Genomic DNA, 57,671 nt, shown 5'->3' with positions numbered 1-57,671 from the left:
GCGGCCAGCCCAGCCCGATCCCCATGCCAGCCGCGGCCAACGCCAGCACAATGCCAACATCGGCAACCAGGCTCGCCGCCAGCAGCCGGCCCGGCAACAACAGCGCCAGCGCCATCAGGCCCAGTGCCATCAGCATCGGCCCGATACGCACCATGCGATCGGCCGCCGCGCCGCTGCGTCCCGAACTCGTGAGCGAACCGATGCTCCAGCCCCCCGCCATGGCGGCCGTCATGTAACCGGCCGCCAGCGGCTGGTAGCCATGCAGCACCTGCAAGAAATACGGCACGAAGATTTCGGTGCAACTACCGATCACCAGCAGCGACACGCAGGCAAACACCTTGCCCATGTCGGAGGACAGCGCATAGCCGCTGCGCGGCAACAAACTGATGCGATGGCGCAGGTCGATGCGCACCACCAGCAAACCCAGCAAGGCGCCGCCGGCCACGCAGGCCGCCGCTTTCCAGCCGGCATCGGCCTGCGCAGCCAGCGCCACCAGCAGCACCGAAACCGCCAGCAGCAGGATGCGGCCCAGGGGCATGGCGTTATCCTGCGTGTTGTCCGTCTTGACGGAACGCGGCCCCAGTTGCGCCGTCACCAGAATCGCCTGCAACAGCAGCAACGGCATCAGCGCCCAGAACGCCAGGCGCCAATGGCCGCTGGCGGCAAACAGCCCGCCCACTGCCGGCCCCAGCAAGGTGGAAATGCCCCACATGCCCGACACCAGCGCGATCGCGCGCGACCACAGGCGCTGCTCGAACACCAGGGGAATCAGCGCATACCCCAGCGCCGCCAGCAAACCGCCGCCGATGCCTTGCACCGCGCGCCCGGCCAGCATCCACATCATGCTGCCGGCGGCCGCGCACACCAGCGCGCCGGCGCCGAACACCGCCAGCCCCAGCAGGTAGGTGCGGCGCGCGCCCAGAGTCGAGAGCAGTTTGCCGGTCAGGGTAGAACCGATGATGGAAGCCGCCACGAACAGGGTCACGTTCCAGGCGTAGTAATCGAGGCCGCCGATGTCGCGCACCACCGACGGCAGGATGGTGGTGACGATATGCACATTGATCGCATGCAGCGCCACGCCGCCGGTCAGCGCCACCGCGCGCGGCGCGTTGCGGGCATTGAGCAGTTCGCCCCAGGACGCGGTGCACCCGGCGGGTTCGGGGGACTGCAATGCCGCTTCAGTGGAAGAACTAGAACTGTTGGTCGTCATATCGTGTCTTTCATCTCTGGCTGCGGCCGGTGGCCGGGGCGCCTGCATGGCCGGTTCGACAATTCCGCGAAGCCGGCATAATATGCAAGCATTTATTTGGATATTCAGACCGAATCTTAGAACGCCTCCATGAATTTAACAAGTAAACACTTGGAAAATAAATTAGCTACCGATACAGACCCGACCGGGGCATCCACGCCCGAGCGCATCCTGTTGCACATCAAGACGCACGGCCCCACTTCCACCGCCGAGCTGGGGCGCGAGCTTGGCATGACGGCCGAGGCTGCACGCCAGCAAGTCCAGAAGCTGGTGGCCGAAGGCCTGATCGCCGGCCACCAGGAAAATACTGCGCCGCGCGCCGGCCGCCCGCGCCAGAACTGGGACCTGACCGCCGCCGGCTACGCGCGCTTCCCCGATTCGCACGCACAGCTCACGGTGCAACTGATCGGCTCGATCCGCCAACTGTTCGGCGAGCAGGGACTGGACAAGCTGATCGACCAGCGCGAACAGGAAATGCGCGCCGACTACCAGCGCCACTGCGCCGGCATCGCGACGCTGCCGAAGCGGCTGGAAAAGCTGGCCGAGATTCGCAGCGCCGAAGGCTACATGGCGCGCGTCGAGAAGCAAGGGAAGGATTGGCTGCTGGTGGAAGACCACTGCCCCATCTGCGCCGCCGCGCGAAACTGCCAGGGCTTTTGCCGTTCGGAACTGCAACTGTTCCGTGAAGTGGTGGGAGACGAGGCCAGCGTCACGCGCGAAGAGCACCTGCCGGCGGGCGGACGGCGCTGCGTCTACCGCATCGCGCGCGCCTGAATTTTTCTGATCGTTGACATCGCGCGTTTCACGTAATAATATTAGTTACATGAAACGCAGCGACCGCCTCTCCATTGCCCTGCACATCCTGTTGCACATGGGCCAGCGTCCCGACACTCCGATGACCTCGGAAGAGATCGCCGGTTGGGTCGACACCAATCCCGTTGTCATCCGCCGCACCTTCGCCGGGCTGCGCGAGGCCGGCATTGTGACGTCGACCAAAGGGCATGGCGGCGGCTGGTCGCTGGCACGGCCGATGGCGCAGATCAGCCTGCAGCAGGTCCAGCAGGCACTTGGTGAACGCCTGGTCACGCTGGGCGCACGCGAAGAATCGCCTGGCTGCCTGGTCGAGATCGCCGTCAATCGCGCGCTCGACGATGCCCTGGAAGAAGCCAACCGCCTGCTCGATCAACGCCTGGCCGGCATCACGCTGGCCGACCTGGCGCGCGACATCGGGCCGCACTTCAAGCTGGGCCAGCCGCCGCCGCATTAACGCTCACCAGGAATCGCCCTTTCCTGCCGACAACTTGACGCGCCTTGCATCGCAAGGCGTGCGGGGCAGCTCATGCCATGAAAGGAAAGTCCATGCAATACGATGTCATCATCGTCGGCGCCAGTTTCGCCGGCGCCTCAGCCGCCATGCAATTGGTGCGTGCACGCCGCAACGTTCTCATGGTCGACGCCGGCCAGCCGCGCAACCGCTTCGCCGAAGCCTCGCATGGTTTCCTTGGCCAGGACGGCGTGGCACCGCATAAGATCATGGCGATCGCCATAGAGCAGTTGCTCGCCTATCCGACTTTCGAACTGGCAGCAGCGCAGGCAGAGCACGCTACTGCCGACGACCAGGGCGTGGCCGTCACACTGGACGACGGCAGGCGTTTGAGCGCGCGCCGCCTGATCCTCGCCACCGGCGTGCGCGACGAGCTGCCCGCCATCCCCGGTCTGCAGGAACGCTGGGGGCAGACCGCCATCCATTGTCCGTACTGCCACGGCTACGAAGTGCGCGACCGTAAACTGGGCGTGATCGCCACCACGCCGCTGTCGGCCCATCAGGGACTGATGCTGCCGGACTGGGGGCCGACCACCTATTTCACGCAAGGCCAGTTCGAACCGGAAGAACAGGAGTTGAAGCAGATGGCCAAGCGCGGCGTGACGATCGAACGCACACCGGTCATCGAGGTTCTCGGCACTGCTCCCGACATCGCAGCCCTGCGCCTGGACGATGGCCGCACGGTGGAGATCGGCGCGGTATTCGTCGGCCCGCGCGTGCACATGGCCAGCCCGCTGGCGATGCAACTGGGCTGCGCCTTCGAACAAGGGCCGATGGGGCCGTACATCCGCACCGACGAATTGCGCCAAACCTCGGTGCAGCACGTCTTCGCCGCCGGCGATGCCGCCGCAGCCTTCCACAACGCCACCTTGGCATCGGCCTCGGGCGTCATGGCGGGAGTCAGCGCGCATCGCTCGCTGGTGATGGAATGAAATGAAAAAAGAGCACCGCACGGGTGCTCTTCGATACATCGGCTTCTGCCGATTGCCGTCGCCCCGCTTTCCGCCCGGACGACGGCGCACCTGGTACCGCCTCACATACCCATATACCTGCCAGGCCGGTGGTTCAGCGCAATCACCAGGTTGGCCGCTACCGCTCCCGCGATCGACGCCAGCAGCACCGTCGGCGTGACCACGAACAGCGACGCCAGCACGATCGCCACATCCACGCCCATCTGCAGCTTGCCGGCGCGCAGGCCGTAGCGATCCTGCAGGAACAGCGTCACCACATTGATGCCGCCCAGGCTGGCGCCATGGCGAAACAGCATCACGAAACCCGTGCCCATCAGCAAACCGCCGAGGATGGCGCAATAGAACAGGTTGAGCTTCTCATAGGCGATGAACTGCGGATGCAACAGCGAAAAACCCGACACCAGCGCCACCGCGCAAAAAGTCTTGCCCATGAAGCGCAGGCCCATGCGGCGAAAGGCAAAGTAATAGAACGGGATGTTGATGGTGAAGAACACCACGCCGAACGGCAGCCCGGTCAGGTACTGGATCAGGAAGGCCAGGCCGGCGGTACTGCCGGTCAGCAGGCCCACATGGGTGTACATGTTCACTCCGAGCGAAACGAACAGGGTGCCGATCACCAGCGCCAGCGCATCCTCATACCCCTTGTGGCGCACATCGGCCGGCGCCTTGGCTGGCGCTTCAGCCACGCGACGCCTCCGGCATCGCTTCAGATTGCGCCACTGCCTGGCGGTCGCCGGCATAGGGGAAAAGATGGAAAAACATGACAGCCTCTCGAAAACCAAACAGGAAACCTCAAAATCGGCGCATCTGCGCCGGCAACCCGTTATGTTAACGCGGCGCACTCAGGCATGCACGGGAGAATCCGGGGTGGATGGCCGTTCCACGCTGCGGTCATCTATCGGGAAATGCAGCGCCGCCGCCAGCACGCCCGCGGCGAAGGTGGCGCCCCACAGCAGCGAATACGACCCGGTCAGGTCCAGCACCAGCCCACCCAGCCATACGCCCAGAAAAGACCCGATCTGATGGCTCAGGAAGCACACGCCGAACAACGTTCCCATATGGCGCGTACCGAAGATGCGCGCCACCAGCCCGGTCGTCAGCGGCACCGTGCCCAGCCAGGCCAGCCCCATGACAGCGGCGAACGCGGCCACCGAGAACGGCGTCTTGGGCAGCACGAAAAACAGGCCGATGGCGGCGCTGCGCAACAGATACAGCCAGCCCAGCACATGATGCTGACGAAAACGCCCGCCCAGCCAGCCGCAGGTCCAGCTGCCGGCCATGTTGAACAAGCCGATCAGCGCCAGCGCCGTTGCCGCCAGCCCCATCGGCATGTGACACAGTTCCAGGTAACCCGGCAAATGCGTGGCGATGAAAGCCAGTTGGAAGCCGCAAGCGAAAAAACCGATGGTCAGCAGCCGGTAGCCACGATGCCGGCAGGCCTGCCACAGCACTTCCTTCAACGAGAAATTCAAGCCGGAATCGGCGGCCGCGCGCGGGGGCCGTCCCAACGCCAAACCGAGCGGCGCCGCCGCCAACAGCATCAGCGCCAATACCAGCAAGGCCACGGTGATGCCCGACATCGAACGCAACGCCTGCACCAGCGGCACCATCAGCACCTGCCCCAACGACCCGCCGGCACTGGCCAGGCCCATCACCATGCTGCGCTTCTCGGGCGCCACGCTGCGGCCGACGGCGGTGAGCACGACGCCGAAACTGGTGCAACTGATGCCGATCCCGATCAACACTCCCATGCCCAGTACCAGCACGACGCCATTCGGCGCCAGCGCCGTCATCGCCAGGCCGGCGGCATAAGCGGCGGCGCCGAACGCCACTACCGGCGCCGGGCCGTAACGGTCGGTCGCCGCACCGGCCAGCGGCTGGGCGAATCCCCATACCAGGTTGTGCAAGGCGATGGCAAAAGCAATCAGCGTGACCGGCAAGCCATAGTCATAAGACAGCGGGCTGATGAACAGGCCGAAGGTCTGGCGCGCTCCCAACGCCATGCTCATCACCGCGGCGCCGGCAGCGACGATGAGCAGGATCCGGTTGCGCGAAGCTGCAATGCGAGGAATGGATGGCATGGGTCTAGCGCGGTATGCGGCTGTCGTGGAACGCACATTGGAACGCCATGGCGGCGCCGGCTCAACCGAGATTTTCGCGCGCTGCCATGCGCGCCAAGCATGTGAAAAAGCCCTCCCGGCTCCCTGCGGTTACTGCTGGCCCAGCGCCCGATATAGCTCGTTGGCGCGCGTCAGGTGGGCGCGCATCGCCTCGGCGGCGGCATCGCCATCATGGGCGGCAATGGCATCGACGATGCGCTGGTGTTCGGCCAGCGTCAGCTCCTCGGCGCCTGGCGCGCGCACCAGTGTGGTGTAGAACTCGCTGGCCCAGCGGAACATCGACTCGACGATGGAAGGGAAGATGGGATTGCCGCTGATGTCGGCGATCTCGCGGTGGAAGGCCATGTCGCGCTCGATGAACTCTTCCAGGTTGACCATCGAGGCGCGGTGCTCCTCGATCGCCTGGCGCAGGCGCGCCACCTGTTCCGGCGTGGCGCGCTCGGCGGCCATGCGGGCGGTGCTGGTTTCCAGGAACACGCGCGCTTCCTTCATGTGCCGCAACATGTCGGGCTTGGTGCGCAGCAGGTGCTGGGCGCCGGCAGCGATCTGGGCGATCAGGCGCTCGGCGGTCGGGTCGACCACCCGCGCACGTTCGCCGTGGGTGATCTCGACGAAGCCGGAGCGCTCCATCGCCTGCAGCGCCTCGCGCACGGCGGGGCGGCCCACGCCGTACTGTTCCATCAGTTCGCGTTCGGACGGCAATTGCGAATCCGGCGGAAACTCTCCCGCATGGATACGCCCCATCAGGCGTTCCAGCACTTCCTGGTATAACTTGCGTCGCTGTATCGGTTCCGGCATGAGAGAAGCTGTCTCTAACTAGGTTTTTAGGTATCGTTGGACGCGCACTCTACCACAATCCCAGGCCCAGCCTGACTTTGCGCCGGTTTGGCTGCGCCCCGGCATCAAGCCGCGGCACGCCCCTCCAGCACATCGCCAAAGAAGCTTTTGGCGCCGATCTGCCCGCCCTTCAATACCAGTTCCAGCCCATCGCGGCGCGCATTGTCCGACCATGCGCGGCACAGCGGCGCGCCCGGCGCCAGGCCGGCGCGCACCGACAGCGCGGCGATGTCGAGCGCTCCGGCCACCTCGCCGGAGCTGTCGCCGCCGGCGATGGCGATGCGCTGCACGTCATTGGCATCCAGGATGCGCCGCATCGTCTCAGCCAGCGCCACGCCGACGGCGCGGGCGGCGTCGGCGCGGGCCATGCCGGCAGCGCGGGCAATGGCGTCGAAACCGGTGACCGACGGATCGTCCGGCCCTTCGGCTGAAAACACCAGTGGGCTGCGGCCGGAAGCAATTGCCGCACCGGCGCGCGCGACCAGGCGCGCCAACTCCGTCTCGCGCGTGCCTTCGGCCAGCACCGCCGGCAGGTCCATGCGCTCGACGGCGAAACCATGCGCGCGCGCCCAGGCGATCTGGCCGGCCGTCACCGGTGAACAGCTGCCGCTGACGGCGGCGATCGCCGGAGCCGGCCCGGCTTGTGGCAACGAAGGCTGGTCCGCAGTCCAGCCGCGCGCGCGCCAGTAGGCCGCCAGCGCATATTGCAAGCCCGAAGAGGAAGCGCTGAACACGCCCGCGCCCTTGCCTTCCCACACCAGCCGGCCGGCTTCGCGCAGGGTTTCCTCATCCAGCACGTCCACCAGCACCACCGGCTTGTCCTTGCCGCGCAAGGAAGGCAGGCGTGCGTGCGCAACCGAGGCGCCGTCGCGCAACTGCACCATGTCCACCAGTTCGATGCGGCGCCCGGTCTGTTTTCCCAGATGACGGCGCAGGTCGGCTTCATCCATCGGCGTAACGGGGTGGCGCGACATGGTCGGATGGCGATCCAGCCGATGGCCCACGCCATCGACCGCGGCGAACAGGTTGCCGAACATCTGGTAGCGCTTCAGGCGCGGCGCGCCCACCACCATCGGCGACCAGTCGCCCGGCATGGCGCGCACGCCGAGGTCGATGGCGCGGCCGATGGAGCCGGTCGCGGGGGCAGAGTCGAACGTAGAGCACACCTTGTATTGCAGCAGCGGCGGCCGCAGCGCCGCCAGTACCTCGAATGCCGGCGGCAGGTGTTCTTCCATCCATTGCGGCGAGCGCCCGCGCGAGGAACCGGCGATGCCGATGCAGCGCGCGTCGGGAAAGCGCGCCAGCATGGCCCGGTCCGGCGTGTGCAAAAACAGCACGGTGGACAGGCCGGCGGCCGCCATCACTTCCATGGCGTCGGTGGAGCCGGTGAAATCGTCGCCGTAGTAAGCCAGCAGCAAACCCGGCGGCAATGCGTTGCCTTGCGTTGTCATTTCCAGAATCCCAGCGCGGCCTGCAAGGCCGGGTTGCCCTTGGCGTGCTGCGCCAGCGGCACGCCTTCCATCGCCGCCACCCAGGCCTCGCGCAGCGCTTCGACGCCGGCCGACACGCCTTGCGGGTGGCCGAAGATGCCGCCGCCGGCGGTGTGGATCAGGTCGGCGCAGCCGATCGCGGCATAGGTGTCGGCCGCTTGCAGTCCGGTCTGGCCGGAGCTGAATACCGGCATGGTGGAAACCATGCCGGCGCCGTCGATCACCGGCGCCAGCACCGAACGCGCGGCGGCGATGACGCTGTCGTCCGGTTCGCTGAACTTGTTGCGCAGGCCATTGACGTGCATGTGGTCGGCGCCGGCCAGCCGCCATAGCTGCTGCCAGGGCGCGTAGTCCCAGCCCAGTTGCGGGCAACGCGTGAGGTAGCCCCAACCGGCGCGGTGCGCATGGATCGGCAGTTGCGCATGGCGGCGCAGTTCCTGCAGACCGACCAGGCCGATGGCGTTCAGGCTGGCCATCACGCAAGTGCCGCCGGCGGCCAGCACCAGGTCGTGGCGGCGACGCATCTGGTCGAGGTCGCCGGTAAGGTTGAAGGCCACCATGACCTTCTTGCCGGTGCGTTCAGCGTGTTCGTTGATGACGCGCATGACGGCGTGCACGCGTTCGTCGAACGGGCAGCGGCCGCCATCGGCTTGCAGCTCGTCGTCCTTGATGAAATCGATGCCGCCGGCCACCAGCTCGCGCACCTGCTGCACCGTCTCATCCACCGACAGGCCGATGCTGGGCTTGATGATGGTGCCGATCAGCGGGCCATGCGCGATGCCGGACAGCCTGCGCGTGCCCTCGATGCCGAAGGCCGGCCCTGGATACGCGTCGGCGAAGGCCTTGGGCAGTGTCAACCCGGTCAGGCGCAGGCCCGACACCTGGCGCAGCTCGAACAGGTTGCCGGCGATGGTGGCCATCAGGTTGGGCAAGGAGGCGCCGGTGTTCTCCAGCGGCCACGACAGTTCCAGTTCGCATTGCGTGTAGCGCTCCGAACGCATGCCGCCCGGCAGGCTGGGTTCCTTGCTGTGGCCGAGGATGTTCAGGCGTTCGACACGGGCGCCGGAGCGCTCTTTCAGTTCCGGCGTTTCGGCGGCCAGGGCGACGAAGGTGCCGCTCGATTGCTCGCCGGCGATGACCTCGGCGGCGCGCGCGGGGTCGTCGCCGGTTTCCAGCCAGTAGCTGGCGTAGATGCGTTCCATTGGCTGTCTCTCTTATTGGTTCTTCATTCGCTGCAACGGGCCGCCGTCATGTGGTGCGGTCGGCCCGGGCACGCTCAGGTGATGCGGCGGATGCTCTCCGCGATTTCCTCATGCTCGAATACCTTGAGCCAGTCGTCGCGCAGCAGGCGCGGCAAACCGTTCTGGATGGCCTTGTTGCAGGCATCCGAGAAGGCGCCGGGGATTTCCTTGAAGATCACCGCGCCCAGGATGTTCATGTGGCCCAGCAGGAAGTCGCGCGCGGCTTCTTCCGGCACGCCGCGGCGCACGGTCTCGTCCATGGCCTGCTTCATCGCGTAGAGCAGCGTGGCGCACACGGTTTCCGACAGGCCCGGCTCCAGGATCGCCATCTGTTCCACGGTCAGGCGATAGCTGCGCAGGATCGGCTGGTAGATCACCTTGGCCACGTCCTCGCCGAGGTCGAAGGCCGACTCCGGGCCTTGCATCAGCGCGCTGGTGATCGACTGCCTGGCCGCGCCGCCGCCGAAGAAATCGCGCCGGCCTTCGGGCGTGCTCTCGTCGTTGAAGATCGGCGGGTGGCAAGGGTGCGCGACGAAATAGACCAGGTCCGGACGGTCCGGCAGGTGGCCGGCGAAGGGCGCGGCCGCATCCAGCGTCATCACCATCACGCCGGCGCGCAGCTTGGGCGAGATCTCGGCGGCGACCTTGCCGATCAGGGTATCGGGCACCGCCAGGATGACCACGTCGACATTGTCCAGCGCGGCATCGATGCCCACGCAGTCGATCCCGGCCTCCTCCTTGAGGCGCTTCTGTCCGACCTCGCTCACTTCCACGTGGGCGACCTGGTAGTCCGACTTCTTGAGGTTCTTGGCCAGGCGCACGCCCATCTTGCCGCCGGCGCCGAACAAGGCGATTTTTTCTTTCATGATGACTCTCCGTTCAAAACTGCATCTCTGCACAAATGATTCGACAACAATCGTTTTATTCCGCAATGGCCCGGCCTTGCAGCTCGGGGATGTCTTCCCGAGCGCCGGCGCCGATGGCGAAGATCACCACCGCCGACAGCAGCATCAGCGCCCCCACCACGAACATCGGCGCCTGGTAGGAACCGGTCGCATCCTTGATGGCGCCGGTGATGAAGGGCGCCATGAAGCCGGCGGCGTTGCCCACCGTGTTGATCAGCGCAATGCCGGCGGCGGCCGCCGCGCCCGACAGGAAGCGCGCCGGGGTCGACCAGAAGGTCGGCAGCGCCGAGAAGATGGCGCAAGCTGTCACGGTGATGGCCAGCACGGTGGCGGCCGGGGTCTGCATGTACAGCGCGGCCGGGATGCTGACTGCGCCCAGCAGCGCCGGCAGGCCGACGTGCCAGCTGCGCACGCCGCGGCAGGTGGCGTCACGGCTCCACAGGAACAGCGCGATGGCGGCCGGCAGATACGGGATCGCCGTGATCAGCCCCTTCTGGAACACATTGAATTTGGCGCCGAACTGGGCCTCGAAGCCGCCGATGATGGTGGGCAGGAAGAAGGCCAATGCATACAGGCCGTAGATCAGCCCGAAGTAGACCAGCGACAGCATCCACACGCGGCCGTTCTTGAGCGCGCCGGCGGCGTGCGGAACGTGGGTGGCCCGCTTGCCGCTTTGCTCGGCCTGCAGTTCGGCGGTGAGCCACTTGCGCTCGGCTTCGTTGAGCCACTTGGCGTCGGCCGGCGTGTCGGCCAGGTAGAACCAGGCGATCACGCCCACCACGATGGCCGGCAAGGCAACGCCGGCGAACATCACGCGCCAGCCTTCCAGGCCGAACAGGCCGTGCGCCTCGATCAGCAGCGCCGCCACCGGCGCGCCGATGACGATGGTCAGCGGCTGCGCCAGGTAGAACAGCGCCAGGATGTGGCTGCGGTGCCGGGCCGGCACCCACAGGCTCAGGTACAGGATGGCGCCGGGGAAGAAACCGGCCTCGGCCACGCCCAGCAGGAAACGCAGCACGTACAGCCCTTCCACGCTGCTGACCCAGGTAAACAGCAGGGCCACGATGCCCCAGGTGACCATGATGCGCGCCAGCCAGCGACGCGCGCCGTACTTGTGCAGGGCCAGGTTGCTGGGGATTTCCAGCAGCACGTAACCGATGAAGAACACGCCGGCGGCGAAGCCGAACTGGGCCGCGGTCAGCGCCAGGTCGCGGGTCATGCCGTTGGGACCGGCGAACGAGATCGCGGTGCGGTCGAGGAAATTGATGAAGAACATCAGGCCGACGAAAGGCACGAGCCTCATCGCGACCTTGCGGATGGCCGATTTCTCGACCGCGCTGGCGTTGGTTTGCATATTGTCTCCTGGCTGGTTGCGAGGCTATTGCCCTTCAACAACAACCTCTCTTGTTGTGTGTGCGCCAGGATCTGCGGGGGGCTGCGAACGCCTGCGCTCGCCTGGCTGCCGTCTTTTTGCTGGTTCTGCGTTTTGCTGATCGCTGCTGGTTGCTACTGCTTGCTGTTGGTTGATGCCTGGTATTGCCGCGCTGCGCGCTGTTATGGCCAGTTAGCGCGCCTTTCCCTTACAAAAGGCGTGTTTTCGCAACTGGTATCATCACTATACCAGTTTACTTTTTCAGCGATCGATTAATTTTTTGCAAGCCAAAGATGAACGCGGGCGACGATGCCGGATGACAACCGGCTTCGGGCCCGCGTTCAGGCGAAGGAAGAAATGTGGAAGGGATGCGGAAGGGGTGAGGCAGAAGATCAGGCTGCGGCCGGTTTGCGTCCGCTCCCTCCTCGTTCCAGCAGCAACTGCACGAAAGAACGCGCCGCCGGCGACAGCTCGCCGCCCTTGCGGGTGACGATGCCGATGGTCTGCGACATCGACTTCAGCCCCACCGGCAGGATGCGCAGCACACCGCTGTCGACGAACATGCCGGCCACGCTGGTGGGCAGGATGGCGACCGTGTCGCTGGCCTGGCGCAGCACCGCCACCGTCACGAAGGTGGAGGCCGTAGCGATGGCGCCGGCCGGCAAATCCAGCCCGGCCAGATCGAACTCGCGCTCCAGCACCGCCCGCAGCGGCATGTGGCTAGGATAAGTGACCCAGCGGTAGCCCCGCAGGTCGGCCAGGCTGACCGACTTGCTGCGCAGGCGCGGATGCTCGCTCGACACCACCACCGACAATGGCTCGTCCGACAGCGGCTGGTAGTGGTACTTGCCGGGGTTGTCCGACACGCTGGAGCGCCCCAGCAGCAGGTCGATGTGGCCATCGTCGAGCAAGCCCAGCATATGCACGCTGGTGTCTTCGATGATGTCGATGGACAGCTCCGGATGGCTCTTGTGCAAGGCGTTGACGGCCGGCACCACCAGCTCCGGCACCGCCCCCATCACGGCCCCGATGGCCAGCCGGCCGCCGCGCCCGGAGCGGATCTGCGCCATCTCCTCGCACAACGCGCCCAGGTCGGTCGCCATCAGCCGCGCGTAGCGGATCACGCAATGGCCGAACTGGTTGGGGATCAGCCCGCTTCGCGTGCGCTCGAACAATTGCGCCTCCAGCACCGCCTCCAGCTCGGCCAGCGACTTGCTGGCGGCCGACTGCGTCATGGCCAGCGCATTGGACGCCTTGTGCAGGGATTTATGGTCGTCCAGCGCGATCAGCAACTGGAGCTGCTTCATGCGCAGGCGCGACAGGAGGCTGTTGAGGTTCTGCTGGCTGGGAGCGCGTTTCATGGCATCGACAGTGAATAGATGGGGCAAAAGATGAGGCCAAATCAGGTGAGTCGCAAAAGCGATCACATGATGGAAAGTCTTCACTATACAGCCCCAGCCGCCGGACGTATATTCATCGCCATCCGGAGCACAGGCGTCCGGCCAGCCCCATCCCAAACACAAGCGGAGACACTGATGAGCACCCCTATCTATCGCGGCGTATTCCCCGTCGCCCCGACCATTTTCGACCAGAACGGCAAGCTCGACCTGGAAGGCCAGAAGCGCGCCATCGATTTCATGATCGACGCCGGCTCCGATGGCCTGTGCATCCTGGCCAACTTCTCGGAGCAGTTCGTGCTGTCCGACGAGGAGCGCACCCAGGTGCAAAACACCGTGCTGGAACATGTCGCCGGCCGCGTGCCGGTGATCGTCACCACCACCCACTACGGCAGCCAGATCTGCGCCGAGCGCAGCCGCGCCGCGCAGGATGCAGGCGCCGCCATGGTGATGGTAATGCCGCCGTACCACGGCGCCACTTTCCGCGTCTCGGAAAAGCAAACCTACGAATTCTATGAGCGCGTCTCCGCCGCCATCGACATCCCGATCATGATCCAGGATGCGCCGGTGGCAGGCACGCCGCTGTCGGCGCCGTTCCTGGCGAAGATGGCCAAGGAAATCGAAAACGTCTCCTACTTCAAGATCGAAACCGCAGGTGCCGCCTCCAAGCTGCGCGACCTGATCGAACTGGGCGGCGACGCCATCGTCGGCCCGTGGGACGGCGAGGAAGCCATCACCCTGATCCCCGACCTCGACGCCGGCGCCACCGGCGCCATGACCGGCGGCGGTTATCCGGACGGCATCCGCAAGATCACCGACGCCTACTTCGCCGGCGACACCGAGAAAGCCGCCGAGCTGTACATGCACTGGCTGCCGCTGATCAACTACGAAAACCGCCAATGCGGCCTGGCCGCCTGCAAGGCGCTGATGCTCGAAGGCGGCGTGATCAAGTCCGACATGCTGCGCCATCCGCAGCCGCCGATGCACCCGAAGGTGCGCGAAGGCCTGCTGCGCGTGGCGCGCCGCTTGAATCCGCTGGTGCTGACCTGGGGCAAGTAAGAAGTAAGGTAACGGGCAACGAGAAAACGGGAGCTTCGCTCCCGTTTTTTATCCGCCCTGCGCCGCCGATGACGGCACGGCGCGTTACGGTGAACTATGTCATCCTGCCGCTTTGCGCTTGCCAGACACAGGAGATTGCCTTGAACCACTTCCGCCCCGTCGAACTGCACCACGCCAGCCGCCTGGTCAACCACGGACCGACCGTGCTGGTTACCGCCGCCCACGGCGAACGGCGCAACATCATGGCCGCGGCCTGGTCGATGCCGGTGGAATTCACGCCGCCGCGCATCGCGGTGGTGATCGACAAGAGCACCTATACCCGCGAACTGATCACCGCCTCCGGCGGCTTCGGCATCATCGTGCCGGGCGCGGCGCTGATGGACCTGACCTATGCGGTGGGCAGCGCAAGCGGACGCGACATGGACAAGTTCGCGCACCACGGCATCGCCGCCGGCGCCGGCCCGGTGTTAGGCATGCCGACGCTGGAACAAGGCTGCGCCGCCTGGCTGGAATGCCGCTGGATCGAAGAGGCGCATACCGAGAACGCCTACGACACCTTCTTCGGCGAAGTGGTCGCGGCGGCCGCCGACGCCCGCATCTTCGCCAACGGCCACTGGAATTTCACCGAAGAAAACGCCGGCTTGCACACGCTGCATCACCTGGGCGCCGGCAAGTTCGTCGTCGCCGGCAATCAGCAACAAGCCGCGCTCCCAGCAGCCAAGTAAGCTCGCCTTCCTTGCGCGACAGTCATCGGGAATAGCGCCGTCATGTGGTAATACCTTTTTACCTTTGATGTGATCTCGTATAATTCCCGAGCCCGGAACCCTACAACAAACACACGTCCGGGCGCGGGCAGAAATGCGGCAAACGGCATGTCTGCCTGACCACCATCAAAAACAAGGAGACAACATGTCCTACGCCAATCCGGCTGCCGCTGCGCAGCCGATGGACGGCGAATCCGCGGTCGGCCGCCGCGTTATCGCCAAGCTGCACCGCAAGATCGTCTGGTACTGCTTCTTCCTCTTCATGATCAATTACCTGGATCGGGTCAACGTCGGCTTCGCCGCGCTGACGATGAACGCCGACCTGGGGTTGTCGGCCAAGGTCTACGGGCTGGGCGCGGGGATCTTCTTCCTCGGCTACATCGCCTTCGAGATCCCCAGCAACATGATCCTGCACCGGGTCGGCCCGCGCATCTGGATCGCCCGCATCATGATCACCTGGGGCCTGGTCGGCTGCGCCATGGCCATGATCCAGGGCGCCTGGAGCTTCTATGCGCTGCGCTTTTTGCTGGGCCTGGCAGAAGCCGGCTTCGCGCCGGGCGTGCTGCTGTACATGACCTACTGGTTCCCGAAGAAGGAGCGCGGCAAGGCCGTGGCCGGCTTCATGCTCGCCACCGTGCTGTCCTCGGTGGTCGGCGCGCCGCTGTCGGGCTGGCTGCTCAGTTCCACCCACGGCTGGGCCGGGCTCTCCGGCTGGCAATGGATGTTCATCCTGGAAGGCCTGCCGGCGGTGATCATGGGCGTGGTCACGCTGTTTTACCTGGTGGACCGTCCCGAGCAAGGCAAGTGGCTGGACGCCGAGGAACGCCAATGGCTCACCTCCACCCTGGCCGCCGAGCAGCAAAGCAACGCCTCGCATGCCCAGCATGATTTCGCCACCATCTTCCGCGACCCGCGCATGTGGATCCTGACGCTGATCTACATGTTCAACGCCGTGGCGATCTACGGCGTGGTGCTGTGGCTGCCGCAGATCGTCAAGAGCCTGGGCGGCCTGAACAACTTCCAGACCGGCCTGGTCGCCGCCATCCCCTTCATCTGCGCCGCCGCCGGCCTGGTCCTGGTGGCGCGCAGCTCGGATCGCACCGGCGAGCGCAAGCTGCACACCGCCTGCGCCGGCCTGTGCGGCGGCGTGTTCCTGGCCGCCAGCGCACTGGCGCCTTCGCCGCTGCTGGGCCTGGTGCTGCTATGCATCGCCGCCATGGGATTGTGGGCCACGCTGGGCGTGTTCTGGACGCTGCCCACGCAATTCCTGGCCGGCGCCGCCGCGGCCGGCGGCATCGCCATGATCAACGGCTTCGCCCAGATCGGCGGCTTCGTCGGCCCCTACCTGGTGGGCTGGATCCGCGAAAGCACGCAAAGCTTCTCGACCGCCCTGCTGGTGCTGGCGATGAGCCCGATCATCGGCTTCTTCCTGTGCCTGACGCTGAAAATGCGCAACGACAGGACCGGGCGTTAAACCACCCTGGCGCCGGACGCATGGCGGCCGGCGCCATTATTTTGCGGGAACGACATGACAAGCACCTCATTGGCCCAACGCCTGCGCCAGCCCGGCATCGTGGTGGCGCCCGGCTGCCACGACGCGCTGGGCGCGCGCATCTACCAGCAGGCCGGCTTCGAAGCCGTGTACATGACCGGCAACGGCCTCTCGGCCAGCCTGCTGGGCGCGCCCGATATCGGCCTGCTCGGCATGAGCGAAATGGTGGAACGCGGACGCGCCTTCGCCGCCGCCGTCGATGTGCCGGTGATCGCCGATGCCGACACCGGCTACGGCAACCTCAACAACGTGGCGCGCACGGTGCAAAGCTATGAAGCCGCCGGCGTGCAGGCGATCCACCTGGAAGACCAGGTCACGCCCAAGAAATGCGGCGCCATGAAGGGCCTGGCGCTGGTATCGATGGAAGAGCATGCGGAGAAGATCCGCATCGCGGTGGCCACCCGCAAGAGCGCCGATTTCCTGATCATCGGCCGCAGCGATGCCCGCATCCCGCTCGGGCTGGACGAGGCGATCGCGCGCGGCCGGGCCTACGCCGCCGCCGGCGCCGACCTGGTGCTGCTGGAGATGCTGCAATCGGAAGAGGAAATGCGGCGCGCATTATCGGCCATCGACGCGCCGCTGATGTTCAACGCGGTCGACGGCAAGACCCCGCCGCTGAACGCCGCGCAGTTCGAGCGCCTGGGGTTCCGCTTGCTGAGTTTCCCGATCTCGGCGACGCTGGCCTACACCCACATGATGCAGCGCCTGGCCGAACATATCCGCGCCACCGGCAGCGCCTTCGGCGTGCCATCGGGTTCGGCGGCGATCGCCGATTACGAAGCAGTGCTGGGGCTGGAGCGCTACCAATAAACTATCGGCGGTGCCGCACATGGGCGGGGCGGCCAGGAGCCCCTTCCTCACATGCCGCCCCAATTGCCTGACTCACTTAAGCCACTGCTTGATACGCTCACGCAGCACTTCGCAGCTGATGCCGTAGCGGTCATGCAGCGTCGGCAGCGCGCCAGCATCCAGGAATGCATCTGGCAAGCCGGCCATCTCGAAACCTGCGGGCTGGACGCGATTGCGCATCAGCGTGGTGGCGACGATTTCGCCCAGGCCGCCAATGACCGAGTGGTTTTCGGCCACCACCACCAGACGATTTTTCTTTTTGACTTGCTCCAGGACGGTTGCTTCGTCGAAGGGCTTGATGGTCGGGCAATGCAGAACGCCGACGCTGACGTTGTCAGCTTCCAGAGCGCTGGCCACTTCCAAAGCACGCATGGTCATGAAACCGCTGGAAATGATGAGCACATCGTTACCATCGCGAAGTTCCTTGGCCTTGCCCAGCTCGAACCTGTAGTCGTACTCGTCCAGCACCAGCGGCACGTTTCCGCGAGCCAAGCGCATGTAGACAGGCCCCTTGTGTTCGGCAATCTGCGGAACTGCTTGCTCAAGATCCAGAGCGTCGCAAGGGTCAACGATAGTCAGCCCCGGAATTGCGCGCATCATGGCCAGGTCTTCGGTCGCCTGGTGGCTGGGGCCGTAGCCGGTCGTCAGGCCGGGCAACGCACAGCAAATCTTCACGTTCAAGTTCTCTTCGGCAATGATCTGATGAATGAAATCATAGGCGCGACGGGTAGCGAAGACAGCATAGGTTGTCGCGAACGGAATCAGGCCCTCTTTTGCCATGCCGCCGGCGGCTGCCATCAGCAGCTGCTCGGCCATGCCCATCTGGAAGAAGCGCTCCGGATATGCACGTTGGAACAGGTGAAGGTCCGTATATTTCGCCAGGTCGGCGGTCAGGCCAACGATTTCAGGGCGCTTGGCTGCATATTCGACCAGCGCCTTACCGAAGGGAGCGGCTTGAACACGCTGCCCTTCGGCTGCGATAGAGGCAATCATCGCCGACGTGGTCAGGCGTGGCTTCTTTTCAGCTACGGTATTCATGCTTCGTTTCCTTCGTTGTAAGACTGGTCGAGAATTTTCAATGCTTGCGGCCATTCCGGCGGATCCACGCGGATGAAGTGATTCTTCTCACGCTGCTCCAGGAACGGGACGCCCTTGCCCATGAGGGTGTCGAACAGGATGACGCGGGGCTTCGGCTCGGCCAGTTGACGGGCCACGTCAAACGCCTTCACCACGGCAGCAAGGTCATTGCCGTTCACACGTTGGACGTGCCAGCCGAAGGATTCCCACTTGTCGGCCAGCGGCTCGAAGCCCATGACTTTGCTGGACGGGCCATCTGCTTGTTGGTTGTTGATATCGACAAGGCAAATGAGATTGCTCAACTGATGGTGCGCAGCGCCCATGGCGGCCTCCCAAGTCGCACCTTCATCCAGTTCTCCGTCCGACATCGAGTTGTAGACGAATGCCGGATTCTTCTGGTAGCGCAGCCCCAGAGCCATGCCAACGCCAATGGCGAGGCCTTGCCCCAGCGAGCCGCCGGAGATTTCCATACCGGGGGTGTAAGTCGCCATCCCCGACATGGGCAGACGGCTATCGTCGCTACCGTAGGTTTCCAGCTCGTCTTCAGGAACGATGCCCGCTTCAATCAGCGCGGCATACGCGGCAATCGCGTAGTGCCCATGAGACAGCAGGAAGCGATCCCGGCCTTCCCATTCCGGGTCCGATGGCCGCAGCCGCATCGAGTGCTTGTAGGCCACAGCCAGTACGTCAGCCCAACCGAGTGCTTGACCGATATAGCCTTGCCCCTGAACTTCGCCCATGCGAACGGCGAAGCGGCGGATTCGATATGCGCTTTCGCGCAAACTTGCCAAATTTTCAGACATGAGAAACCCTTAGTGGATGAATGCGTATTGGTTCAGAGGAATCCGATGGAGAACCACGGTATGAAGGCGACAATCAGCAGCCCCACCACCAGTGCTCCCAGATAGGGCCAGATACGCTTGACTGCGACGTCCGGATGAACACGGCCAATCGTGCAAGCGGCGTAATATCCCAGGCCGAACGGCGGCGCGAACAAACCAACGCCCATGGACAGGATGATCACCATTGCGTAGTGCACCTCATGAACCCCAATGGCCTTGGCAACCGGGAAAAGCAACGGGGCAAACAGCACCATGGCGGGGATTCCTTCCAAGACGCTGCCCAGAACGATGAATGCTGCGATAGAGACCAACAGGAAGCCGTACTTCCCGCCCGGCACACTTGTCATGGCCTCGGCCAGCGCGTGCGAGAACCCCGACTGAGTCAGCGCCCACGACATCCCCGTAGCAGTGCCGATGATGAACAGGATGGCCCCAGACAAAGCCGCGGTATCGACCAGCATCGGATACAGGCGAGACCAGTCGAATTTGCGATAGACAAGCAGGCCAGCTACCACTGCGTATGCGATCCCGATGGTCGAAACCTCGGTTGCAGTTGCGACACCTTCCACCACGGCAGTGCGAATCAGAATCGGGAGCAGCAATGCGGGAAGAGCGATCACCAGCGTACGCAATACCACCTTACCCGGGGCGCGCTTGAAGCCTTCGGTAATCTCAGCGCTGCGCCAGCGAGCCAGTATCGCCAGCAATATCGCCAGTACGATGCCGGGCATGATGCCACCGGTAAAGAGCGCCGCAATTGAAACACCGGCCACCGACCCGATGGTGATGAGCACCAATGACGGCGGAATCGTCTCCGCCATGGCGCCCGATGCGGCCAAGAGCGAGATCAGTTCGCCCTCGTGGTTGCCGCGGCGTTTCATTTCCGGCAACAGCACCGGGGCCACTGCCGCCATGTCGGCAGTCTTGGCGCCGGAGATGCCCGACACCAGCAACATCGCACCCAGCAGCACGTAGTTCAGGCCGCCACGCACATGGCCCAGCAGCGACGCCAAAAAGTCCACCATCGCCTTGGCCATGCCGGTCATCTCGACCAGATGGCCCAGCAGAATGAACAGCGGTACTGCCAGCAAGATAAGCGAACTCATGCCTTCATCGAAGCGCCCGGCCACCACAGCCAGCGGGCTGGACGTCACGGTCAGCATGAACGCAACGGTCGCCAGGCCGAAACAGAAAGCAATGGGAATACCCATCAAGACGGAGCCCCCCAGTACCAGACCGAAGAAAATGACCAGGTTCCAGTTCCCGATGCTCTGCAGCCACCCGGAGCCTAGATACATGGCGCCACCAGCCACAGCTACCAGGGCAACAACGCCCAGCAGGTCGCTCAGGCGCTGGCGCGAAATGCGCAGCAGCGAAATGGCAATCATCAGCGCGGCGCCAACGGCAACTGCTGCGGCACGCACTGTATTTGGCCATCCCAATGCGGGCGTCTGGACGAACATCTCGTCTTCCGCGTATTCCCACATGGGTCCCATGAGGATGAGCAGCATCAGGCACGGCGCAATGATGGCCAAGGCTTCAGCCCAGGCCTTGCCACGGTCGCTTAAGAAACCGAGAAGGACGGTAGTCCGCATGTGGGTGCCGCGACGCAAAGCTACCGCGGCACCGAGATTGGCCAGCCACAGGAACAGGATCGAGGCCAGCTCATCAGTCCAGGGAAGCGGGCTGTTGAAAATGAACCGCATGACAACGCCGGCCAAGAGCACGCCTACCTCGCCAACGACAAGCGCTGCTGCAGGAATCTCGATGGCGTGGCCCAGCCAGTTCTCCATACGAGCGGACAACGACGTATCCGCTACAGTCGATTGCTCAAGCGACATGGTATTCACCCCAGGCTCCCCACACTGTTCTGCAGCAGCTTCCAGGCATCTTCACCGAACTTGGCGCGAAGGTCCTTGTAGAAGGTTCCTTTAGCCAGCATCTCCTTGAAGGAATCCTTGTCCGCCTCGATGATTTGCACACCCTTGCCCTTCAGCTCGTTGCGCGCGAAGCCGGACAGCGCGGCGATGTCGGCACGCTCGTCGGTGGCTGCCTTATCCAGCTCGCGGCGCACGATTTCCTGGATATCCTTCGGCAGGCGCTCAATGGCACGGCGGTTGCCAAGAATCCAGTAGGCATCCCACACGTGGTTGAAGATGGTGCAGAACTTTTGCACCTCATACAGACGCGCGGTACTGATGATGGCCAGCGGATTCTCTTGCCCCTCGACCAGCCTGGTTTGCAGCGATGAGTACACCTCGTTGAAGTTAATTGGCGTCGGGCTGGCGCCCAGTGCGGTGAACAGCGACGTCAGCATCGGTGCTGCCGGCACGCGAAGCTTCAGGCCCTTCAGGTCTGCGGCGGTCTTGACTGGCTTGGTCGAGGTAGTGATTTGGCGGAATCCGTTGTCCCATGGCTTGGACATGGTCAGCAGACCCACCTTCTCAATTTGGGCACGGACGTAAGCGCCCAGCGGACCATCCATCGCCTTCCAGACCTCTTGATAGTCGTGGAAAGCGAAACCGGTATTGACGATGCCGGCCGCCGGCACCAACGTGGACAGAACCACACTGGCCTGGTTGAAGAATTCAACGCCGCCGTTACGAATCTGCGACATCAGGTCGGTATCGGAGCCCAACTGGTTCGCCGGGAACAGTTTGATTTCCAGGCGCCCATTCGTGGCGTTGCGAATACGATCAATCGCTTCCTGGGCTCGCTTGTTCACCGGGTGCGTCGGATCCTGACCAGTTGCGAACTTGTAGGTGAATTCGGCAGCATTGGCAGGACGACTCGCGATGGAGAAGAGCGGCAAAGCGGCGCCGACAGCGCCTGCCTTCAGAATTTGACGACGGGTGATGCCTTTCTTTGTGATTTCGGTTGTCATGTCAGGTCTCCTATTTTTCTGATTTCTTTAATATTCGGCAACGCCGGCTTAGTGAATCAACATGCCGCCGTTCACATCCAGTGTGATGCCGGTGCAGTATTGGGAAAGGTCGCTGCCCAGGAAGACGCAGGCGCCGCCGATATCGTCTGCGCGCCCCAGGCGGGCCAGAGGAATCGTCTCTGCGATCTCCGCCTTCTTTTCTTCGGTCAACTTGCCCTTGATGATGTCGGTACCAATCAGGCCAGGAGTAATGCTGTTGACGCGGATTCCTTCAGGACCGAATTCACGCGCCATTGCTCGCGCCAGACCAAGCACGCCGGCCTTCGCGGCGGAATAGTGCGGGCCGCCCAGGATGCCGCCACCGCGTTGCGCGGAAACGGACGAGATGCAAACGATGGAACCGCTCTTTTGCTTCTGCATCGCCGGCAGCACGGCCTGCGACATGTACATCGTGCCACGCAGGCTCACGTCGAGAACGCGGTCGTAGTCCTTGCCGGTGATTTCCAGGGTCTTCACCGGCTGAGTGATGCCGGCGTTGTTGATGAGGATGTCGATACGGCCGTATTTGGCGAGTGCGGAGGCGGCAGCAGCGTCGCACGACGCCTTATCGGTAACGTCCGCAACCAGGCCGAGATGGCCATCCCCCAGACGCGCTGCTGCTCCGGCAGGGTCTGCCTGCTCCAAATCCAGGATAACCACGCGAGCGCCATGCGATGCCATCAGGCGTGCAGTAGCGAATCCGAGACCGTTGATACCCGCACCGCCAGTGATGACGGCGACTTTATCCTTCAGCAGCATGAAATACATCTCCAGTTAGTTGGCGTTTGTTCAAAGGAACACTGGATACAAAGTGGGCAATAGTGCGCCGCAACGCAGCTCTATTGGCCGCTCGCAGATGTCTCCTTTTGTTCTGGGTTCGAATATTCAACCTTTCAGGAACTGACGACAAGCGAAGTCTCGTCATGGTAAAGTGACGATCCGTCATCTTAAGAATGAAACCTCAAATGGCGACGCTACCTCCCCTGCCCAACCTACAGGCATTCGAAGCTGTTGCGCGACGAAAAAGCTTCGCGGCAGCTGCAAGCGAGTTGCATGTCACTGCCTCCGCAGTCAGTCACCAGGTAGCGAGACTTGAAGCATTTCTAGGTGTCAGATTGTTCGAGAGAAGCTCTCACGCCGTGGTCATTACCGATGCGGGCGAGAGCTTTCTTGCGCGTGTTCAAGGTGCTCTATCGGCCATCACCGCGGCGTCCATGGACGTCAAACAGGGGGTCAGCAAGAGTCTGTACATTCACTCGGCGCCGAGTATCGCCAGTCTCTGGCTTATGTTGCGACTCAACGACTTCGCCCGCTCCTATCCTGAAATTTCTTTCAATCTTTCTGCCGCACATACGCCAAGCAACTTCGAACTTGGCGAAGCTGATATCGATATTCGATATGGCATCCCGAATTGGCCAGGCTTGCAGGTTGAGCCATTGTTTGATGAACGAATCGTTCCTTTGGCAAGCCCCGCCTTCATTGAAGAAAACCAGTTACGAAAGCCGGCAGACCTGCTTGGCGTGAAGCTCATTCGAAGCAATGTCAGCGTGGTTCAATGGGCGGATTGGTTTGCGGAGTTTTCAAAAGTACGCCCACCCGAGCAATTCCCTGTTCGGTTCGACCGCGCTCAGATGTCGCTCGACGCGGCAACACAAGGATTGGGAGTTGCCTTGGAAAGTACAACTGTCGCGGCACAACACATCAAGGAAGGGAAGTTGAAGCCGGTGTTCGGATTGACAAAATGCATCCGTATCAAAGCTCACTTCGCGGTGTATCCCGCTCACCATATAAAGCGGCCGGCGGTTGAGGCATTTTTGGGGTGGTTACGACAGCAAGCCAAGATTCAATAAAAATGGGCCGCAATACAGTAATGCCGTCCAGTTGAGGCAAAAGCACTCATCACCGAGCCCGTTCGGGCTGAGTAGGCCCGCCAGGGCCGTATCGAAGCCAGCGTGTCGGCCTTACCGGTCTTGCCTGCCCTTCGATACGCTGCTTGCGCAGCTACTCAGGGCGAACGGAGTCTGAACCACGCAAGCACAAATGCCGTTCAGCGCTTAACTGAACGGCATTAGCCGCAATGCTGTCCATTTTCATCAACCGGCCAAGCCAGATAGACTTCCTCGGCCTTGAGCGTCTTCATGAAATTTCAGCCTGATGAGTTCGCCCCACAGCCAAGCCATTGATTTTCATCGATTTTATAAGACCAGATTCCCATTCATCATTAAATCTGCCCACTTATAATTCTCAAGCACAACAAGATCACCCGATAACCAAAACTTATCCCCTGCGCCCTATTGGTCTTACCAATAAACTGGTATTATCCAATCCGCAAAACGACAAGGCCCGCCATGCCGCTTGCGCTTCCAAGGCTTGCAGCGGCAATCCGCCGGCGCCGATTTGAGACAACTTATTTTCCAAAGGAAACAAGATGAAATTACTCCGCTACGGCCCGGTTGGGCAGGAAAAGCCCGGCATCCTGGACCAGGCTGGCAAGATCCGCGACCTGTCGGCGCACATCGCCGACGTCAACGGCGCCGCCCTGAGCGATGCGTCGCTGGCCAAGATCCGCGCGCTCGACATCAACAGCCTGCCCGTGGTGGACGGCAATCCGCGCATCGGCGCCTGTGTCGGCAATATCGGCAAATTCATCTGCATCGGCCTGAACTACGCCGACCATGCCGCCGAATCCAACCTGCCGATCCCGGCCGAGCCGGTGGTGTTCAACAAGTGGACCTCGGCCGTAGTCGGCCCCAACGACAACGTCAAGATCCCCCGCGGTTCCAAGAAGACCGACTGGGAAGTCGAGCTGGGCGTGGTCATCGGCAAGGGCGGCGCCTATATCGACGAGAAGGATGCGCTGTCGCACGTGGCCGGCTATTGCGTGGTCAACGACGTCTCCGAGCGCGAATACCAGATCGAGCGCGGCGGCACCTGGGACAAGGGCAAGGGCTGCGACACCTTCGGCCCGATCGGCCCATGGCTGGTCACCCGCGACGAAGTCGCCGACCCGCAGAAGCTGGGCATGTGGCTGGAAGTGGACGGCAAGCGCTACCAGAACGGCAACACCAGCACCATGATCTTCGGCGTGGCGCACATCGTCGCTTACCTGTCCAAGTTCATGAGCCTGCAGCCGGGCGACGTCATCTCCACCGGCACGCCGCCGGGCGTGGGCATGGGCGTCAAGCCGGAGGCGGTGTTCCTGCGCGCCGGCCAGACCATGCGCCTGGGCATCGACGGCCTGGGCGAGCAGCAGCAAAAGACCATCGACGCTTAAGCCGTCCCGGCAGCGTCGCCGGCACATACCAACAATAAGAACAATGCGCGCAGGTCGGCCGGCTTGCGCGCCGACCTCAAGATCAGATCACGAGAAGGAGAAGGCAATGAATCATTACGACTTCCAGGGCCGCAGCGCCATCATCACCGGCGGCGCCCAGGGTTTCGGCTACGCGGTGGCCGAGCGCCTGCTGCAGGGCAAGGCCAAGGTCGTGCTGTGGGACATGGACGAGAAGGCGCTGGCCGAGGCGCGCGCCAAGCTGGAGCCGCTGGGCAATGTCGAAACCATCAAGGTCGACATTTCCAATGAAGCCGACGTCAAGAAAGCCATCGAAGCCACCGAAAAGGTCACCCAGTCGATCGATATCCTGGTGCACAGCGCCGGCATCGCCGGCCAGAACAATCCGGTGGCCGACTATTCGCCGGAAGAGTGGCGCCGCGTGATCGACATCGACCTTAACGGCGCGTTCTACGTCAACCAGGTGGTCGTGCAGCGCATGATCGCCCAGAACTACGGCCGCATCGTCAACATCGCTTCCATCGCCGGCAAGGAAGGCAATCCGACCGCCTCGGCCTACAGCGCCGCCAAGGCCGGCATGATCGCCCTGACCAAGAGCCTGGGCAAGGAGACCGCGACCAAGAACATCGCCGTCAACGCCATCACCCCGGCCGCCGCGCAAACCCGCATCCTGGAGCAATGCACCCAGGCGCACATCGACTACATGCTGTCGAAGATCCCGCGCGCGCGTTTCGTGAAGGTGGAAGAGCTGGCTGCCATGGTGGCCTGGCTGGTGTCGGAAGAGAACTCCTTCACCACCGCGTCGGTGTTCGACCTGTCGGGCGGCCGCGCAACCTATTGAGCGACGCCATCGACCGGCACTCTCGCCAGCGGCCTGCATAGGGGCATGATGCAGGCCCGCCCGCGGCAGCCGGTCGCGATATCGTCAATGTAAAAGCAGCACCGGCGGGCGGAGTCCTTCCGTCCGCTCATCCAACCGCACAACAACAATAAGCGACCTCCGCGTACCGCGCGGCGGCATCGGACTTTTTTGCGCCTTCGGTTTTAATCAAAAGCCTTTCGAGGAGAGACATCATGGCAGCAGTACCCTATCCGGCCAGCACGGCGGATGTTCAAGAATCCGACCTGTACCGCAGAATCACCTGGCGCTTCGTGCCCTTGCTGATGGTCTGCTTCGTGTTCGCCTACCTGGACCGCGTCAACATCAGTTTCGCCAAATTGCAGATGCAAAGCGACCTGGGTTTCTCGGACGCCGTCTACGGCCTGGGCGCGAGCATCTTCTTCGTCGGCTACTTCCTGTTCGAAGTGCCGAGCAACATGATCTTGCACAAGGTCGGCCCCAAGCGCTGGATTGCCCGCATCATGGTCACCTGGGGCATCGCCTCGGCGGCGATGATGTTCGTCAGCAACGAGACCAGCTTCTATATCCTGCGCTTCCTGATCGGCTTGCTGGAAGCCGGTTTCGTGCCGGGCGCACTGTACTTCTTCACCAACTGGTTCCCGTCGGTGCGCCGCGGCCGCATCAATTCGCTGTTCATGGCGGCCATCGCCGTGTGCGGCATCATCGGCGGCCCGCTGTCGGGCGGCATCATGAAGTGGAGCCATGGCATGGCCGGCATGCACGGCTGGCAATGGTTGTTCCTGCTGGAAGGCATTCCGTCGATCCTGCTGGGCGTGGTGTGCTACCTGATGATCGACGACAAGATCGAAGACGCCCGCTGGCTCAAGCCTGAAGAGAAGAAGCTGCTGATCGATCGCATCGCGGCCGGACCCAAGAGCGAAGCGGTGCACTCCTTCGGCGCGGCATTGAAGCAGCCGTCGACCATCGTCATGTCGCTGATCTACCTGGTGCTGGCTTCCGGCATCTATGGCCTGGTGTTCTGGATGCCACAACTGATCAAGACCGCCGGCACCGACGACACCTTCATCATCGGCCTGATCTCGATGGTGCCGTACATCTGCGCCGGCCTGGGCATGATCTTCATCGGCCGCAGCTCCGACCGCACCGGCGAACGCCGCTGGCACCTGGCCGGCTGCGCGCTGATCGGCGGCATCGGCTACGCGGCCTCCGCCTACTTCGGCGACAACACGCTGATCCTGGTGATCGCGCTGTCGGCGGCCGCCACCGGCATCATCGCCGGCATCGGCCTGTTCTGGATCCTGCCTCCGCGCGTGCTGTCGGGCGCGGCGGCCGCGGCCGGCATCGCGCTGATCAATTCGGTCGGTCAACTGGGCGGCATCATCACCCCCTACATGGTCGGCAAGATCCGCGACCTGACCGGCAGCGCCGCCATCGGCCTGTATGTGGTCGCCGCCGAATGCCTGGTCGGCGCCGCCCTGCTGCTGTGGGCACTGCCGCGCCGCATCTACTTCCGCGAACCCGCGCAGAAGTGATCCGGCATCGCGCGTAAAGCGCAGGCCCGCCATGCAAAAAGCCCCCAAGGCCCGGAGTTTCGTCCTGGCCTTGGGGGCTTTTCATTTCGCGGGCGGTTTCCCTTGCGCCGCCGCCGTCCGCTCAGGGCGCCGCCGCTCCATTGCCGGCGGCATCGTCGTGCCAACCGCCGCCCAGCGCCTTGTACAGCGATACCGTAGCCTGCAGCCGCTGCAGCTTGATCTGGCCCAACTGGTTCTGCGCTTCCGACAGGGTGCGCTGGGTGTCGAGCACCACCATCAAATCCTCGGCCCCGGCGCGGAAACGGATTTCAGACAGGTCGAAGGCGAAACGCGCCTGGTCGACCTCTCCGCTCTTGAGCCGATAGCGCTCTTCCAGGCTGCGGATCGCCCCCAAGGCCTTTTCCACTTCCGAGAGGGAATTGATGACGCCCTGGCGGTACACCTGCACCAGTTCCTCCTTCTGCGCGATGGCCAGATCGCGCTGGTTCTTCAGGCGGCCGCCGTCGAAGATCGGCGCGATCAGGCCGGCGCCGATGCTGGCGAACAAATTGGGCCCGTCGAACAGCGACAGCAGCGCATTGCTTTGCGCCCCGGTGGAACCCGTCAGCGTGATGCTGGGGAACAGGGCCGCGCGCGCCACCGCGACGTTGGCGTTGGCTGCAACCAGATTGGCTTCGGCGCGGCGGATGTCGGGGCGGCGCATCAACAGTTCCGAAGGCAGGCCGGCTGAAATGCGCGGCATCCGGATACGGGACAGGCCCTTCTCCTGCACGGTGAAATTCTGCGGCGGACGGCCGAGCAGGATCGCCAGCGCGGTCTGCGCGTCCTGTTCCTGCTGCTGCAGATCGGGAATCAGCGCCTTCTGGTTGGCCAGCGCCGAGCGCTGGCGCGCCAGATCCAGCGGCGAGGCGGAACCGGCCCGGCTTTGCGCTTCGACCAGCCTGAGCACGCGCTCGGCGGTGCTGACGTTCTGGCGCGCGATCTCCAATCGGTCCCGCAGCGACAGCACCTGCAGGTAGGTCGAGACGATGCCGCTGGTGACCGTCAGCGCGACCGTCTCGCGGTCATAGCGGTTGGCGCGCAGCGAGGCTTCGGCGGCGTCGCGACTTGCGCGGTTCTTGCCCCAGAAGTCCACTTCATAGCTGACCTGCAAGGCGGCGCCGGCGGAGTTGACCGGCGAGCCGCCCGAAATCGGCAAGTCGCGCGCGGCGTTGGCATTGATCTCGACATTGGGCAACAGCGGCGCGCCCGCGATGCGCGCCTGCGCCTCGGCCTGCTTGACGCGCGAGAAAGCGGCCGCGATCTCAAAATTATTGCGCTGCCCTTCATCGACCAGCGCGCTCAGTTCGCTGCTGCCGAATTGCTTCCACCAATCCGAATCGGGCCATAGCTGCTCGGCATGCGCCACATCGGCGAGGGCGCCGGTGCTCCATTTATCCGGCACCTGCATCTCGGGCAACGGATCGGTCTGGATCGGGCGCCAGGCGCAGCCGCCCAGCGCCAGGACGCATGCCAGCGTCAACGGCAATGGGGACAACGCTGCAAACTTGGGTGGACGACTGGAATTCATATGTCAGATACGTAGCAGATCATGCGCAGGCCTTGCACTGATGCCGTTCAGTGAAGCGCTGAACGAACGGCATGTTTATTTGTGTTTGTGGAGTCCGGACTCCGTTCGCCCTGAGTCGCTGCGCAGCAGCGTATCGAAAGGCAGGCAAGGGCGCTAACGCTGATACGCTGGCTTCGATACAGCCCTGGCGGGCCTACTCAGCCCGAACGGATTCTGTAATGAGTGGTTCAGAATGCGCCTTAACGGAACGACATTACTGGCGTTGCACCATTTTTACAGCTTTGGCGCCGCAGGCACCAGTACCTGCTCCCCTTCCTTCAAACCCGATATCACTTGCGCACGTTCGCCATCGCGGATGCCGATCTTGATCTTGCGCGCTTCCAGCTTGCCGCCCTCCTGCACCACCTTCACGGTCTGGGTGCCGTCCATGCCGGGCTTGGCCACCAGCGACAGCGGGATGCTTAGCGCCTGTTCCACGCGCGCCAGCACGAAATAGACATCGGCGCTCATGCCGCTCATCAGTTCGCGGCTGGGGTTGACGACATCGAACAGGACGGTGTAGAACGCCTTCTTGCCCTGGCGGCCGGAGTCGTCGGTGGGCAGCAGCATGATCTGGCGCAGCTTGCCGCTCCAGCGCTTGCCGGGATAACCGGGCGTGGTGAAATAGGCGGTCATTCCCTTCTGCAAGCGCGTCACGTCTTCTTCGGCCACCGGCACCTGCACCGTCATGCGCGAGAGGTCGGCAATGCGCATGAGCACTTCCTGGTTGGCGCCCAGCATCTGGCCCACGCGCGCGTTCATGGTGACGATGGTGCCGCTCACCGGCGCCTCGATGCGGGTCTGCTTCTGGATCGCCTCGTCGTCCCTGATCGCGGCTTCGGTCTGCTGGATCTGGGCATTGGTGGCGTCCACCCGGGCCGCGGCCGAGTACATGTTCATGCGGCTGGATTCATACGACTCTTCGCGCGTGGCGTTCTCGGCCTTCAGCTGGGTCTGGCGCTGGAACTGCAGCTGGGCGAAGTCGAGCTGGGCATTCTGCCCCGCCAGCTCCGCCTTCAGGCGCGCCAACTGGGCACGGTTGTTTTCGATGCGGCTGTTCTGCACGGCCGGCGACACCGTCACCAGCAGCTTGCCGGCCTTGACCGTCTCGCCGATGGCGACATCCACATCGGCGATCTGGCCGGCCACCTTGGAGCCGACATCCACATAGGTTTGCACCACCACATTGCCGGTGGCATTGACCACTTGCTCGATGTCGGCCTTCTCGACCCTGACCGTCTCCAGCTTGACCGGCACCGCCCGGGGCGGTTGCGGCGCCTGGCGGTGCTGCCAGAAGGCAATCCCGCCAGCCACCAGCACCGCCAGGATGGCGCCGCCCAATAGCGCCTCGCGCTTGCCGCGTGCGCGGCCGGCGCCGGCCGGCAGCGGCGCCGGGGTGGCTTGCGGAAAGTCGTCGCGTTGCTCGGTCATGTCGATTGCGTGTGCCAGAACTCGTTTCAGAAAAAGATCACGGCCGGATTACCGCCCGGCCGCCGTGCGCCCTCGTGCGCCGCCCGCGCTCAGGCAGCGGCCGCCCGCGGCGGCGAAGCGATCGCCGCCAGCCAGTCGGCATGCACGTGCGGCGCCCCGCTCCATACCGCCTGGTGCAACTGCGACAGCAATTGCGGCTCTTCGAGCAAGCTGTTCTTCTGCTTGTCGCTGAGCGCATCCGGACCGTCTTTGAGCGCCGTGCGCACCAGCTGCTCGCGCAGGTGCCGCGTCAACTGCGGCGCTCCGGGATGCGCATGCGCGGTAGCGCAGACCAGGGCGTTGAACGCGGGATCGACAACGGCATCGACGAAGCCCGGCAGTTCAGGGGTCTCATTCAGATGACGCACGGTTTCGCGCAGCTCGAACGGCGGATCGGTCTCTTCCGGAATCTTGAACAGGCCGGCGCGGCGGAAACCGCGGCCGAAGGATACCCGTGAAGACAGCACCGAGGTCGGTATCGAAATCGCCAGCGAACCGGCGATCGGCAGCAGCCACCAGATGAAGGAGGGGTTGAGCCAATAGACCAGCGCACCCCAGGCCAGGCCCAGCAGCGAGTGCCAGCCGTGGCGGCGCAGCGCTTCGCCCCAGCCGGTTTCATTGTCGGCGCGCGGCGGCGATTTCCAGCCGACCGCCCAGCCGAGGAAGGCGCCCAGCACGAAGCGCGTGTGGAACAGCATGCGCACCGGCGCCAGCACCATCGAGAACAGCAGTTCGATCACCATGCTGGCAAACAACGCCAGCACGCCGCCGAAGCCGCGCGCGCCCTTCACCGCAAACAGCAGCACCGCCAGGATCTTGGGCAGGAACAGGATGGTCGCGGTGGCCGACACCAGCGCCAGCGCTTTCTCGGGATGCCATTCGGGCCAGATCGGATAAAGCTGGCGCGGCTCGACGAAATAGGTCGGGTCGATCAGCGTATGGGCGGCCAGCAGCAAGGTCGACAGCAGCAGGAACAGCCCCCACAACGGCGCCGACACATAGGCCATGACGCCGGTGACGAACACCGCGCGGTGCACGACATGCATGCCGCGCGCCAGGAACAGGCGGAAGTTCATCAGGTTGCCCTGGCACCAGCGGCGGTCGCGGCTGAGCTCGTCGAGCAGGTTGGGCGGCATTTCTTCATAGCTGCCGTCGAGGTCGTAGGCGATCCACACCGACCAGCCGGCGCGGCGCATCAGCGAGGCTTCGACGAAGTCGTGCGACATGATCGGGCCGGACAGGTTGCCCTTGCCCGGCAGCGGCGCCAGCGCGCAATGCTTCATGAAGGGCTGCAGGCGGATGATGGCGTTGTGCCCCCAGAAGTGCGACTCGCCCAGTTGCCAGTAGTGCAGGCCGGCCGTGAACAGCGGGCCGTACACGCGCGTGGAGAACTGCTGGATGCGCGCGTACAGCGTCTCGCGCCCGGCTGCGCGCGGCGCGGTCTGGATGATGCCGGCGCCGGGATGCTCTTCCATCAGGCGGGTGAGCTTGGTGAGGCAATCACCGGTCATCACGCTGTCGGCATCGAGCACCACCATGTAACGGTAGTCGGCGCCCCAGCGCCGGCAGAAGTCGTCCAGGTTGCCGCTCTTGCGCTTGACGCGGCGGCGGCGGTGGCGATAGAAGATGCGGCCGAAGCCGCCGGTCTCGCGGCACAAGTCCGCCCAGGCGGCGGTCTCGGCGGCGCAGATGTCGGCCTGGCCGCTGTCGGAGAGCACGAAGAAATCGAAATGCCGGATCTGCCCGGTGCGCTCCAGCGACTCATAGGTGGCCCGCAGGCCGGCGAACACGCGCGCCACGTCTTCATTGCAGATGGGCATGACGATCGCGGTGCGGGCTTCCGGAGCGATCTCCTTGTTGCCCGCCTTCTCGTGCGAGATCAGGTATTTGTCATCGCCGCGCATCAGGACCAGAAAGCCCGTCATGGCGGTCCAGAAACCGGCCGACACCCACAGGAACAGCAGCGCGAACAGTCCCAGCACCAGCATCTCCAGCGGCTTGGTGCCGTGGTAGGGCAGCACGTCGCTCATGAAGTAGGTGGCCATCGAGGTCTGCAGCACCATCAGCACCAGCAGCGTGATGCGGCGCACGTTGCCGGTATGCTGCCAGTGGCCCTTCGGGTCCGGCGCATCGGAACTGTCGAGGTGGTCCTCGACGTAATGCGGCTCGTCGTCGGGTACGGCTTCGGCGGCCGCCTTGGCCTTCTTGCCCCGGCGCCAGCGGCTGGGACGGCGCTCCAGCCGGCGGTTTTCCTCTTCCACCCAGCGGGTGAAGGGATTGAGCTCGCCCCAGGGGCGCGGCACCATCGATTTGCGGTTCAGCGGCGGCGCCACGGCAATATGCGACTGCCCGCGGTCGCTGCCGATCGGCGGCACGCTGCCCTCGGCATCTGCGGCGGCCGGATCTGCGGCGGCTGGATACATCAGGCGCAGGCGCGCATCGACCGAGGCTTGCGCCATCGCGGGAGAGGCCTGGACATCCCGCCCGGCAGCATCGGCCAGCACGCGGTGCAGGTCGGCCACCGGATCGCCGGAGCCCAGCTCGCCCGCCCGTTGCGCCAGTTCGCGGCGCTGCTCAGGCGACAACGGCAGGCGCGCGAGATAGTCCTCAAGCGCCCGGGATGCCGCCGACGTCTGCCTTAGTTGGGGGGTAATATGTAGCTCCACGTTTCTGACAAGGTTGCGCCGCCGTTGGCATTGCGCAGGAAACCGCGCAGCTCGACTGGCTTGTTATCTTCCACCCGGCGCAGCTTGACTTCGATGCGCCAGCCGCCGGTCATGTCGTTCTTGCGCGTGTTCACGCTCACGATCTTGCCGTTGGCATCGGCCTCCACCACGCCCTCGACGCGGGCGTTGGCGGCCAGTTTCTTCAGCGCGGCGCCGTCGAAGTCGATGGCCAGGGCCTGGGAATCGTCCTGCTTGCCGTCTATCCTGGGACGGTAGCCGTGGCCGAAGCGGGTCTGGGTGACCCAAGCCAGCGGCGGACGCTTCTCATTTTCCTTTTGCCACAGCAAGCGGTATTCCACATTCATCGGCTGGCCGACCTTGGGCATGTTGTTCGGTACCCAGTAGGCCACGATGTTGTCGTTGGTTTCGTCCGGCGTGGGGATCTGCACCAGCTCCACCCGGCCCGAACCCCACTTGCCCTTGGGTTCGACCCAGGCGCTGGGGCGCGCCTGGTAGTTGTAGTCCAGGTCCTGGTAGCTGGAGAATTCGCGGTCGCGCTGCATCAGGCCGAAGCCCAGCGGGTTGTCGAACGAGAATGAGGTCACCAGCAGGCGCTTGGGATTGACCAGCGGACGCCACAGCCATTCGCCGGTGCCCGACTGCATCGACAGGCCGTCCGAATCGTGCACCTTGGGACGGAAATCGTCGCCCGGACCCGGCTGGTTCTCGCCGAACAGGAACATGCTGGTCAGCGGCGCAATGCCCAGCTTGGTCACGTTGGCGCGCAGGTAGATCTGCGCCTTCACGTCCATCGCGGTATCGGCGCCGGGCTTGAGCACAAAGCGATAGGCGCCGGTGGCGCGCGGCGAGTCCAGCAGCGCATACACCGTCAGCTCGCGGCTGTCGGCCGAGGGACGCTCCAGCCAGAACTCGGTGAAGCGCGGGAATTCCTCGCCGGAATACAAGGCGGTGTCGATCGCCAGCCCGCGCGCGGACAGGCCGTAACCTTGCCCCTTGCCCATGGCGCGGAAATAGCTCGCGCCGTGGAAAGTCAGCACGTCATCCTTGACCTTGGCCGAGTTGACGGGGAAGCGGATACGGAAGCCCGCGAAACCGATATTGCGCAGCCCGCGCGGATCGATATTGCGGTTGGCGCTGTAATCGAACAATGCCGGGCTGAAATTGATCTCGCGCACCGCGCCGCCGACCACCTCGTTGACCCTGACCGGCTCGTTGAACCTGCCGCCCAGGTGGATGAAGGAAAGCTCGAACGGCAACTTCTGCGCGCGCCAGTACGATTTCTCGGCGCGGAAGTGGATCTGGTTCGCCTGCTCGTAGCTCAGGTCCTTGATCGACTTGGGCAGGCTGTCGGAGGGTTTCTTGTACGATTTGGCGGCCAGGGCCTTGGCGCGCGCGGCCACCGTATTGAAATCGAAGGCGAAGGCCGCCGAATGGACCGCCAGCAAGCCGGCAACCGTTGCCGGGATGACAAGGCGACGCCACCATGCCGGCCTTGCGGCGCGGCGCAGAAACGAGCCCGGCACAGGCCATTTGATGAACTTGAACGACATTATTGTTTTGTCTGACATGCAATCTTCTGGTTGAAATGCTTCCGGCCCGCGGCAGCCGTACGCCGCGACCGGCCCGGAAAGCAAGGCGCTAGTTTACCCAAATGTTGCGTGAATTGTTCGGCCGATGGCCCGAACCCGGCATTTGCCGGGGATATTGCCATCAAGTAATCCGATATAGCCATACCGGACCGGATGGCCATGTTGCCGGACCGGATCCGCCGCCCTGTTCCATCGGTTCCGCGCTGCCGGCGCAGCATTTTCGGCACTATCCCATATAAGGGCGGCGGCGCCACAGAAAGTTCCGTAGTGCAGCATGGCTCCTGTAACATGACGGGTTCGGCAGGCGGCAGCCGATCTTCCCGATCCGCGGCCGCGCCTGTTTGCCGCTTATTCATTGCTTAGTCATCCATCTGATCTGAACAGCACACGCGTATGTCTTCTTCCTCCGCAGCGGGCAACCTGACCATCGTCGTTGCCACCGACCGCAACAACGGCATCGGCATCAACAACACCCTGCCCTGGCACCTGCCGGAAGACCTGGCGCACTTCAAGCGCACCACTTCGGGCCACGCCATCCTGATGGGCCGCAAGACCTTCGAGTCGATCGGACGGCCGCTGCCCAACCGTCGCAATATCGTCATCACGCGCAATGCAGGCTGGCAACATGCCGGCGTGGAAACCGCCGCCTCGCTGCCGGAAGCGGCCGCGCTGGCCGGCGACGGCCCCGCCTTCATCATCGGCGGCGCGCAAATCTATGCCGAAGCGCTGCCGCTGGTGAACCGCCTGATCGTCACCCGTATCGAGCAAACCTTCGACTGCGACGCCTTTTTCCCCGCGCTCGATCCGCAAATCTGGCAAGAAACCGCGCGCGAGCAACATCGCGCCGAAACTTCCGGATTTGACTACGCGTTTGTGACATACGAAAGACGCTGAGCGGGCGCGCCGGCCGCTGTTGCTTTTTTCCGTTTTTTGCTTAATATGCGCACCTCTTTTGCGCATATCTGCGACAATCCGCTTTCTTTTTTGGCGCGCAAGCTTTCCGCCCAGGCGCAGTTTCTTTTTGCCCTTCTGAACGCATGCCGCCCCTCCATGGCGTCTCCTGCGTTCAAGCCCTGGAGAACACCATGAAATTCCGTTTCCCCATCGTCATCATCGACGAAGACTTCCGCTCCGAAAACACCTCCGGCCTCGGCATCCGCGCGCTGGCCGACGCCATCCAGGCCGAAGGCATGGAAGTGCTGGGCGTGACCAGCTATGGCGACCTGGCCCAGTTCGCGCAGCAGCAGTCGCGCGCCTCGGCCTTCATCCTGTCGATCGACGACGAGGAACTGGGCGCCGGCTCCGACGAGGAAACCGATTTCGCGCTCAAGGCCCTGCGCGCCTTCGTCGGCGAAATCCGCCACAAGAACGCCGACATCCCCATCTACCTGTACGGTGAAACCCGCACCTCGCGCCACATCCCCAACGATGTGCTGCGCGAGCTGCACGGCTTCATCCACATGTTCGAAGACACGCCCGAATTCGTGGCCCGCCACATCATCCGCGAAGCCAAGTCCTACCTCGACGGCCTGGCGCCGCCGTTCTTCCGCGCGCTGGTCGACTACGCGCAGGACGGCTCCTACTCCTGGCACTGTCCCGGCCACTCGGGCGGCGTGGCTTTCCTGAAGTCGCCGGTGGGCCAGATGTTCCACCAGTTCTTCGGCGAGAACATGCTGCGCGCCGACGTCTGCAACGCCGTCGAAGAACTCGGCCAGCTGCTGGACCACACCGGCCCGGTGGCCAACTCCGAACGCAACGCCGCGCGCATCTTCAACGCCGACCACTGCTACTTCGTCACCAACGGCACCTCGACCTCCAACAAAATGGTCTGGCACTCCACCGTGGCGCCGGGCGACATCGTGGTGGTCGACCGCAACTGCCACAAGTCGATCCTGCACTCGATCATCATGACCGGCGCGATCCCCGTGTTCCTGATGCCGACCCGCAACCACCTCGGCATCATCGGCCCGATCCCGCTGGAAGAGTTCACGCTGGAAAGCATCGCCAAGAAGATCGAAGCCAACCCCTTCGCCCGCGAAGCCAAGAACAAGAAGCCGCGCATCCTGACCATCACGCAGTCGACCTACGACGGCGTGGTGTACAACGTCGAGACCCTCAAGCAGATGCTCGACGGCGAGATCGACACCCTGCACTTCGACGAAGCCTGGCTGCCGCACGCCACCTTCCACGACTTCTACAAGGACATGCACGCCATCGGCAAGGACCGCCCGCGCGCCAAGAAGTCGATGATCTTCTCGACCCAGTCGACCCACAAGCTGCTGGCCGGCCTGTCGCAGGCTTCGCAGATCCTGGTGCGCGAATCGGAAACCGTGCAACTGGACCAGGACGCCTTCAACGAGGCCTTCCTGATGCATACCTCGACCTCGCCGCAATACTCCATCATCGCCTCCTGCGACGTCGCCGCGGCCATGATGGAAGCGCCGGGCGGCACCGCGCTGGTGGAAGAAAGCATCCTGGAGGCGCTGGACTTCCGCCGCGCCATGAAGAAGATCGACCAGGAGTTCGGCCTCGACTGGTGGTTCCAGGTGTGGGGCCCCAACAGCTTCTCCACCGACGGCATCGGCGAGCGCGAAGACTGGGTCATCAAGGCCGAAGACGACTGGCACGGCTTCGGCAACCTGGCGCCGGGCTTCAACATGCTCGACCCGATCAAGGCGACCATCGTCAACCCCGGCCTGTCGCTCGACGGCCAGTTCGGCGAGACCGGCATCCCGGCCTCGATCGTGACCAAGTACCTGGCCGAACACGGCGTCATCGTCGAAAAGTGCGGCCTGTATTCGTTCTTCATCATGTTCACCATCGGCATCACCAAGGGCCGCTGGAACACGCTGGTCACCGCCTTGCAGCAGTTCAAGGACGACTACGACAAGAACCAGCCGATCTGGCGCATCCTGCCCGAGTTCGCCGCCGCCAACCAGGGCCGCAACGCACGCTACGAGCGCCTCGGCCTGCGCGACCTGTGCCAGCAGATCCACGAGACCTACAAGGCCTACGACGTCGCGCGCCTGACCACCGAAATGTACCTGTCGGACATGCAGCCGGCCATGAAGCCCTCGGACGCCTTCGCCAAGATGGCGCACCGCGAGATCGACCGCGTGCCGCTGGACGAGCTGGAAGGCCGCGTCACCTCGATCCTGCTGACGCCTTACCCGCCGGGCATTCCCCTGCTGATCCCAGGCGAGCGCTTCAACAAGACCATCGTCGACTACCTGAAATTCGCACGCGATTTCAACGAGAAATTCCCCGGCTTCGAAACCGACGTGCACGGCCTGGTCAAGCGCGAAGTCAATGGCAAGCGCGACTACTTTGTAGATTGCGTGAAACAGTAAGACCCGATGCGCCAGGCCTCCTGGCCCGCGCTGCGGAAAAGACAAAGCCGATACCGTGCGCCGGTATCGGCTTTGTCTTTGATGGTTCTATTTTGATGGTTCTAATAATAAGAACCTGTTCAAACAGGTTCTTAGAACGAACCGAGATAGAAATACCCAGCCAGCGCGCCGCCGAACAGCAGCCACAACGGATGGATCTTGGTCTTCAACGCGATGACGGCGGTGGCGGCGGTGATCGCGGCCAGGAAACCATGGGTGATCGAGGCTTGGGCGATCAGCAAGGCGCTGGCCGCCACCAGCCCGCCGGTCACCGGCAACAGGCCGGCCTGCACATGGCGGCGCCACGGCTTGTCCTTGAAACGCTCCCACATGTGCAGCATGATGATGGTGATCAGCGAAGACGGGCCGAACTTGGCGAAGGTGGTCACCAGCATGCCCCAGAAGCCGGCCACGTGCCAGCCGACCAGGGTCACCACCATCAGGTTGGGGCCGGGAGCGGCCTGGCCCAGCGCGAACAGCGCGCTGAAGTCTTCGGCCGACATCCAGTGATGAACCTCCACCACCTGGCGCTGCATCTCCGGCAGGATGGTGTTGCCGCCGCCGAAAGCCAGCACCGAGAGCTGGGTCATGATGACAGCCAACGCAATCAGGGTCTGGCTCATTTCGCGCCCTCCTTCGCTGTTTCCTTGCCCACGGTTGCCTTCTCCACCGCAACTTGCGGCTTGGCGGAGAATCTGTCGCCGTAGCGCGCCGTCAGCAGCACGCTGATGGGCGTCATCACCAGCATCACCCACAGCAGCGGAATCCGCAAGAAAGCGATCGCCACGAAGCAGACGATGGCCACCGCCGCCAGCACCAGGTTCTTGCGCAGCGGCAGCGCGATCTTCACCGCCATCTGGATCAGCAGGCCGGCCGCCGCCGCGGCCAGACCGGCGAACAGGTGCTTGACGTTGGGATCGTGCTGGTAATGCTGGTAGATGATGCCCAGCACCACCACCACCGCCGAGGGTACCGCGATCAGCCCGAAGATCGCCGCCAGCGCGCCCTTGACGCCGCGGAATTTCATGCCCAGCGCCACCGACAGGTTGATGATGTTGCCGCCCGGCAGAAACTGGCACAGGCCAAGCAATTCCACGAATTCGGCTTCGGACAGCCAGCGCCGGCGCTCGACCACCATCCGGTGCGCCAGCGGCAGCGCGCCGCCGAAAGCGGTCATGCCCAGGCCGAGGAAGCCCAGGAACAGTTCTTTGGAAGTGGGTGGGGTGAAGCCTGCCGTTTGTCCACCCTGCGCATTGTGCGCATCGGGTGCATCGGTTACGGCCGCGGCGTTGGCCTGGGTATGTTTGGAAGTGCTCATGTTCATCTCGCAATGCTGCTGCGGCGCCATTGCCGCACGAATGAAAGGCTACTCCCGGGGAGGGTTTTTGTCTAATATATGTCAGATACTCAATCCATATTTAACCGATATGTCACCACACATCGATTTGCGCCTGCTGCGCTACTTCATCGCCGTGGCCGAAGAGGGCCACCTGACCAAGGCCGCCCAGCGCATCGGCATCCAGCAACCGCCGTTGTCGCAGCAAATCCGCGTGCTGGAGAAAGAACTCGGCGTGACCTTGTTCAACCGCATGCCGCGCGGCATGGAACTGACCGAAAGCGGCGCCGCCCTGCTGGACGATGCGCGCGCCATCCTGGCGCAGGTGGATGCCACGGTGGCCGGTGTGCGCCGCATCGCCCAAGGCAAGATGGGGCGCATCGCGGTCGGCTTTACCGAATCGGCGTCGCTGCACCCGTTCGTGCCGGCCGTGATCCGCGCCTTCCGCGCCGCGGCGCCGGATGTAGCGCTGACGGTGGAAGAAACCAACACCGCCGAGCTGGTCGAGGCGATCCGCAAGAAGCAGCTGGACCTGGCCTTCGTGCGCTCCCCGGTGGGCGACGCCACCGGCATCGTGATGGAAACCGTGCTGGTCGAAGAAATGGTGGCCGCCCTCCCCGCCGATCATCGACTGGCAGGCAAGGGCCACAAGAAGAGCATCGCGCTGTCGGCACTGGCCGACGAATCCTTCATCATGACGCGCCGCCCCAGCGGCCCCGGCCTGTACGACACCATCATCGCCGCCTGTCGCAGCGCCGGCTTCAGCCCGCGCGTGACGCAGGAGGCGCGCAAGAACCTGTCGACGCTGAGCCTGGTCGCAGCCGGCCTGGGGGTCGCGGTGATTCCGGCATCGATGATGCACGTCAGCGCCGAAGGCGTGACCTATCTCAAGCTCAACGATGCGCCGGCGCTGAAGGCGCCCCTGCACCTGGCCTACCGCGAAGGAGAAATCGGCGGTGCGGTGGCGCTGATGCGCAGCGAAGCCCTGAAGCTGAGCGCGGCGCAGAAAAAACGCTAGCCTGGGGACGCCGCTGAAACGACAAAGGCCTCCAAGCGGTATAACGCCGTTCAGTCAAGGCTAATTCTGAGGTATTCATCAGAGCCCGTTCGGGCTGAGTAGGCCCGCCAGGGCCGTATCGAAGCCAGCGCGTCAGCGTGCCAGCATTCCCGGTCTTGCCTGCCCTTCGATACGCTGCTGCGCAGCTACTCAGGGCGAACGGAGTCTGGACTGCACAAACAAAAATGCCGTTCAGCGCTTAACTGAACGGCATTACTCCAAGCGGAGGCCCTTTCCTGACCCTGATTGCCCAATCGGACGTTCAGGTCTTGGGCAGCGTCACGCCATGCTGGCCCTGGTACTTGCCGCCGCGATCCTTGTACGAGGTTTCGCAGATTTCATCGCTCTCGAAGAACAGCACCTGCGCGCAGCCTTCGCCGGCGTAGATCTTGGCTGGCAGCGGCGTCGTGTTGGAGAACTCCAGCGTGACGTAACCTTCCCACTCCGGCTCAAAAGGCGTGACGTTGACGATGATGCCGCAGCGCGCGTATGTCGACTTGCCCAGGCAGATCGTCAGCACGCTGCGCGGGATGCGGAAGTACTCGACGGTGCGCGCCAGCGCGAAGGAATTCGGCGGGATGATGCAGACATCGCCCTTGAAGTCCACGAAGGACTTCTCGTCGAAGTTCTTGGGATCGACGATGGTGGAATTGATGTTGGTGAAAATCTTGAATTCGTTGGCGCAACGGATATCGTAGCCATACGACGACGTACCATAAGACACGATCTTGGCGCCATCGGCGGAGGTGCGGATCTGGCCCGGCTCAAAGGGCTCGATCATGCCCTGCTGCTCGGCCATGCGGCGGATCCACTTATCTGACTTGATAGACATGGTGTTTTGACAATCTCTGAAGATGCGCAATTTTACGCGAAAATGGACGGCAAACCGCTAAAAGCCTGCTTCGGCCCCAGTCCATCTGTTTTTCCACAACAACCAACCCGATTCAGCGCTGCATGCTCTCCCACACCTTCTGCAATCGCTTGACCGACACCGGCATCGGCGTCTTCAGCTCCTGCGCATAGAGCGATACGCGCAACTCTTCCAGCATCCAGCGGAATTCGGTCATCTTGGGGTCGGCGCGTCCGGCGCGCTCTTTCAGGCCGCGCTGGTAAGGCAGCGCCACCTGGTTCCATTCGGCCAGCAGGCGCGTATCGCGCGCAGGGTCGGCGCGCAACTTGTCCAGCCGTACGTTGATAGCCTTCAGGTAGCGTGGATAGTGCGTCAGGTTGGCGTAGTCGGTCTCGGCCACGAAACGCTTGCCGACCAGCTGCGCAAGCTGCGACTGGATATCGGCCGCCGCCTGGGCATGCGCCTTGATGCCCTGCAGCTTCTTGGGCAGCGAGTGGTACTCCGCCAGGATCTGGCCGGCCAGGCGCGCGATTTCATTGACCAGCAAGCCCAGGCGCGCCTTGCCTTCCTCCTTGCGCTTGTTGAACTCGTCGGCATTCTTCGGCAACGGGTCTTGCAGGAAGGCGCGCTCCAGGCCTGCATTGAGGATCTGGTCGCGCAATTCCTCCTGCGTTCCCAACGCCATGAACTGCATGCCCATCTGCTGCAGGCCGGGAATGTTCTTTTCCAGGTACTTCAGCTGTTCCTTCATCTGCAACGCGAACAGGCGGCGCAGGCCTGCATAGTGGAAGCGCGCCGCTTCGGCCGGGTCGTCGAACACTTCCAGGTCGCAATGCGTCTTGCGGTCCACCAGCGCCGGGAAGCCGATCAGCGTCTGCGCCTGCTTGCCGGTGCCGCGCGTGATTTCCAGTAGTTCAGGCAATTCGCCGAAGCTCCAGCCGGTCAGGTTGCTGTACTCGCCGGATGAAACAGACGCGGCAGCGGCGGACGGCTTGGCTGCGGCACCTTGTGCCGGCTTTGCAGATTGCGGTACGTCGTTGCCCTCGTCCTCGTCGCGCGGCGCAATCGCCACCTGCTCGGCCAGCTTCTGGAACTGCTGGCGCGCCTGGCCGCCGAATTCGGCCTGCAGGGCGGCGAGATTTCGGCCCATCTCCAGCTGGCGGCCATGCTCGTCGACGATCTTGAAATTCATCGCATGGTGCGCCGGCAGCGTCTCCTGCTTGAAGTCGCTGGGCTTGACCAGGATGGTGATCTGCTCGCGGATGTCGGCGATGATGGCATCGATCAGGTTGCCGCGGCCGAAGATCTTGCGCTCTTCCATGCGCTCGCAGAACTTGGCCGCATAATCCGGCAGCGGCACGCAGTGGCGGCGCAGCTTTTGCGGCAGCGATTTCAGCAGCAGATGCACCTTTTCCTTCAACATGCCCGGCACCAGCCATTCGCAGCGGTCGGCCGACACCTGGTTGAGCGCATACAGCGGCACGGTCAGCGTCACGCCATCACGCGTGGCGCCCGGCTCGAAATGGTAGGACAGCGCCATCGCGATGCCGGCCACGTTCATGGTCTTGGGGAACAGCTCGGTGGTAACGCCAGCCGCTTCGTGGCGCATCAGGTCGTCGCGGTTCAGGTACAGCAGCTTGGGATCGGCGGCGGTGGCCTGCTTGTGCCACTTCTCGAAATCGACGCCATTGCAGATCCCGGCCGGGATCAGCTTGTCGTAGAAGGCGATGATCAGTTCATCGTCCACCAGCACGTCCAGGCGGCGCGACTTGTGTTCCAGGTTCTCGATCTCGCGCACCAGCTTCTGGTTGTGCGCGAAGAACGGCGCCCGGGTATCGAAATCGCCGCCCACCAGCCCGTCGCGGATGAAGATCTCGCGCGCCTCGTCCGGGTTGATGTTGCCGTAATTGATGCGGCGCTGGCTGTACACCACCAGGCCGTACAAGGTGGCGCGCTCGGAAGCGGTGACCTGCGCGGCACGCTTTTCCCAGCGCGGTTCGCCCCAGGATTTCTTCAGCAGGTGGCCGCCGATCTTTTCCAGCCATTCCGGCTGGATATTGGCCACGCAGCGCGCATACAGGCGCGCGGTATCGACCAGCTCGGCCGCCATCACCCAGCGGCCCGGCTTCTTGGTCAGGTGCGAACCCGGCCAGATATTGAATTTGATGCCGCGCGCGCCCAGGTATTGGGCATCGTCTTCCGACTTGAAACCGATGTTGCCGAGCAAGCCCGTCAGCAACGCCAGATGCAACTGGTCATATGTCGCCGGCGCTTCGTTGAGGCGCCAGCCCTGTTCCTTGACGATGGTCAGCAACTGCGAATGGACATCGCGCCATTCGCGCAAGCGCAACTGCGAGAGGAAGTTCTCGCGGCAATGTTCCTGCAGCTGGCGATTGGACTTCTTGTGCGCGATGGCGTCTTCGAACCACTTCCAGATCTTGAGGTAACTGGCGAATTCGGACTTCTCATCGGCGAATTTCTTGTGCGCGTTGTCGGCCGCGTTCTGCGCGTCCATGGGCCGGTCGCGCGGGTCCTGCACCGACAGTGCGGCGGCAATGACCAGCAGTTCGGTCAGGCAGGCGTTGTCGCGCGCGGCCAGGATCATGCGGCCCACGCGCGGGTCCAGCGGCAACTTGGCGAGCTGCTTGCCCAGCGGCGTCAGGCGGTTGACGCCATCCTGCTCTTCCACCGCGCCCAGTTCCTGCAGCAACTGGTAGCCGTCGGCAATCGCGCGGCCCAGCGGCGGCTCGATGAAGGGGAAAGTTTCGACATCGGTCAGGTGCAGCGACTTCATCCGCAGGATGACCGAAGCCAGCGAAGAACGCAGGATTTCCGGCTCGGTGAACCTGGGGCGCTGCAGGAAATCCTGTTCGTCGTACAGGCGGATGCACACGCCCGCCGCCACCCGGCCGCAACGGCCGGCGCGCTGGTTGGCGGCCGACTGCGCCACCGGCTCGATCTGCAATTGTTCGACCTTGTTGCGGTAGCTGTAGCGCTTCACACGCGCCAGCCCGGCATCGACCACATAACGGATGCCCGGCACCGTCAGCGAAGTCTCGGCGACGTTGGTCGCCAGCACGATGCGGCGCGCGTTGCTGGTCTTGAAGACGCGTTCCTGCTCCTGCGCCGACAGGCGCGCGAATAGCGGCAAGATCTCCACATGCGGCGGATGGTGCTTGCGCAGCGCCTCGGCGGCATCGCGGATCTCGCGCTCGCCGGGCAGGAACACCAGCACGTCGCCGGAACCGATGCGCGCCAGTTCGTCGACCGCATCCACCACCGCATCCATCAGGTCGCGCTGCTCGCGGTCTTTCTGCGCCTGCGATGCCCGGCCTTCGGCGCGGGCGCGCGCCTGCGCCACCTCGGCGCTGACCTGATTGGCGCCGCTGCGGTCGGCATTGTCGATCGGACGGTAACGGATCTCCACCGGATACAAACGGCCGGAGACCTCGATCACCGGCGCCGGCACGATCTCGGGACCCTGCGCGCCGTTGACTTCGCGGCCGAAGTGGCGGGCGAAGCGGTCGGCGTCGATGGTCGCCGAGGTGATAATCACCTTCAGGTCGGGACGCTTGGGCAACAACTGCTTCAGGTAACCGAGCAGGAAATCGATGTTGAGGCTACGTTCATGCGCCTCGTCGATGATGATGGTGTCGTACTGGCGCAAGAGCGGATCGGTCTGGGTCTCGGCCAGCAGGATGCCGTCGGTCATCAGCTTGATCCAGGCCCCCTTGGACAAGGTGTCATTGAAACGCACCTTGTAGCCGACCAGTTCGCCCGGCGGCGAATTCAACTCCTGCGCAATGCGCTTGGCAGTCGACGAAGCCGCGATACGGCGCGGCTGCGTGTGGCCGATCAGCCCTTTTTCACCGCGCCCGAGCTCCAGGCAGATCTTGGGAAGCTGGGTAGTCTTGCCGGAACCGGTCTCGCCGCTGACGATGATGACCTGGTGCCGCCGCAGCGCCTCGGCGATTTCATGGCGGCGGCCGGAAACCGGCAATTCCTCCGGGAACGTGACCGGCGGCAAGGGATTGCGCACGGCAGGCGGAACATCGGGGCGGGCCGCCCGTGGCGGCTTGCCGGAAGGGGCTGGAGTGGAAGGCTTGGTAACGGACATGAGGCCGACATTATACCTGTGGGCGCTCCTTCGAAGCCCACAGGCAGGGCTCTATCGCTTGTTCTCTTCAGGCTGCAGGAACGTCACCTCGGCTTATTAAGCAAGATAAGAACATCCCCCTCCCAATATGCACAGCGCCAAACTGAAGAATGTGTACTAAGCAATCAGGTTACCGGCAACATTGCCATAGGAGCAATACGGCTCAGCACAGTGGCCGCCGACCTTGAACCGGTTACTTTGCGGCCTGAGGTGCCGCCAACTTGCTCTCCAGCACCCCCTTCTTACCCACATCTTCACTGACGAGATGCAGTTTGGTGCGTGCATCGAGCATGCCCATCTTGATTTCCTGCCAGATGAAATAGAGTTTTCCCGCAACAACGTCGAAGCTCAAACTATCAGTATTTTCGGCTGTCGATGTAACGGTATGTTTGCCAGGTTCAACCTCTGTATAGAAGTAAGTTTTCGCCGCCGTTTGGCCCAGATACTTCCCATCCATGTTGACATTAATCTTCTTTGCGGAACCAAGATTTTCATTACGATAAATATAAACGCCCGCAACATCCGGCTTGGCAACAAACGTTTTCGCAGCCGCATCCTGATGCGGCTCTCCCATCGGAACTGAAGCACAGCCGACGAGTGCCAATGCAATTAGCGCAATACCCAAATAGCGTTGCAACATACTCTCTCCTAACCATCCGTATTAGTAAATGAATGCGTCATGTCTCCGCGATCAAATCACAATGTTCGATCGGGCATAACTGACGGAAGAAGAGTAGCAATCCCCTGCATGAAAATTAGTTATAACGCTCACTTATTCCGGTTATCAGTAAATCCTTTAAGAATCTTTCCAAGAAAATTACCATCGGCGCTATAGGTTGGCTAGGCCGCTGCCGTGCCATCGGCCATCATGATCTTCCCCAAAAATTCTGAACAGAAATTAATGTTGTGTTTTGAGCGTCTCTTGGATTAGATCTGCCATGACTGGAAGACGGCGATAACCAGTTTTCTATCCTCTACTCTGATCGCTTCGTGTGGCCGGCTCTTTTATTACTAACCAGCCTTGAACACGGAAACTCTGACACTCCCACCGAGCCGCCCCCGGCGCTCCCCTCCGACCGGAGAGACAACTCCATAAAGCCAGGGAACCAGAACGCAGCAAGACCAAACTAACCAATCAACAAACCAACAAACACCCTCATCAAGGCAACCGCCCCAATATCTCATTACGATCCAAATCCGCAGAAAAATCATCCACCTGCACACTCAAATCACCCTCACGAGCAAACTCATCCAACACCGCCTTCTCCTGCTCGCTGATGAACCCGCGCTCAAGCGCAACCGCATTCCATCCCATCATCTCAATCAAGCTCTGCGGCATGGCCGGCAACTCCCCATCCTTGACCACCTGCTTCAAGCGCTGCTCAAGCTGCTGCACCACCGGCGTCAGCGCAAACGCCCTCTCCCCGCAAGCCAGCGGATCGTCGCCCCGCGGCAGATACGCATCCGAAACCAGCCGGTCCCGGCTCGCCCCCGGCTTCTGCATGGCCTTGGCCACCAGCGTCCCCAAGGCATCCGACGGCTTGCGGTAAATCAGCCCGATCGGAAAGATCGCCAGCCGCAAGCCGAAAGCCACCCACGGATTGGGAAAGTTATGCAGCACGTCGACGATCGCCTCCTGCGCCCGATGCAAGGCATCCTGCACCGACCATTCGACATAGGGCAGGTCGTCTTCCTGCCGCCCCTCATCCTCATAGCGCTTGAGCGTGGCCGAGACAAGATAGAGCTGCGACAGCACATCCCCCAGCCGCCCCGAAATGCGCTCGCGGAACTTGAGCGACCCGCCCAGCACCGCCATGCCGGCATCGGCCAGCAAGGCGAACGCCGACGACAGATGAACCACGGAGCGGTAATAGCGCCGGGTCTGGCGCGCCGCGTACCCGGTCGACGGCAACAGCCAGCCGCAACTGATGCCGCCGACGAAAGCGCGCGCCTTGTTGGCGGCGACGAAAGACAGGTGCGAGAACAGCAGCTTGTCGAACTCCTGCACGGCCCGTTCGTGGTTGTCGTCCGCCGCCACCGCCATCTCCTTGAGCACATAGGGATGGCAACGGATCGCCCCCTGGCCGAAAATGATCAGGCAGCGCGTCAGGATGTTGGCGCCTTCGACCGTGATGGCGATGGGGATCTGCTGGTACACGCGCGCCAGGAAGTTGCCCGGCCCCATGCAGATGCCCTTGCCGCCGATCACGTCCATGCCGTCGTTGACGATGATGCGGCCGCGCTCGGTCACATGGTATTTGGAGATGGCCGAAATCACCGACGGCTTCTCCCCCGCATCCACCGCCGAGGCCGAAAGCCGGCGCGTGGCGTCGATCATGTACAGGTGGCCGCCCATGCGCGCCAATGCCTCCTGCACGCCCTCGAACTTGCCGATCTCGATCCTGAACTGGCGGCGCATCGCGGCATAGGCGCTGGTGCCGCGCACCGCCAGCTTGGAAAAGCCGACGCTGGAAGATGGCAGCGAGATGGCCCGCCCCGCCGCCAGGCATTCCATCAGCATGCGCCAGCCGCGGCCGACCTGGACGATGCCGCCGATCACCCATTCCATGGGAATGAACACATCGCTGCCTTGCGTCGGACCGTTCTGGAATACCGCATTCAACGGCCAATGGCGGCGGCCGATCACCACGCCCGGATGGCCGGTGGGAATCAGCGCGCAAGTGATGCCCGGTTCGGGATTGTCGCCCAGCAGGCCGTCCGGATCGCGCGCGCGAAAGGCCAGCCCCAGCACGGTCGCCACCGGCGCCAGCGTAATGTAGCGCTTGCTCCAGCTCACCCTGAAGCCAAGCGTCTCGCGGCCCTCGTGCATGCCCTTGCAAACGATGCCGATATCGGGAATGGCGGCGGCGTCCGATCCCGCATACGGGCTGGTCAGCGCGAAACACGGGATTTCCTGGCCGGTCGCCAGGCGCGGCAGGTAATGGTTCTTTTGCGCTTCGGTACCGTAATGCAGCAATAGTTCGGCCGGCCCCAGCGAATTGGGCACCATCACCGAGATCGCCGCCGCCGAACTGCGCGAAGCCAGCTTCATCACCACCTGCGAATGCATGTAGGCGGAGAACTGCTTGCCGCCGTGTTGCCTGGGGATGATCATCCCGAGAAAGCCCTTGTCCTTGATGAATTGCCAGGCCTCGGGCGGGATGTCCTGGTGCTTCACGGTACTGTCCCAGTCGCTCACCATGGCGCACAGGCGCTCGACCTCATCGTCCATGAAGGCCTGCTCTTCGGCCGTCAAGCGCGGCGGCGGGATTTCGAACAGGCGGCGCCAGTCCGGCTTGCCGGAAAACAGCTCGGCATCCCACCAGACCGTGCCGGCTTCGATGGCATCGCGCTCGGTGGACGACATGCCGGGCATGATCTTGCGGAAGGCATCCAATGCCGGACGACTGATCAGCGCCTGGCGCACCGAGACCATCGCCACCAGCACGGTCGGCGTGAACAGCAGGATCGCCAGCAACACCATCACCGGCAGTTCGACGTCGGCCAGGGAACCGCCCAGCCAGATCCAGACAGCCTCGGCCAGCAGCCACATCCATGCATTGGCGCGCGCCATCATCAATACCAGGCAGCCGGCCAGCAAAATGATGAGCCATAAGATCATGTCAAGCCTCCAGTTCTGTTTATTGTTCGAAAGGCGGCAGCACGGCTGCAACACCATACCAATCGCATACCTATCACATACCCATCGCCGATTGCACGCTGCTTTATAGTCCCACCAAATTGCCTTGCTGGAAAGATTTTCCGTTTTTACCCTGCAACATACCGCGCCGCATCGGGCCTGGGCAATCGGACATCATCGCCACCGCGCCGTCAGACAAAACCGACAAGGCGGCGCGGGATCGCAACGCATCCCGCCAAGTTCAGCCGCGCGGCCGCGCCGTCCATTACAATCCCTGCATTGCATGCAAACGCGGCACAGGAACGAAAAAGGAAACATCATGAAATGGGAAGGCAACCGCGAAAGCGACAACGTTGAAGACCGCCGCGGCGATGGCGGCGGGGGCGGAGGCGGCCTGCCTTTCGGCGGCCGCTCGATCGGGCTGGGCACGGTGGCGGTGGCGCTGGTGGCGTCCTATTTCCTCGGCATCAACCCGCTGACGATGCTGGATATGCTCTCCGGGGGCGGCGGCCAGGCGCCGCTGCAACAACAGCAGCAGGCGCCGGCCCACAAACCGCCGCCGGAAGACCAGATGGCGCGCTTCGTCTCGACCGTGCTGGCCGATACCGAAGACACCTGGGGGCCGTTGTTCGCCGCCAGCGGCAAGCAATACGTCCGTCCCAAGCTGGTGCTGTTCTCCGGCCGTACAGCGACCGCCTGCGGCACCGGCCAGACCGCCACCGGCCCCTTCTACTGTCCGGGCGACCAGAAGGTCTACATCGACCTGTCCTTCTATGAGCTGATGAAGCAGCGCTTCAAGGTCTCGGGCAACTTCGCCCAGGCCTATGTCATCGCGCACGAGGTCGGCCATCACGTACAGCACCTGCTGGGCATTTCCGACAAGGTCGACGCCGCCCGCCGCAATGCGACGGAAAAGCAGGCCAACGCCATGTCGGTGCGGCTGGAACTGCAGGCCGACTGCTTCGCCGGCGTCTGGGCCTACCACGCCAACCAGGCGCGCCACATCATCGAAGACGGCGACATCGAGGAAGCCCTCAACGCCGCCTCGGCCATTGGCGACGATGCCCTGCAGCGCCAGGCGCGCGGCGAAGTCGTGCCGGATTCCTTCACCCACGGCACCTCGGCCCAGCGCGTGGCATGGTTCAAGCGCGGCATCACCGAAGGCCAGGTCAGCGCCTGCAACACCTTCGCCGCGAAGCAGCTTTAAAAAAACAGACAAAAAACATGCCCAACCACCTCAACCAGAACCTCGACGCCATGCGCGCCGCGCTGCGCCAATTGCAGGACGGCGAGATCGGCGTCGCCGCCCTGTGCGCCGCCTGGCGCGCCGAGGGCGCCGTGCTGGCGGCGCTGCCGCCGCGCTACGAACAAGTCGCCGAAGACCTGCTCGGCCGCCTCGAAGCCGGCAGCCTGTTTACCGAAGAAAGCTGCTCGTTCAGCCAGCACGACCTGATCGACAGCCTCAACACCTGGCTTGATAAAGCTACCCATACTCTGGCGCCGGCCTGATGCTGCGCCGCTGAAAGAATCACCATGCAAAAAATCACCTTCCCGCTGCAAGGCCATCCCCATGTGGAACTGAACCAGTTGCTGAAACTGTGCGGCCTGTGCGACAGCGGCGGCGCCGGCAAGCAACTGGTGGCCGATGGCCGCGTCAAGGTCAACGGCAAACCCGAGTCGCGCAAGACCTGCAAGATCACCGCCGGCCAGAAAGTGGCGCTGGGCGACGTCCAGATCAGCGTGGTCGAAGCATGAGCATGGCCGCGACATCGCAGCAGCAGGCCGAAGCCGTCCTCGACTTCTGGTTCGGCCCCGGTTTCGCGCAGGCCCCCGCCGCCGAAGTGGCCGCACGCCAGAAAGCACTCTGGTGGAGCAAGAATCCCGACATCGACGCCGACTGCCGCAACCGCTTCGAACCGTTGCTCCAAGAGGCTGCAGCCAACCGGCTGGCCGACTGGGCCGACGCGCCGCGCTCGATGCTGGCGCTGATCGTGCTGCTGGACCAGTTTCCCCGCAACATCTACCGCGATACCGCGCAGGCATTCGCCTTCGATGAACTGGCGCGCCAGTACAGCCACCTGGCGCTGGCGACGGGGCTGGACCAGCAATTGCCGGCCATCGCCCGGGTGTTCGTCTACCTGCCGCTGGAACATTCGGAAGACATCGACGACCAGCAATACGCGCTGGAGCTGTTTCGCGCGCTGGCCAGGCAGGCCGGCGCCGCCGACCGCAAAACCTTCGACGGCTTTGCCGACTATGCGAAGCGGCACCATCAGGTGATCGAACGCTTCGGCCGCTTCCCGCACCGGAACAAGCTGCTCGGGCGCGCCTCCAGCGCCGAGGAAAGCGCCTTCCTGCAACAACCCGGTTCCTCGTTCTGAAATTCGATCCGGCCAATGAAGTAGTTCGATAGCGCCGCAAAAATAAGCGCCTTCCATGCGAAGGCGCTTTTTCTTTCCCTACACTCGCCGCTTGCCCTGTCCTTCCGCAATCCGGCCATGCCCAACCGCTCCTCCGGCTTCACGATGATCGAAGTGCTGGTCGCCCTGCTTGTCATCGGCACCGGCGCGCTGGCCATGCTCATGCTGCAATTGCATGCCTTGCGCAGTAGCCGCGACAACGGCCTGCAGGCCAGGGCCGCGATCATGGCCGCCGAACTGGCCGAACTGCGGGCGGCGCACCGCGCAGTGGCGGCCGACAGCGCCGATCCCTACCTGTTCGCATTCGATGCAGGGAAAACGCCTCCATCCACCAGCGCCGCTTGCGCGTCCTCGCCGTGCGACGCCGCCGGCTTCGCCCACGCCGCCATCGCCGACTGGCGCGCAAGGCTGGCGCGCGATTTCCCCGCCGCCCGCGCCGCGGTCTGCCGCGACAGCGGCGCCGGCACACCGCCCGACTGGCGCTGCGACGGCAACCCGGCCTCGCCGGTGATGCTCAAGCTGGGCTGGCGCCGTGCCGATCCGGCAGCCGGCAACACGCCCGATGCCGCGCCGCTGATGCAACTGTTCATCGGCCACTGAGGCAAAGCCATGAAGACGCATCAACGCCATCGCCAACGCGGCCTGACGCTGGTCGAGATGATGGCCGCGCTGGCGGTCGGCCTGCTGGTCATCCTGGCCGCCACGGCACTGCTGCATAATGCGCGCGCCGCGTACCAGGACATCGACGACGCCGGCCGCGTGCAGGAAACCGGGCGCATGGCGCTGGCGCACCTGGCCGACGCCGTGCGCCAGGCCAACCACCTGCCTTGGGAAACGGCACTGGCCATGGAAAGGCCGCCGGCACTGGCGCCGGGCCTGCACGGCATCGACAACAGTCGCCAGGCCAACCGGCTCGATCCCGCGCAAGGCAATTTCAGCGCCGGCGCCGGCAACGGCTTCAACCGAAGCGACATCCTGCTGCTGGGCTTTTTCGGTGCGCCGGCCCATGCCGCCGGCAGCATCGTCAACTGCAGCGGCGCGAGCGTACCGGCCGGACCACTGGAAGAACGCGCGCGCAGTTGGGTCATCTACTACATCGCGCCGGGAACCGGCAACGAGCCCGAACTGCGCTGCCGCTATCGGGGCAAGTCCGGCGCCTGGACCTCGGATGCGCTCGCGCGCGGCGTGGAAGCGATGCAGCTGCGCTATGCCGTGGACAGCGACGGCGACGGCCTCCCCGACCGCTGGCTCGACGCTTCCGCCATCGACGCCGCGCTGTGGCAGCGCGTGGTGCTGGTGCGCATCGCCCTGCTGGTGCGCGGCAACCAGCGGCGCCCTTCCGCACCCGGCACGCCGGCGCGCAGCTACGATCTGTTCCTGACCGATTCCGGCGATGCCGGCTACCGCTTCGTCGAAAAGGAAGGCGACCGGCGCCTGCGCGCGGTCTTTCAAACCACGGTGTTGCTGCGCAACGCCGCCTCGATTCCGCCGCTTCCGGCGCTACCGCCATGAACTTCCCGCCATCGCGCCAGCGCGGCGCCACGCTGATGATTACGCTGATCATGCTGGCCGTGATCCTGTTGCTGGGCATCGCCTCGGCATCGCTGCTGATGCTGGACGAACGCGCGGCGCGCAACCACCGCGCCCATGAACAGGCGCGGATCGCGGCACAGGCGGCGCTGGACGATGCTTGCGAAGAAATCCGGCGCGGCATACGCATCGACGCGGCGCATGCCTTCCCCGACGAACACGGCTGCCATACCGACCGCGAAAGGCTGGGACTATGCCTGGGCAGCGCGCACGTCGCCGGATGGCAATCCGCGCAATTAACCGGCATCGAAGCGGGCTCGGCAAATTACGGCCAATTCACCGGGAACCGGCCGCCCAACCTGGGCGATGGATTGCCGGCGCCGCGCTACCTGATCGAACTGGTCGCCGGCGCGGACGGCACCATCGCTCCCTCGCCCTCCCCCCTCACCTACCGGCTCAGCGCCATCGGCTTCGGCCGCGACGGCGCGCAGGCGCTGCTGCAAGGCGTCGTCCAGCGCCACACCGATGCCGCCGGCAAGGCGCAGTGCATGCCGCTCGGATGGCGTGCCCTTCCCCCCGCATGAGAGGAACACGATGACGACATCCCGCACACAACACGGCTTCACCCTGATCGAGCTGACGATGGCGATCGCCATTGTCGGCATCCTCGCCACGCTGGCCTGGAGCGGTTACAGCCAGCACCTCCTCAAGACCCGGCGCGCCGAAGGGCGTGCCGCGGTACTGCAGGTATTGCTGCAGCAGGAACGGCAATTCTCCTACCGCCACAGTTACCGCGCCTTCGTCCCCGGCGCGCAGGAAACGGAATTCAAATGGCATTCGGGAGAGCGGCCGGAAACCAGCGCCTACAGCATCTCCGCCCAAGCCTGCGACGGCGAGGACCTGCATAGCTGCGTGCGCGTGACGGCCACGCCCGGCGGCGCACTGGTCGACTCCGCCTATCGCGATGAACGATGCGGCGCGCTCTACGCCGACAGCCGCGGCCGGCGCGGCGCCGACGGCAACGACTGCTGGTGAGGCCATGCGCCCGAACAACGTCATCCGCGGCTTCACCCTGGTCGAACTGATGGCGGTGCTGCTGATCGCCAGCGTGCTGCTGGCAGCGGGCGTGCCGGCGCTGCGGAATTTCATGGCCGGGCAGCAGTTGATCGGCGCCGCCAATGCCTTCTTTCACGGCGCCAGCCTGGCCCGCACCGAAGCCCTGCGCCACGGCCGCCGCGCCGACATGACGCCGGCCGACGGCCGCGACTGGGCAAGCGGCTGGCGCATCGAAGTCGGCAAACGCGAGGTGACGACCCACTCCGCACTGCCGCCCGGCATCGCCGTGACCTACACCCGAGACGGCGAAACGGTGGCGTTCCGGCCGAACGGCCAACCGGTCACCAAAGGCAGCTGGCATTTCAGCGCCGCCGGCATGCGGCGGGTGGTGGTCATCAACTTCCTCGGCCGCGTGCGCGTCTGCAACCCCGCCCGGGACAATAGCTGCTAGGCCGAGCCATGCGTTGGCGCCGGGCCGCGCCTGGGGCGCCAAGCCCGCAGGGGAGCGGAAAGCGGCTGCAAAGCCGTGTATATTGACGGGCATCCGGCGCGCGCCCGGCCGCGCCCATCCCCACACGGCGACACCATGACCCTGACAGAAGACCCGCTCGACCAATTCGACATCGGCAACGACCAACAAGCCATGGCGCTGGCACTGATCCAGGCCGGCTTCGGCATGCTCAACACCACCCCCAACCCGCGCGTGGGCTGCGTGATCGTCAAGCAGCGCCGCGTCATCGGCGCCGGCTTCACCCAGCCGCCCGGCGGCAACCACGCCGAGATCCAGGCCCTGGCCGACGCCGCCGCGCGCGGCCAGGATGTGCGCGGCGCCACCGTCTACGTCACGCTGGAACCCTGCAGCCATTTCGGCCGCACCCCGCCTTGCGCCGATGCGCTGGTGCGCGCCGGCGTGGCCCGCGTGGTGGCCGCCATCGCCGACCCCAATCCGCTGGTGGCCGGCCAGGGCCTGGCCAGATTGCAGGCCGCGGGCATCGACGTCACCTGCGGACTCCTGGAAGAAGAAGCGCGGGAAATCAACATCGGCTTCCTGGCGCGCATGCGCACCGGCAAACCCTGGGTGCGCATGAAAAGCGCCGCCAGCCTGGACGGCAAGACCGCCCTGCACAATGGCCTGAGCCAGTGGATCACCAGCCAGGCCGCGCGCGACGACGGCCACGTCTGGCGCGCCCGCGCCTGCGCCATCATGGCCGGCATCGGCACCATCGCCAAGGATGACGCCCAGCTCACCGTACGCGCCATCGACACGCCGCGCCAGCCGCGCCGTATCGTGGTCGACAGCAAGCTCGCCGTCTCGCCGCAGGCGCGCGTGATCCAGGGCGGCGGCACCTGGGTCTTCACCGCCGCCGACGACAAAGAGAAAACCGCCATGCTGGAAAGCCAGGGCGCCGAAGTCATCGTGCTGCCCAACGCCGAGGGCAAGGTCGACCTGCCGGCGCTGGTGCGCGAACTCGGCCGGCGCCAGATCAATGAACTGCATGTGGAAGCTGGTTCCAAGCTCAACGCTGCGCTGATCCGCGCAGGCTGCGTCGACGAACTGCTGCTCTACCTCGCGCCCAGCCTCCTGGGCGAAGGCCGCAACATGTTCGACCTGCCGCCGCTGCAAGACCTGTCCGGCAAGATCGACCTGAACTTCTACGAGGTCAAGCAGATCGGGCCGGATTTGCGTATCCTTGCACGATTCACTTAATTGCCCGGCCCAGCCCGGCGTTCTTACAGAGGCTGCAACATGTTTACAGGTATCGTCGCCGCCATCGGCAAAATCACCTCCGTCCAACCGCTCGCCGCCGGCCCCGACGCCGGCGTGCGCCTGACCGTCGATGCCGGCGCCCTGCCGATGGACGACGTCGGCCTGGGCGACTCGATCGCCTTGAACGGCGCCTGCATGACCGTGGTGGAAAAAAGCGCCAGCGGCTTCACCGTCGACGTCTCGCGCGAAAGCCTGAACCTCACCGCCGGCCTCGATGCCCCCGGCGAAGTCAACCTGGAAAAAGCCCTGACCCTGGCCGAGCGCCTGGGCGGCCACCTGGTCTCCGGCCACGTCGACGGCCTGGGCCGGGTCCACTCCTTCGAACCGGTCGGCGAATCGCGCGAACTGATCGTCGACGCGCCGAAAGCGCTGGGCAAATACCTGGCCTACAAGGGCTCGATCGTGGTCAATGGCGTCTCGCTGACGGTCAACCGCGTCGAAGACCTGGCCGACGCCTGCCGCTTCTCGATCAACCTGATCCCGCACACGGTGGAAGTCACCACCTTGAAACACCTGAAGGCGGGCAGCAAGGTGAACCTGGAGATCGACCTGATTGCGCGCTATGTCGAGCGCATGCTCAGCGCCAAGTAAATAAAACCGTTATCCAAGCAGCACACGACGGCCGGGTTCCCCCGGCCGTTTTTCGTCTGTCGGTCGGCATCGAACACATCGACGACCGGCGGGCCGACCTCAAGCAGGCGCTGGAATCGGCCTGAAACAAGACGGCCGGCGCTGCGCCAAAGGCGCACGCCGGCCGCATCCCTTCAGCCCAGGCAGTCAGGCCGCCTTCTTCTTCCCAATCCGCTGCGCCACCAGCTCCCGCGTACGGGGGATCAGCTCGCGCCCGTAATCGATCGCGTCTTCCAGCGGGTCGAAGCCGCGGATGAGGAAATTGGTCACGCCCAGGTCGTAGTAATCCAGCAGCGCTTCGGCCACCTGTTCCGGCGTGCCGACCAGCGCGGTGGAGTTGTAGCGGGCGCCGGTTTCCTTGGCGATCGCGGTCCAGAGGCGCTTGTCCACGCGGGCGCCCTTGTCGGCCGCGGCCAACAGGCGGCGCGCGCCTTCGCTTTGTTGCGGGCCGGTATAGGCCGGGTGCAGCTTGGCGTTGCCGGCGCGCAGGCGGCGGGTTTCTGCGAGGATGCTTTCGGCGCGCGCCCAGGCCTTTTCCTCGGTATCGGCCAGGATCGGGCGGAACGATACCGAGAAGGCGATCTCGCGTCCGTGGCGAGCCGCCTCGGCGCGCACGCGGCCGGTCAGGTCGCGCACCTGGTCGAGCGATTCGCCCCACAGCGCGTAGATGTCGGCATGCCGGCCAGCCACGGGAATGGCCGCATCCGAGGCGCCGCCGAAGAAGATCGGGATGTGCGGCTTTTGTACCGGCTTGACTTCCGAGAATGCCTGCTCGAAACGGTAGTGCGCACCCTGATGGTCAAATGGCTTCTCTTCGGTCCATACC

Annotated in this window: 50 protein-coding genes (2 of these 50 only partly in view); 25 read left to right on the top strand and 25 right to left on the bottom strand. The window is 64.0% G+C overall.

Features of this window, described 5'->3' with window-relative positions; genetic code table 11:
* Positions 1-1,210, bottom strand: partial view of an MFS transporter gene (locus FB597_RS00505; protein ID WP_144767585.1) — the 5' portion only. The gene continues 287 nt to the left of window position 1, outside the view; 1,210 of the gene's 1,497 nt are visible here — the first part of the coding sequence; the start codon lies at positions 1,208-1,210; its stop codon lies beyond the left edge, outside the window.
* 129 nt (positions 1,211-1,339) lie between these two features.
* On the opposite strand from FB597_RS00505, the gene FB597_RS00500 reads away from it, so the two are divergent.
* From FB597_RS00500 to FB597_RS00490, 3 genes are all read left to right on the top strand, one after another.
* Entirely contained in the window at positions 1,340-2,023 is a 684-nt protein-coding gene (locus FB597_RS00500; protein WP_144767583.1) for a metalloregulator ArsR/SmtB family transcription factor, read from the top strand.
* 49 nt (positions 2,024-2,072) lie between these two features.
* Positions 2,073-2,516, top strand: a complete 444-nt coding sequence (locus tag FB597_RS00495) for an Rrf2 family transcriptional regulator (protein ID WP_141917255.1) — start codon at positions 2,073-2,075, stop codon at positions 2,514-2,516.
* 92 nt (positions 2,517-2,608) lie between these two features.
* On the top strand, positions 2,609-3,505 hold the full coding sequence (locus FB597_RS00490) for an NAD(P)/FAD-dependent oxidoreductase (protein ID WP_144767581.1): 897 nt from the start codon (positions 2,609-2,611) through the stop codon (positions 3,503-3,505).
* Between the two features lie 101 nt (positions 3,506-3,606).
* Here FB597_RS00490 and FB597_RS00485 read toward each other — a convergent pair whose 3' ends face one another.
* From FB597_RS00485 to FB597_RS00450, 8 genes are all read right to left on the bottom strand, one after another.
* Entirely contained in the window at positions 3,607-4,230 is a 624-nt protein-coding gene (locus FB597_RS00485) for a YitT family protein (protein ID WP_255515809.1), read from the bottom strand.
* 156 nt (positions 4,231-4,386) lie between these two features.
* Positions 4,387-5,625, bottom strand: a complete 1,239-nt coding sequence (locus FB597_RS00480) for an MFS transporter (RefSeq protein WP_144767579.1) — start codon at positions 5,623-5,625, stop codon at positions 4,387-4,389.
* A 129-nt stretch (positions 5,626-5,754) separates the two neighbouring features.
* The gene (locus FB597_RS00475) at positions 5,755-6,462 is read right to left on the bottom strand and encodes a transcriptional regulator NanR (protein ID WP_141917264.1); all 708 of its coding nucleotides are present in this window, start codon (positions 6,460-6,462) and stop codon (positions 5,755-5,757) included.
* A gap of 104 nt (positions 6,463-6,566) precedes the next feature.
* Positions 6,567-7,952 carry a 3-oxo-isoapionate kinase OiaK gene (gene oiaK, locus FB597_RS00470; protein ID WP_144767577.1) on the bottom strand — a complete coding sequence of 462 codons (1,386 nt, stop codon included), beginning with the start codon at positions 7,950-7,952 and terminating at the stop codon, positions 6,567-6,569.
* Entirely contained in the window at positions 7,949-9,193 is a 1,245-nt protein-coding gene (locus tag FB597_RS00465; RefSeq protein WP_144767575.1) for a ribulose-bisphosphate carboxylase large subunit family protein, read from the bottom strand. Before FB597_RS00465 ends, oiaK begins: the two co-directional genes overlap by 4 nt.
* Before the next feature lie 74 nt (positions 9,194-9,267).
* On the bottom strand, positions 9,268-10,098 hold the full coding sequence (locus tag FB597_RS00460; protein ID WP_141917272.1) for a phosphogluconate dehydrogenase C-terminal domain-containing protein: 831 nt from the start codon (positions 10,096-10,098) through the stop codon (positions 9,268-9,270).
* A 55-nt stretch (positions 10,099-10,153) separates the two neighbouring features.
* Positions 10,154-11,491 carry an MFS transporter gene (locus tag FB597_RS00455; protein ID WP_144767573.1) on the bottom strand — a complete coding sequence of 446 codons (1,338 nt, stop codon included), beginning with the start codon at positions 11,489-11,491 and terminating at the stop codon, positions 10,154-10,156.
* Between the two features lie 410 nt (positions 11,492-11,901).
* Positions 11,902-12,870: a LysR family transcriptional regulator gene (locus tag FB597_RS00450; protein ID WP_144767571.1), complete on the bottom strand. Its 969-nt coding sequence runs from the start codon at positions 12,868-12,870 to the stop codon at positions 11,902-11,904.
* 174 nt (positions 12,871-13,044) lie between these two features.
* On the opposite strand from FB597_RS00450, the gene FB597_RS00445 reads away from it, so the two are divergent.
* The 4 genes from FB597_RS00445 to FB597_RS00430 all read left to right on the top strand — a co-directional run bounded on the left by FB597_RS00445 (position 13,045) and on the right by FB597_RS00430 (position 17,091).
* On the top strand, positions 13,045-13,965 hold the full coding sequence (locus FB597_RS00445; protein ID WP_144767569.1) for a dihydrodipicolinate synthase family protein: 921 nt from the start codon (positions 13,045-13,047) through the stop codon (positions 13,963-13,965).
* A gap of 140 nt (positions 13,966-14,105) precedes the next feature.
* Complete coding sequence (locus tag FB597_RS00440) at positions 14,106-14,690, top strand: flavin reductase family protein (RefSeq protein WP_144767567.1); 585 nt, start codon at positions 14,106-14,108, stop codon at positions 14,688-14,690.
* 184 nt (positions 14,691-14,874) lie between these two features.
* Positions 14,875-16,203 carry an MFS transporter gene (locus FB597_RS00435; protein ID WP_186442715.1) on the top strand — a complete coding sequence of 443 codons (1,329 nt, stop codon included), beginning with the start codon at positions 14,875-14,877 and terminating at the stop codon, positions 16,201-16,203.
* 54 nt (positions 16,204-16,257) lie between these two features.
* On the top strand, positions 16,258-17,091 hold the full coding sequence (locus FB597_RS00430) for an oxaloacetate decarboxylase (protein ID WP_144767565.1): 834 nt from the start codon (positions 16,258-16,260) through the stop codon (positions 17,089-17,091).
* Positions 17,092-17,163: 72 nt separating this feature from the next.
* On the opposite strand, the gene FB597_RS00425 is transcribed toward FB597_RS00430, so the two are convergent.
* The 5 genes from FB597_RS00425 to FB597_RS00405 are packed head-to-tail and all read right to left on the bottom strand — an operon-like array spanning position 17,164 to position 22,731.
* Positions 17,164-18,168, bottom strand: coding sequence for a transketolase family protein (locus tag FB597_RS00425; RefSeq protein WP_144767563.1), 1,005 nt, complete (start codon positions 18,166-18,168; stop codon positions 17,164-17,166).
* Positions 18,165-19,010, bottom strand: coding sequence for a transketolase (locus FB597_RS00420; protein WP_144767560.1), 846 nt, complete (start codon positions 19,008-19,010; stop codon positions 18,165-18,167). The genes FB597_RS00425 and FB597_RS00420 overlap by 4 nt, the downstream gene beginning before the upstream one ends.
* 32 nt (positions 19,011-19,042) lie before the next feature.
* Entirely contained in the window at positions 19,043-20,899 is a 1,857-nt protein-coding gene (locus tag FB597_RS00415) for a TRAP transporter large permease subunit (protein ID WP_144767558.1), read from the bottom strand.
* The gene (locus FB597_RS00410; protein ID WP_144767556.1) at positions 20,896-21,933 is read right to left on the bottom strand and encodes a TRAP transporter substrate-binding protein; all 1,038 of its coding nucleotides are present in this window, start codon (positions 21,931-21,933) and stop codon (positions 20,896-20,898) included. The genes FB597_RS00415 and FB597_RS00410 overlap by 4 nt, the downstream gene beginning before the upstream one ends.
* Positions 21,934-21,981: 48 nt before the next feature.
* Positions 21,982-22,731, bottom strand: coding sequence for an SDR family NAD(P)-dependent oxidoreductase (locus FB597_RS00405; RefSeq protein WP_144767554.1), 750 nt, complete (start codon positions 22,729-22,731; stop codon positions 21,982-21,984).
* Between the two features lie 206 nt (positions 22,732-22,937).
* On the opposite strand from FB597_RS00405, the gene FB597_RS00400 reads away from it, so the two are divergent.
* The 4 genes from FB597_RS00400 (at position 22,938) to FB597_RS00385 (ending at position 27,658) form a co-directional block, all read left to right on the top strand.
* Positions 22,938-23,822: a LysR substrate-binding domain-containing protein gene (locus FB597_RS00400; protein ID WP_141917300.1), complete on the top strand. Its 885-nt coding sequence runs from the start codon at positions 22,938-22,940 to the stop codon at positions 23,820-23,822.
* 578 nt (positions 23,823-24,400) lie between these two features.
* A complete protein-coding gene (locus tag FB597_RS00395; protein ID WP_144767552.1) occupies positions 24,401-25,246 on the top strand; it encodes an ureidoglycolate lyase in 846 nt (281 codons plus the stop codon).
* 106 nt (positions 25,247-25,352) lie between these two features.
* A complete protein-coding gene (locus tag FB597_RS00390) occupies positions 25,353-26,105 on the top strand; it encodes an SDR family NAD(P)-dependent oxidoreductase (RefSeq protein ID WP_141917304.1) in 753 nt (250 codons plus the stop codon).
* 233 nt (positions 26,106-26,338) lie between these two features.
* Entirely contained in the window at positions 26,339-27,658 is a 1,320-nt protein-coding gene (locus tag FB597_RS00385; RefSeq protein ID WP_144767550.1) for an MFS transporter, read from the top strand.
* A gap of 121 nt (positions 27,659-27,779) precedes the next feature.
* Here FB597_RS00385 and FB597_RS00380 read toward each other — a convergent pair whose 3' ends face one another.
* From FB597_RS00380 to FB597_RS00365, 4 genes are all read right to left on the bottom strand, one after another.
* The gene (locus FB597_RS00380; protein WP_144767548.1) at positions 27,780-29,228 is read right to left on the bottom strand and encodes an efflux transporter outer membrane subunit; all 1,449 of its coding nucleotides are present in this window, start codon (positions 29,226-29,228) and stop codon (positions 27,780-27,782) included.
* Between the two features lie 273 nt (positions 29,229-29,501).
* Positions 29,502-30,698: an efflux RND transporter periplasmic adaptor subunit gene (locus FB597_RS00375; RefSeq protein ID WP_144767546.1), complete on the bottom strand. Its 1,197-nt coding sequence runs from the start codon at positions 30,696-30,698 to the stop codon at positions 29,502-29,504.
* Between the two features lie 89 nt (positions 30,699-30,787).
* Entirely contained in the window at positions 30,788-33,403 is a 2,616-nt protein-coding gene (gene mdoH / locus FB597_RS00370; protein WP_144767544.1) for a glucans biosynthesis glucosyltransferase MdoH, read from the bottom strand.
* Positions 33,376-34,992 carry a glucan biosynthesis protein G gene (locus FB597_RS00365; protein WP_144767542.1) on the bottom strand — a complete coding sequence of 539 codons (1,617 nt, stop codon included), beginning with the start codon at positions 34,990-34,992 and terminating at the stop codon, positions 33,376-33,378. Before FB597_RS00365 ends, mdoH begins: the two co-directional genes overlap by 28 nt.
* A 414-nt stretch (positions 34,993-35,406) precedes the next feature.
* Here FB597_RS00365 and FB597_RS00360 point away from each other — a divergent pair, with 414 nt between their 5' ends.
* Both FB597_RS00360 and FB597_RS00355 read left to right on the top strand, forming a co-directional pair.
* Positions 35,407-35,907, top strand: coding sequence for a dihydrofolate reductase (locus FB597_RS00360; RefSeq protein WP_144767540.1), 501 nt, complete (start codon positions 35,407-35,409; stop codon positions 35,905-35,907).
* Between the two features lie 191 nt (positions 35,908-36,098).
* Complete coding sequence (locus FB597_RS00355) at positions 36,099-38,363, top strand: arginine/lysine/ornithine decarboxylase (protein ID WP_141917318.1); 2,265 nt, start codon at positions 36,099-36,101, stop codon at positions 38,361-38,363.
* A 131-nt stretch (positions 38,364-38,494) separates the two neighbouring features.
* Here FB597_RS00355 and FB597_RS00350 read toward each other — a convergent pair whose 3' ends face one another.
* Both FB597_RS00350 and FB597_RS00345 read right to left on the bottom strand, forming a co-directional pair.
* Positions 38,495-39,025, bottom strand: coding sequence for a chromate transporter (locus tag FB597_RS00350; RefSeq protein ID WP_141917320.1), 531 nt, complete (start codon positions 39,023-39,025; stop codon positions 38,495-38,497).
* Positions 39,022-39,720: a chromate transporter gene (locus FB597_RS00345; protein WP_144767538.1), complete on the bottom strand. Its 699-nt coding sequence runs from the start codon at positions 39,718-39,720 to the stop codon at positions 39,022-39,024. Before FB597_RS00345 ends, FB597_RS00350 begins: the two co-directional genes overlap by 4 nt.
* 109 nt (positions 39,721-39,829) lie before the next feature.
* Between FB597_RS00345 and FB597_RS00340 the strand changes: the two genes are divergently transcribed.
* On the top strand, positions 39,830-40,756 hold the full coding sequence (locus FB597_RS00340; RefSeq protein WP_144767536.1) for a LysR family transcriptional regulator: 927 nt from the start codon (positions 39,830-39,832) through the stop codon (positions 40,754-40,756).
* 301 nt (positions 40,757-41,057) lie between these two features.
* Here FB597_RS00340 and dcd read toward each other — a convergent pair whose 3' ends face one another.
* From dcd to FB597_RS00320, 4 genes are all read right to left on the bottom strand, one after another.
* On the bottom strand, positions 41,058-41,627 hold the full coding sequence (gene dcd / locus FB597_RS00335) for a dCTP deaminase (RefSeq protein WP_144767534.1): 570 nt from the start codon (positions 41,625-41,627) through the stop codon (positions 41,058-41,060).
* A 112-nt stretch (positions 41,628-41,739) separates the two neighbouring features.
* Complete coding sequence (hrpA, locus tag FB597_RS00330) at positions 41,740-45,762, bottom strand: ATP-dependent RNA helicase HrpA (RefSeq protein WP_144767532.1); 4,023 nt, start codon at positions 45,760-45,762, stop codon at positions 41,740-41,742.
* A gap of 232 nt (positions 45,763-45,994) precedes the next feature.
* Positions 45,995-46,441 carry a DUF2846 domain-containing protein gene (locus tag FB597_RS00325; RefSeq protein ID WP_144767530.1) on the bottom strand — a complete coding sequence of 149 codons (447 nt, stop codon included), beginning with the start codon at positions 46,439-46,441 and terminating at the stop codon, positions 45,995-45,997.
* A gap of 519 nt (positions 46,442-46,960) precedes the next feature.
* Positions 46,961-49,423, bottom strand: coding sequence for an acyl-CoA dehydrogenase (locus tag FB597_RS00320; protein ID WP_144767528.1), 2,463 nt, complete (start codon positions 49,421-49,423; stop codon positions 46,961-46,963).
* A 337-nt stretch (positions 49,424-49,760) separates the two neighbouring features.
* Between FB597_RS00320 and FB597_RS00315 the strand changes: the two genes are divergently transcribed.
* The 11 genes from FB597_RS00315 (at position 49,761) to FB597_RS00265 (ending at position 56,806) form a co-directional block, all read left to right on the top strand.
* Entirely contained in the window at positions 49,761-50,648 is an 888-nt protein-coding gene (locus FB597_RS00315) for a neutral zinc metallopeptidase (protein WP_144767526.1), read from the top strand.
* Positions 50,649-50,665: 17 nt separating this feature from the next.
* Complete coding sequence (locus FB597_RS00310) at positions 50,666-50,950, top strand: hypothetical protein (RefSeq protein ID WP_144767524.1); 285 nt, start codon at positions 50,666-50,668, stop codon at positions 50,948-50,950.
* 24 nt (positions 50,951-50,974) lie between these two features.
* Positions 50,975-51,196: an RNA-binding S4 domain-containing protein gene (locus FB597_RS00305; RefSeq protein ID WP_141911702.1), complete on the top strand. Its 222-nt coding sequence runs from the start codon at positions 50,975-50,977 to the stop codon at positions 51,194-51,196.
* Between the two features lie 2 nt (positions 51,197-51,198).
* Entirely contained in the window at positions 51,199-51,822 is a 624-nt protein-coding gene (locus FB597_RS00300) for a DUF924 family protein (RefSeq protein ID WP_144767522.1), read from the top strand.
* A gap of 117 nt (positions 51,823-51,939) precedes the next feature.
* Positions 51,940-52,461, top strand: a complete 522-nt coding sequence (gene pilV, locus FB597_RS00295; protein WP_144767520.1) for a type IV pilus modification protein PilV — start codon at positions 51,940-51,942, stop codon at positions 52,459-52,461.
* Positions 52,462-52,470: 9 nt separating this feature from the next.
* The gene (locus tag FB597_RS00290) at positions 52,471-53,373 is read left to right on the top strand and encodes a PilW family protein (protein WP_144767518.1); all 903 of its coding nucleotides are present in this window, start codon (positions 52,471-52,473) and stop codon (positions 53,371-53,373) included.
* Entirely contained in the window at positions 53,370-53,975 is a 606-nt protein-coding gene (locus FB597_RS00285; protein WP_144767516.1) for a PilX N-terminal domain-containing pilus assembly protein, read from the top strand. Before FB597_RS00290 ends, FB597_RS00285 begins: the two co-directional genes overlap by 4 nt.
* Before the next feature lie 10 nt (positions 53,976-53,985).
* Positions 53,986-54,426 (top strand): type IV pilin protein, encoded by a 441-nt coding sequence (locus tag FB597_RS00280; protein WP_141911689.1) that lies wholly within the window; start codon positions 53,986-53,988, stop codon positions 54,424-54,426.
* Between the two features lie 4 nt (positions 54,427-54,430).
* Positions 54,431-54,898, top strand: coding sequence for a GspH/FimT family pseudopilin (locus FB597_RS00275; RefSeq protein WP_144767514.1), 468 nt, complete (start codon positions 54,431-54,433; stop codon positions 54,896-54,898).
* Between the two features lie 135 nt (positions 54,899-55,033).
* Complete coding sequence (ribD, locus tag FB597_RS00270; protein ID WP_144767512.1) at positions 55,034-56,155, top strand: bifunctional diaminohydroxyphosphoribosylaminopyrimidine deaminase/5-amino-6-(5-phosphoribosylamino)uracil reductase RibD; 1,122 nt, start codon at positions 55,034-55,036, stop codon at positions 56,153-56,155.
* Between the two features lie 39 nt (positions 56,156-56,194).
* Entirely contained in the window at positions 56,195-56,806 is a 612-nt protein-coding gene (locus tag FB597_RS00265) for a riboflavin synthase (protein ID WP_141911681.1), read from the top strand.
* Between the two features lie 186 nt (positions 56,807-56,992).
* Here FB597_RS00265 and FB597_RS00260 read toward each other — a convergent pair whose 3' ends face one another.
* A protein-coding gene (locus tag FB597_RS00260; RefSeq protein ID WP_144767510.1) for an LLM class flavin-dependent oxidoreductase crosses the window boundary here: on the bottom strand, positions 56,993-57,671 show its 3' portion. It continues 416 nt past the right edge of the window; only the last 679 of its 1,095 coding nucleotides appear in the window; its start codon lies off the right edge, out of view; it ends in the stop codon at positions 56,993-56,995.

It is taken from the genome of Herbaspirillum sp. SJZ099 (assembly GCF_007828355.1).
GTDB lineage: Bacteria > Pseudomonadota > Gammaproteobacteria > Burkholderiales > Burkholderiaceae_D > Herbaspirillum.
The sequence above is the reverse complement of the archived record's forward strand: the minus strand, read 5'-3'. Positions and strand labels throughout refer to the sequence as shown.

What these genes read in the sequence shown, in the direction of transcription:
- FB597_RS00500 (WP_144767583.1), top strand. Translation starts at nt 1,340, where the DNA reads ATGAATTTAACAAGTAAACACTTGGAAAATAAATTAGCTACCGATACA.
- FB597_RS00495 (WP_141917255.1), top strand. Translation starts at nt 2,073, where the DNA reads ATGAAACGCAGCGACCGCCTCTCCATTGCCCTGCACATCCTGTTGCAC.
- FB597_RS00490 (WP_144767581.1), top strand. Translation starts at nt 2,609, where the DNA reads ATGCAATACGATGTCATCATCGTCGGCGCCAGTTTCGCCGGCGCCTCA.
- FB597_RS00480 (WP_144767579.1), bottom strand. Translation starts at nt 5,625, where the DNA reads ATGCCATCCATTCCTCGCATTGCAGCTTCGCGCAACCGGATCCTGCTC.
- FB597_RS00475 (WP_141917264.1), bottom strand. Translation starts at nt 6,462, where the DNA reads ATGCCGGAACCGATACAGCGACGCAAGTTATACCAGGAAGTGCTGGAA.
- oiaK (WP_144767577.1), bottom strand. Translation starts at nt 7,952, where the DNA reads ATGACAACGCAAGGCAACGCATTGCCGCCGGGTTTGCTGCTGGCTTAC.
- FB597_RS00465 (WP_144767575.1), bottom strand. Translation starts at nt 9,193, where the DNA reads ATGGAACGCATCTACGCCAGCTACTGGCTGGAAACCGGCGACGACCCC.
- FB597_RS00460 (WP_141917272.1), bottom strand. Translation starts at nt 10,098, where the DNA reads ATGAAAGAAAAAATCGCCTTGTTCGGCGCCGGCGGCAAGATGGGCGTG.
- FB597_RS00455 (WP_144767573.1), bottom strand. Translation starts at nt 11,491, where the DNA reads ATGCAAACCAACGCCAGCGCGGTCGAGAAATCGGCCATCCGCAAGGTC.
- FB597_RS00450 (WP_144767571.1), bottom strand. Translation starts at nt 12,870, where the DNA reads ATGAAACGCGCTCCCAGCCAGCAGAACCTCAACAGCCTCCTGTCGCGC.
- FB597_RS00445 (WP_144767569.1), top strand. Translation starts at nt 13,045, where the DNA reads ATGAGCACCCCTATCTATCGCGGCGTATTCCCCGTCGCCCCGACCATT.
- FB597_RS00435 (WP_186442715.1), top strand. Translation starts at nt 14,875, where the DNA reads ATGTCCTACGCCAATCCGGCTGCCGCTGCGCAGCCGATGGACGGCGAA.
- FB597_RS00430 (WP_144767565.1), top strand. Translation starts at nt 16,258, where the DNA reads ATGACAAGCACCTCATTGGCCCAACGCCTGCGCCAGCCCGGCATCGTG.
- FB597_RS00425 (WP_144767563.1), bottom strand. Translation starts at nt 18,168, where the DNA reads ATGAATACCGTAGCTGAAAAGAAGCCACGCCTGACCACGTCGGCGATG.
- FB597_RS00420 (WP_144767560.1), bottom strand. Translation starts at nt 19,010, where the DNA reads ATGTCTGAAAATTTGGCAAGTTTGCGCGAAAGCGCATATCGAATCCGC.
- FB597_RS00410 (WP_144767556.1), bottom strand. Translation starts at nt 21,933, where the DNA reads ATGACAACCGAAATCACAAAGAAAGGCATCACCCGTCGTCAAATTCTG.
- FB597_RS00405 (WP_144767554.1), bottom strand. Translation starts at nt 22,731, where the DNA reads ATGCTGCTGAAGGATAAAGTCGCCGTCATCACTGGCGGTGCGGGTATC.
- FB597_RS00400 (WP_141917300.1), top strand. Translation starts at nt 22,938, where the DNA reads ATGGCGACGCTACCTCCCCTGCCCAACCTACAGGCATTCGAAGCTGTT.
- FB597_RS00395 (WP_144767552.1), top strand. Translation starts at nt 24,401, where the DNA reads ATGAAATTACTCCGCTACGGCCCGGTTGGGCAGGAAAAGCCCGGCATC.
- FB597_RS00390 (WP_141917304.1), top strand. Translation starts at nt 25,353, where the DNA reads ATGAATCATTACGACTTCCAGGGCCGCAGCGCCATCATCACCGGCGGC.
- FB597_RS00385 (WP_144767550.1), top strand. Translation starts at nt 26,339, where the DNA reads ATGGCAGCAGTACCCTATCCGGCCAGCACGGCGGATGTTCAAGAATCC.
- FB597_RS00380 (WP_144767548.1), bottom strand. Translation starts at nt 29,228, where the DNA reads ATGAATTCCAGTCGTCCACCCAAGTTTGCAGCGTTGTCCCCATTGCCG.
- FB597_RS00375 (WP_144767546.1), bottom strand. Translation starts at nt 30,698, where the DNA reads ATGACCGAGCAACGCGACGACTTTCCGCAAGCCACCCCGGCGCCGCTG.
- FB597_RS00365 (WP_144767542.1), bottom strand. Translation starts at nt 34,992, where the DNA reads ATGTCAGACAAAACAATAATGTCGTTCAAGTTCATCAAATGGCCTGTG.
- FB597_RS00360 (WP_144767540.1), top strand. Translation starts at nt 35,407, where the DNA reads ATGTCTTCTTCCTCCGCAGCGGGCAACCTGACCATCGTCGTTGCCACC.
- FB597_RS00355 (WP_141917318.1), top strand. Translation starts at nt 36,099, where the DNA reads ATGAAATTCCGTTTCCCCATCGTCATCATCGACGAAGACTTCCGCTCC.
- FB597_RS00350 (WP_141917320.1), bottom strand. Translation starts at nt 39,025, where the DNA reads ATGAGCCAGACCCTGATTGCGTTGGCTGTCATCATGACCCAGCTCTCG.
- FB597_RS00345 (WP_144767538.1), bottom strand. Translation starts at nt 39,720, where the DNA reads ATGAGCACTTCCAAACATACCCAGGCCAACGCCGCGGCCGTAACCGAT.
- FB597_RS00340 (WP_144767536.1), top strand. Translation starts at nt 39,830, where the DNA reads ATGTCACCACACATCGATTTGCGCCTGCTGCGCTACTTCATCGCCGTG.
- dcd (WP_144767534.1), bottom strand. Translation starts at nt 41,627, where the DNA reads ATGTCTATCAAGTCAGATAAGTGGATCCGCCGCATGGCCGAGCAGCAG.
- hrpA (WP_144767532.1), bottom strand. Translation starts at nt 45,762, where the DNA reads ATGTCCGTTACCAAGCCTTCCACTCCAGCCCCTTCCGGCAAGCCGCCA.
- FB597_RS00325 (WP_144767530.1), bottom strand. Translation starts at nt 46,441, where the DNA reads ATGTTGCAACGCTATTTGGGTATTGCGCTAATTGCATTGGCACTCGTC.
- FB597_RS00320 (WP_144767528.1), bottom strand. Translation starts at nt 49,423, where the DNA reads ATGATCTTATGGCTCATCATTTTGCTGGCCGGCTGCCTGGTATTGATG.
- FB597_RS00315 (WP_144767526.1), top strand. Translation starts at nt 49,761, where the DNA reads ATGAAATGGGAAGGCAACCGCGAAAGCGACAACGTTGAAGACCGCCGC.
- FB597_RS00310 (WP_144767524.1), top strand. Translation starts at nt 50,666, where the DNA reads ATGCCCAACCACCTCAACCAGAACCTCGACGCCATGCGCGCCGCGCTG.
- FB597_RS00305 (WP_141911702.1), top strand. Translation starts at nt 50,975, where the DNA reads ATGCAAAAAATCACCTTCCCGCTGCAAGGCCATCCCCATGTGGAACTG.
- FB597_RS00300 (WP_144767522.1), top strand. Translation starts at nt 51,199, where the DNA reads ATGGCCGCGACATCGCAGCAGCAGGCCGAAGCCGTCCTCGACTTCTGG.
- pilV (WP_144767520.1), top strand. Translation starts at nt 51,940, where the DNA reads ATGCCCAACCGCTCCTCCGGCTTCACGATGATCGAAGTGCTGGTCGCC.
- FB597_RS00290 (WP_144767518.1), top strand. Translation starts at nt 52,471, where the DNA reads ATGAAGACGCATCAACGCCATCGCCAACGCGGCCTGACGCTGGTCGAG.
- FB597_RS00285 (WP_144767516.1), top strand. Translation starts at nt 53,370, where the DNA reads ATGAACTTCCCGCCATCGCGCCAGCGCGGCGCCACGCTGATGATTACG.
- FB597_RS00280 (WP_141911689.1), top strand. Translation starts at nt 53,986, where the DNA reads ATGACGACATCCCGCACACAACACGGCTTCACCCTGATCGAGCTGACG.
- FB597_RS00275 (WP_144767514.1), top strand. Translation starts at nt 54,431, where the DNA reads ATGCGCCCGAACAACGTCATCCGCGGCTTCACCCTGGTCGAACTGATG.
- ribD (WP_144767512.1), top strand. Translation starts at nt 55,034, where the DNA reads ATGACCCTGACAGAAGACCCGCTCGACCAATTCGACATCGGCAACGAC.
- FB597_RS00265 (WP_141911681.1), top strand. Translation starts at nt 56,195, where the DNA reads ATGTTTACAGGTATCGTCGCCGCCATCGGCAAAATCACCTCCGTCCAA.